The following is a 57,671-nucleotide window of genomic DNA, read 5'->3' as shown; positions in this document are numbered from 1 at the left end:
ATCCTACGCTAAGGCCGTTTGGTCATCTTTTGGGCCACCTGTATTCGCCGGTGAGAAGGATGTGCGCCCACCCGAGGGGTGAGATATGCGCCAGAAGGTTTGCTGAGCAGTCCAAACCATCACTGTGGCGACTATCGACAGCGTGACCGAGATGTTTGTGTTCCAGTAAATGATGATGGCAGCGAGGAGGTTCAGCCCGGCCATTCGGAAGTGCTGGCCTTGGGCTGTTCGATCACGGATTTCACCTTGGCGCCCAATGCGCAGGGCGTTTTTCAGCGCATGATGCGCTTCGCCCTTATTCAGGCCGATTTGGGCACGGCGTTGCATATCGGCATCCAGCAGCCAATCGATGATAAAGAGCGTCCGTTCGATCCGGCCGATTTCGCGCAATGCGACCGCTAGTTCATGCTGTCGGGGATAGGATGCAAACTTCCGCAAGAGTTGGCTTGGGGCCATTGCGCCCGCCACCATCGTGGCCGCGCTGCGCAGTATATCTGGCCAGTTTGAGCTGATGACGGGTTCCCTGACCTTGCCGCCGATCAGGCCCTTCAGTTCTTTTGGGCAGGATGCCGGATCGAAGAGGTAAAGGCGCTTGGAAGGCAGATCCCGGATGCGGGGGATGAACTGAAAGCCCAGAAGGGCGGTGACGGCGAAGACGTGGTCGGTGAAGCCGCCCGTGTCGGCATACTGTTCGCGTATTTTCTGGCCTGCGTCTGTCATCAACAGGCCGTCCAGGATGTAAGGGGGCCTCGTTCACCGTGGCCGGGATGGTCTGGGTGGCGAAGGGGCCGAACTGGTCGGAGACATGGGTGTAGGCTTTCAAACCGGGTTCATGGCCGTATTTGGCGTTGATCAGGTTCATCGCTTCGCCCTGGCGCGTGGTGGGGAAGAATTGCCCATCACTGGACGCGCTGGTGCCACCGCCCCAAAACCGGGCCATTGGCAAGGCGGATTGGCCTTCGATCACTATTGCCAAGGCGCGCGCCATCGCCTCGCTTTCGACATGCCACCGCGACAAGCGCGACAGTTGGAAATAGTCGTGGGTGTTTGTGGCCCCGGCCATTTTGCTGAGGCCAAGGTTAAGTCCTTCAGCCAGAAGCACGTTCAACATGCCGACCCTGTCTTTGCATGGGACGCCCGTGCGCAGATGGGTGAAGGCCTCGGTAAAGCCGATCGCGTCATCCACTTCGAGCAGCAGGTCGGTGATCCTGATCTCTGGCAGGCGTTTGTAAAGATCGAGCACCATGGCATCGGCCTCTTCAGGGACAGCGGCAGTCAAGCGGTCGATCTTGAGCACGCCGTCTTCGATGGAGCCTCCCGGAATGGCACCGGCCCTGGCGGCGCGGGCCAGTAGCTGCAAGCTGTCAGCCAAACGAGATTTACGATCTGCCAGCCAGATTTCCGGTTCGAATGGCATGGCCAGTTTTGGCGTGGCCCTGGCGACTTCGGCGGGAACCAGCGCGTCTTTGAGATCGCCATACCGGCGGGAATGTGCGAGCCAGATGTCGCCGGCACGGAACGCGTCGCGCAGGTGGCACAGGACCGCCACCTCCCAAAGCCGGTTCCCATCGTCGTGATTCAAGTGTCGATGCCATTTCGAAGCCCGGCGCAGAAAGGTCAGTGGCCGGGTAGTCGTCGTTTCCGTACCCGCGATGATGCTGGCAGCTGCCAACAACGGTTCGGCCACCGGGGCTGCCTGAATATCGAGCGCCCGGAGCATGCGCGGCGCGTAGCGTCGGAAACGATGATACCCATGAACAACATGTGCCAGTGGATCAGCCGCCAATGTGTCGGTCAGTTGGGCGGCGGTGGAAACAAGCCCCCTCAGCGATGCCCAGCCTCCGGCGTTTTGGACGGCCTCCATCAGGGAGGCCTGATCTTCATGTGCTTCCAGCAGAGCTGATCCAAAATTTGAGAAGCCCTGCAAGGTGTCTTTCAAAGCAGCCTTGGCGTCATCTGCCCGAGCATCGCATGCACGCTTTGCTTCCCGCCACGTCTTTCCGACAATACGATCGTGGGTCTCAACCACTGCGTCTGCTATGGCGCTGCGCCATTCCAAAGCGCAGACCGCGAGGATGGCAAGGCGACGATCACCTGAAATATCCCGCAGATCACCGGCGAAATACCGTTCCCCTTGCCGTCGGAGGCGCGCGATACGGTGGGCTGGCACACCGACAAGAATAGATCTTTCCACGGGTATGCTCTGCAAGAATTCCAGCCGGTCAAGTAGGCGGTTCATGTCGGCTGAGTTCTGACCCACCTCAAACTGGCGGAGCCAGACGAAGCGGGTGACGGAGCTGTCTGCGGTTTCCGTCAGCAGGGCATCAAGTCGGCTGCGTGTCTTATCATCCAGCCGGTCAGCAATTCGCGCATCGATCCGTCGCTCGGCAGCAACAAGTGCGTCCGCGCAAAGCCGTTCGATAACCGTGATCCCAGGTAGGATGGTCTGGGTCGCCCGGCATTGCTCTACGAACCGCCGCGCCAAATCCTCGTTCGACCGGGCGGTTTCGGCTTCGTTCTCAATCCAGACCTTCAGGTCGCGCGACCCTCGGCCAGTGAACATCTTGTAGTCATAAAGATCCCGCAGGGCAGCCAGGTGTTCGTGGCGCGTTTCTTCCCGGCTTGCATATCCCGCCAGATCGTCCGCTTTCAGCCCAAGTTGCGCCGCCAGAAAACGCGTGACTTCCAGTGGAATGACCTCACCCGGAGTTAGCAAGCGACCGGGGTAGCGCAACGCACAAAGCTGGAGAGCAAAGCCGAAACGATTGTGTGGGCGGCGACGGGCGCGGATGATTTCCAAGTCGTCGTCCGCCAAAGTGTAATGACGCAGCATCACGGTTCGATCAGTCGGAAGGTCAAAAAGTGCTGAGCGCTGCCGCTCGGTCAGGACGGTACGATGCGCCATGTATCTTTTGCTTTCTTATAATGGTTTGTTTATTGATGATTAAGATACTGAATAAGGAATTGTTTTGATGGCTGAAAGCATGCTTCTTTTCAGAACACCTCAAACGAACGTTTGTGAAACATGCTGATCGGCTATGCCCGCGTCTCAAAAGCCGACGGTAGCCAGTCCCTAGACCTGCAGCGGGATGCCTTGATCACAGCGAGCGTGGAAGAAGAACAGATTTACTCAGATCTGGCGTCGGGCAAGAAGGATGACCGATCCGGTCTGGAGGACTGCCTCAAGGCATTGCGTGAGGGGGATGTGCTGGTCGTGTGGAAGCTCGACCGCTTGGGGCGCAGCCTCCACCACCTTGTTAAAACCGTCAGCATGCTGTCCGAGCGTGGCGTCGGCCTCAAGGTTCTAACCGGGCAAGGGGCGCAGATTGACACAACAACTGCGGCAGGACGGCTTTCATTCGGCATCTTTGCCGCTCTCGCCGAATTTGAAAGCGAGTTGATACGCGAACGCACAATGGCCGGGTTACAAGCCGCCCGCGCCCGCGGCCGGAAAGGTGGAAGGAAATTTGCTCTGACAAAAGCGCAGGTGCGAATGGCGCAGGCCGCTATGGCCAGCCGCGACACATCGGTTTCAGAACTTTGTAAGGAATTGGGGGTCAAACCGGTCACACTCTACCGATATGTCGACCCGAACGGCAATCTGCGCGATTACGGGAAACGGGTTCTCACCGCTTAGCGTAGGATTCTGCACTCTCCGGCATCAGACCCCGGATATGTGAGCACAGCCAATGCCGGCGGCCCGCGGAAATGCTTTGCCTATCGCTCGGTCAGTTTCAGTTCAATCCGGCGGTTTTGCGCGCGCGCAGCCGCCGTGTTGGCGGTGTTTACAGGCCGGTATTCCCCGAACCCGGTGGCCGCCAGCCGATCGGGCGGAAAGCCAAGCTCTTCGGTCATGAAACGCACCACAGACAGCGCCCGCGCTTGGCTCAACTCCCAGTTATCGGCAAATTCAGCACCGGGTGACACTGCCAGATTGTCGGTATGCCCATCCACCCGCAAAATCCAGTCGATTTCGGGCGGAATGCGATCCGACACTTCGCGCAAGATTCGCACGACATTGGCAATCTGCCCTTGGCCGGAACTCGACAATTCCGCCGATCCCAATTCGAACAGAACCTCGGAGGAGAACACGAACCGGTCCCCAACCACCTGAATTTCATCGCGTCCTTCCAGCAGATCGCGCAACCGCCCGAAGAATTCCGACTGGAAACGCTCCAACCGTCGGCGTTCTTCCGCTTCCAGATCGGCGCGCGCCTTTTGCTCGGCGGCCAGTTCCGCAAGTGCCAAGTTCAGTTCCGCGCCAAGCGTTTCGATCTGGGTGTCGCTGGCCTCGGCGCGGGCGCGGGCTTCGCCCAGCAGGTCTTGCAACCCGCCGACCTGCCCGCGCAGCGCCGAAACCTGCTGGTTCAGGGCTTCCATCCGGCGCGCATCTTCGGTGCTTGCGGCATCCTGCTCTGCAATCTGCTCGCGCGCGATCGACAACAGCGCAGCAACCCGTTCGCGCTCGCTGATCTCGCGGTCAAGCTCTGCTTGCAGATCGTCCTCGGCCCCGCGCGCGGCGGCCAAAAGAGTCAATGTCTCTTCGGCGCGGGCGCGTTCTTGTTCCAGCGACAGGGTCAGGGCGGTCAGTTCCGCATCCGCTTCGGCCAGACGTTCGCGCAAGGCTTCGGCGGCGGCAAGCTCGGCCAAGCGCGCGCGTTCTTCTTCGGTCAGCGCGCCCTCGGCCTCGGCCAGTTGCCTGCGCAGGGTTTCCGCGGCGGCGGCCTCTGCCAGTTGCGCGCGCTCGGCCTCTGACAGATCGGACCGCAGCCGGTCGATCTGGGCTTGCAACGCGTCCTGTGCGCCGTCGCGGTCCGCTTGCGCTGCGGCCAATTCCTCTGCCCGCGCTTGTGCGGCAATGCGCAAGGCTTCTTCCTCTGTCAGGCGCTCATCGCGCGCGGCAAGCTCTAGGGCCAACTCCTCGGCGCGGGCCAATGCGGCAACGCGCGCGGCTTCTTGCAGCGACAATTCGGATTCGGCTTCGGCCAGTTCGGCGCGTAAACCTTCGCCCGTGGTTTCGGCGTGCGACAAGCGCTCCAGCGTTGCCGTCAGGCGCGATTGCAGGTCTTCTTCGGTGGCAGAGGATTGCGCCAACAAATCCTCTAGCCGCGCGCGTTCGCCCTGCAACTGCGCTTGCGATTCTTCGGCCGTTTGCAGCTCTGCGGCAAGCTGGGCCAGCGACAGTTCCTGCGCTTCGGCCTGTGCCTGCGCCTCTGCCAGCGCGGCTTCTATTGCGTCGGCGCGCGCGGCGGCCAGTCGGGCAGATTCGGTTTCGGCGTCCAACTCGTCGCGCAAACTGGCAAGCGCCAGTTGCAGCGCCTCTTGCTCATCGATCAGGCGGCTTTGCGCGGCTTCCAGGTCGTCGCGTTCGGCACTCAGCGCCGCGCCCTCTGCCAAAGCCGTGTCGCGCGCGGCGATCAGGCTTGCGACCTGCGCTTCAAAATCGGTGATCTGGGTGCGGGCCTCTGCCAAGGCGCTGTCGCGCGCGGCCAGATCACGGTTCAGGCCGGAAATGGTGGCAAGCTGGGCGGCGATCTGCGCTTCGGCACCGCTCAGGTCATCTTGCAGCCCGCTGACCTGCCCTTCCAATGCGCCAACCCGGTCGCGCGACAGGCCAAGCGCATTGGTCAGTTCCGCAACCTCGGCGCTAAGCCCCCGCAACTGCGTGTCTTGCGCGCTGATCGTGTCCCGCAGAACGAATTGCACGATCATGAAAATGGACAGCACGAACATCAGAACCAGCAAAAGCGCCGTCATCGCATCGACGAAACCGGGCCAGATTGCGCCGCTGACATCGCGTTGGTTGCCCCTGCGCGACAAGCCCATGGCTACGCCCCGTCCTTGCGCGCCGCTCCAAAGCCCGACCGCGACAATTGCCGCACAGCTAATGTCAGGGTCGACAGGTCAGAGCGCAGATCGGCGGTGGTTTCCAGCCGCCCGGCCGACAATTCCTCTGAAATGCGCAAAAGCTGGCCATCTATGTTGCGCAGGCGCAAGCGGATCTCGGCATCGGAATGCGGCCCGCCCTGCCCGTCATCGCTTTGGTAATAGCCAAGGATCTGTTCTTGCGCGGTGGCGATCCGCTCTAGCGCGGGGTCGGCCGTGCCCAAGGAACTGCCGGCTAGCCGGTCGATGGCCTCTACCAGCAGGCCAAGTGCCTGATCCAGTTGGGCGCGCTCGGTATCGGCCTGAAGCTGCTGGCGGCGCATGGCTTCCATCTGTTCGGCCATGGAATCGAGCACTTGGACAATCGCGCCCAATTCCTGCCCCTGATCGACATCCCCCCCGGCAAAGCCCAGCCGGGTGATGGAGGACATCCATTCTTCCAACTGGCGGTAAAAACGGTTCTGGCCATGGCCTGCAAAGAGTTCCAGCAAGCCCACGACCAGCGACCCGGCCAGCCCCAACAGCGACGAGGAAAACGCGGTCCCCATCCCGCCCAATTGAGCTTCCAGCCCGGACATGAGGTTTGCAAACACCTCTATCCCGGTCTGGTTGTCATCCGGGGCCAGCGAGCGGATGGTGTCGACCACGGCAGGGACCGTGGTTGCCAACCCGTAGAACGTGCCCAATAGGCCAAGGAAAATCAGCAAGCTGATGATATAGCGGGTGATATCACGCAACTCGTCCAGCCGTGTGGCGACGGAATCAAGTATGGATTGCGCCGATGCAGACCCAATCTGTGCCCCCCTGCCCCGGCCTCTCAGCAACGCGGCAAGCGGCACCAGCAAGCCCGGCGGCACGGTCGCTTCATGCCCCGGACGTTCCGCAGCGAACCCCTCGATCCAGACAATCGAGCGGTTAAGCTGAATCACCTGCCAAAAGGTCGCCAGCACGCCTATGACGAAGACGAAGAAGATCACACCATTCAGCCAGACATTGGCCAGAAAGATGCCCGACACGCGCGGATAGGCAAAATAGGACCCCAGCGCCACCAGACCGATCACCAGCCACATCAAGACGATCTGGCGCACGGGCCGCGAAAACTGTGTTTTTGTCCCGAACTGGGAGCGCGCCATGTCGGTTTGCCTTGTTGCCTGCCTGTTGGGCGGACCTTACGGCGGCAACCTACCCCTGCCAACCACCCTTTGCAGCCGAATGCGCAGAATATTGTGTGCTGCGGCGCAAGGACCACAACGCGAAAACCGCCCCGAATGGGGCGGTCGCCTGGGTCAGCTTGGTTCAGAGCGGTGCGGAAACATCGCGTGTTTCGGCGTCGCGTTGTTTGCGATTGTCGGCCATGAACTGGTCGAATTCCGCCTTGTCCTTGGCCTCGCGCAGGCGGGTCAGGAACGCGTCAAAGGCGGCCTGTTCATCTTCCAGACGGCGCAGCGTGTCAGCCTTGTAGGCATCGAACGCGCTGTTGCCGGACGATTTGCCCGCGCCGCCGATAGCATAAGATTTGCGGCAAGATGATTTGAACATGTGTTTCCCCCAGATCATGTAGGCAAGAATTGCAAGGCCGATCGGCCAGAACAGGATAAAGCCCAGAACCATTGCGGCAATCCAAGCCGGTTTTCCGTAGCCATCAAGCCAGAGTTCCGCGCGGCGAAACCAGTTTGACGGTGCTGCAAGCGTTGTCATGTCGTCCCCTTCTCAAAATTAAGCCATGCCTTGGTGTGAATGTTATTCACATTAACATACTTGGGGAAAACACGCCACGGTTCAAGAGATTCTTGCAAAAAATATCATGCGCCGCCGAAAGAAACATGCCGCCGCAGTCAAGCGTTCAGTTGCAGGGCAAGTCGCCGCGCACGGGAAAACAGGGATCAACGCGCGACAGCCAGCAAGCCGTCTACATCCAGCGCTTCCTCCAGATGGTCGGCCAGCGCATCCAGCGTGGCCTCGACCGTCGCCTCGAACCCAATGTCAGACCGCGCCACCCCAAAGCCGCCCAGCCATGCGGCACGGAACGCATCGGTAGCAAACATTCCATGCAGGTAGGTTCCAGCCACGCGCCCATCCGCGCTGACCGCCCCTTCCGGCCCCCCGGCAAGCGTGGCGAAGGGGCGCGCCTGATCTTCGCCGCATGTGCGGCCCATATGCATCTCATACCCTTGCAGCGGCTGCCCGCTGCCCAGATGCACCCCCTGCACACGGGACAGGCATTTATCGCCCGCCATGACGGTGTCGACCTGCAACAGCCCAAGACCGGGCGTCGTGCCGGGCGGGCCATCCACCCCGTCTGGGTCGGCCACGGTCCGGCCCAGCATCTGATAGCCGCCGCATATGCCCAGAATATGCCCCCCGCGCCGAGAATGCGCCAAAAGGTCCAGATCCCACCCTTGCGCCCGCAAAAATGCCAAATCGGCGCGGGTGGATTTGGTTCCCGGCAGAATGACCAGATCAGCATCGCCGGGAATGGCGCGGCCCGGACCAAGCATGGTCAGGCGCACCCCCGGTTCTAGCGCCAGCGGGTCCAGATCGTCAAAATTGGCAATCCGTGACAGAGCAAGGCAGACAATATGCAAGCCCGCCGCCCGCGCGGGTGCGCTCAGGTCCAGCGCATCTTCGGCGGGCAGTTTCCACGCATCGGCAAACCACGGGCAAACCCCATAGCCCCGCCAGCCCGTGCGCGCTGCGATCATCTTGTAGCCATCGTCGAACAGACGCGGATCACCCCGAAACCGGTTGATGATAAAGCCTGCGATCTGCGCGGCATCGCCGCGCTCCAACACGGCTTGCGTGCCCACGATCTGAGCGATCACGCCGCCGCGATCAATATCCCCCGCCAGAATTACCGGCACATCGGCGGCGCGGGCAAAGCCCATATTGGCAATGTCATGGGCGCGCAGGTTCACTTCGGCCGGGCTGCCAGCACCTTCGACCAGAATCAGATCATGCTGCCCGCGCAACCGTTTGAAACTTTCCAGCACATAGCCCATCAATCCGGGCTTCAACGCGGCGTAATCCGCCGCGCGCGTGCTGGTCAAACGCTTCCCCTGAACGATGACCTGCGCGCCGGTCTCAGATTCCGGCTTCAACAGCACCGGATTCATGTCGACCACCGGCTCCAGCCCCGCCGCGCGCGCCTGAAGCGCCTGCGCGCGCCCGATCTCACCACCGTCGGCGGTCACAGCCGCGTTATTCGACATGTTCTGCGGCTTGAACGGGGCCACGGACAGCCCGCGCCGCCGCGCCGCACGGCACAGCCCCGCCACCAGCAGCGATTTTCCGACATTGCTGCCGGTGCCTTGAATCATCAAAGCGGTCACGGCAACATCCCACAACTTGCGCGGAGCGGCTGACATGCGCCTCCGGCGGGGATATTTTTGCAAGGATGAATAGGATCGGAGCGCCAAAAGCCGGGTCGGCACCGCGCCCTGGGCCGGGGAACCGGGGAGGACGCGGTGCTTTCACCCTTGGCGGCCATCGGGATCCCTCCCTGTGCCGCAACTCCAACCTGGCCCAAAATGGTAAACAAAGCCTTTTCATCCTTGGAAAAATATCCTGGGGGAGTTGCGCGGCACGCGCGGCGGGGGCAAAGCCCCCTGCAACGGATCAGAATTCGATGCCCTTCTGGGCTTTCACGCCATCCTTGAACGGGTGTTTGAGAAGCGTCATCTCGGTCACAAGATCGGCGGCTTCCAGCAATTCCGGCTTGGCGTTGCGCCCGGTCAGGCAGACATGGGTCATCGGCGGTTTGCGGCTTTGCAGAAAATCGACCACCTCGTCGATATCCAGATAGTCGTAGCGCAGCGCGATATTGATCTCGTCCAGCAACACGAAGCCGATTTCAGGGTCCAAGATCTGTTCTTGGGCAATGCGCCAGCCGTTTTGGGCCGCTGCCACGTCGCGGTCGCGGTCCTGCGTTTCCCATGTAAACCCCTCGCCCGACACGAAAAACCGGCATTCCTTGGCGAACCGTTCGCGCAGGAACATCTTCTCGCCGGTTTCCCATCCGCCCTTGATGAACTGGACAACCGAACACGGAATACCATGCGCGATACAGCGCATGATCATCCCGAACCCGGACGAGGATTTGCCCTTGCCATTGCCGGTATGCACCATGATCAGACCGCGTTCTTCGGTCTTGGTTGCCATGATCTTGTCGCGCGCTTCCTTGATGCGCTTCATCTTCTCGTTATGGCGGCGGGCGATGTCGTCCATAGGCGTTGTCCTTGCGCTGAATGTCCCGATGGATAGCAGCCCCGCGCGCCGCGCGCGAGGGGGGTTATTCGGCCGCGACCGCCTGTCGCGCATTGGGGTCGTAATTCAGCACCGGGGCCAGCCAGCGCTCCGCCTCTGCCATATCCATGCCCTTGCGCGCAGCATAATCGGCAACTTGGTCGCGTTCGACCTTTGCCACGCCAAAATAATAGCTGTCCGGATGCGCCATATACAGCCCCGAAACGGATGATCCCGGCCACATGGCCATGCTTTCGGTCAGCGTGACACCGGTCGCCTCCTCTGCATCAAGCAGCTTGAAAAGCGTGCGCTTTTCGGTGTGGTCGGGTTGCGCAGGGTAGCCCGGCGCCGGGCGAATGCCGGCATAGGGTTCGGCGATCAGCTCTTGCGCGGTGAAGCCTTCGTCCGGCGCATAGCCCCAATAATCGCGGCGCACGCGGGCGTGCAGCGCCTCTGCCATGGCCTCTGCCATGCGGTCGGCCAAGGCTTTGACCATGATGGCGGCGTAATTGTCATTCGCGCGGTCGAAGCGCGCGGCGATCTCGACCTCTTCGGGGCCGGCGGTCACGACAAAGCCGCCGATATGGTCGGGCGTGCCAAGCGGCGCCACGAAATCCGACAAGGCCAGGTTTGGCCGCCCGGCCCGCTTGCTATGCTGTTGGCGCAGCGTATGGAACGTGGCCAGTTCCGTGCTGCGGCTGTCATCGGCGAACAGGCGAATATCATCGCCCACCGTATTGGCGGGCCAGAACCCGACCACCGCGCGCGGGGTGAACCATTTCTCGGCAATAATGCGGTTCAGCATGTCTTGCGCGTCGGCCAGCAGCGCGCGCGCGGCGTCGCCTTGTTTCGGGTCGTCAAGGATTTTGGGATAAACCCCTTTCATTTCCCAAGTCTGGAAGAAAGGCGTCCAGTCTATATATTCGGCCAGTTCGGCCAGATCCCAATCATCGATCACGCGTGTGCCGGTGAATTTGGGCGCGGTAGGGTGGTAGCTGTCCCAATCCAGCCGCAGCGGGTTGGCGCGGGCCTTGGCCAGCGGCAGACGGTCTTTCGCGGCCTCGGCGCGTTCGTGCCGGGCGGTCACTTCGGCATATTCGGTGCGGATGCCATCCACAAACCCGGCCTTATTCGCGGGTGACAACAGGTTGCTGACCACCCCCACGGCGCGGCTGGCATCCAGCACATAGACCGCAGGGCCGGAATAGCGCGGCGCGATCTTGACCGCGGTATGCACCTTGGACGTGGTCGCCCCGCCAATCAGAAGCGGCAGGTCCATGCCTTCGCGCTCCATCTCGGACGCCAAGTGCACCATCTCGTCCAGCGAGGGCGTAATCAGCCCTGACAGACCGATCACATCGACCTTTTCGTCGCGCGCCACTTGCAAAATCTTTTGCGGCGGCACCATCACGCCAAGATCGATCACATCGAAATTATTGCAGGCCAGCACGACGCCGACAATGTTCTTGCCAATGTCATGCACATCGCCCTTGACCGTTGCCATCAGGATCTTGCCCGCGGATTGCCGCCCGGTGCCGCCATTCAGGCGCTTTTCTTCTTCCATATAGGGCAGCAGAACGGCCACGGCCTGTTTCATGACACGGGCGGATTTCACCACCTGCGGCAAGAACATCTTGCCCGCGCCGAACAGATCGCCCACCACGTTCATACCCGCCATCAGCGGCCCTTCGATCACATCAAGCGGGCGCGTGGCAGCTTGCCGCGCTTCTTCGGTGTCGGCGTCGATGAATTCCGTAATGCCGTTGACCAGTGCATGTTCCAGCCGCTTGTCAATCGGCCACTCGCGCCATGCCAGATCGCGCACGCGCTCTTCGCGTTTGCCGCCCTTGAAGCGGTCGGCAAGGTCCAAAAGGTTCTCGGTCGCGGTGCCGCCGGATTTGGGCTGGCGGTTCAGCACCACATCTTCGCAAGCCTCGCGTAGATCAGGGTCGATCTGGTCATAGACCGCCAGTTGGCCCGCGTTGACAATGCCCATATCCATGCCCGCGCGGATGGCGTGATACAGGAAGACCGCATGCATCGCCTCGCGCACCGTGTCATTGCCGCGAAACGAAAAGGACAGGTTCGACACGCCGCCCGACACATGCGCGTGGGGCAGGTTTTCGCGTATCCAGCGCGTCGCATTGATGAAATCGACACCGTAATTGTCGTGTTCCTCGATGCCCGTGGCGACAGCAAAGATGTTCGGGTCGAAAATGATGTCTTCGGGCGGAAAGCCCAACTCTTCAGTCAAGATACGGTAGGCGCGCGCGCAGATCTCTGTCTTGCGGGCGAAAGTATCGGCTTGGCCCTGCTCGTCAAACGCCATGACCACGACCGCCGCGCCATAGGCCAGACACAGCCCCGCCTGTTCGCGGAACTGGTCTTCGCCTTCCTTCATGGAAATGGAATTGACCACCGATTTGCCCTGCACGCATTGCAGGCCGGCTTCGATCACCTCCCATTTAGAGCTGTCGATCATGATCGGCACGCGCGCGATGTCGGGTTCGGCGGCGACAAGGTTCAGGAACTCGACCATTGCCTTTTTGCTGTCGATCAGCCCTTCATCCATGTTCACATCGATGATCTGCGCGCCGTTCTCGACCTGCTCGCGCGCGACATCCAGCGCGGTGGCGTAGTCGCGATTCACGATCAGCTTGCGGAACTTGGCAGAGCCGGTGACATTGGTGCGCTCGCCCACATTCACAAACGGAATATCGGGCGTCAGCACGAAGGGTTCCAGACCAGATAGTCGCAAATAACGGGTCATGCGGGCACCTCTCTAGGGGCATAGGGGGCAACGGCGTCGGCAATCGCGCGGATGTGGTCGGGCGTGGTGCCGCAGCAGCCGCCCACCACATTGACCAACCCGTCACGGGCAAAGCCGCCGACAAGGGCGGCGGTTTGCTCGGGCGTTTCGTCATAACCGCCAAAGGCATTGGGCAGCCCGGCATTGGGGTAAGCGCAGGTGAATGTGTCGGCCACACCGGCAATCTCGGCCAGATGCGGGCGCATCAGGTCGGCCCCCAGCGCGCAATTCAGCCCCACGGTAAAGGGCCGCGCATGGGCGACCGAATGCCAAAAGGCGGTGGGCGTCTGCCCCGACAGCGTGCGGCCCGATGCATCGGTAATCGTGCCCGAAATCATCAGCGGCAAGCGCTGGCCGATTTTCTGGAACACCTCGAACGCCGCAAATATCGCGGCCTTGGCGTTGAGCGTGTCGAAAATGGTTTCAATCAGGATAATATCGGCGCCGCCTTCGATCAGCCCTTCCATCTGCTGCCCGTAAGCGCGGCGCAGATCGTCAAATGTGACTGCGCGAAACCCGGGATCGTTTACATCGGGGCTGATGGACGCGGTGCGGTTCGTTGGCCCCACGGCCCCGGCCACGAAGCGGCGCTTGCCATCCGCGGCCTGCGCCCGGTCCGCCGCGCGCCGCGCGACCTGCGCGCCCGCCACGCTTAGATCATGGATCGCGCCTTCCAGCCCGTAATCAGCCTGTGCAATGGTGGTGCCGGAAAACGTGTTGGTTTCCAGAATATCCGCACCCGCCATGGCGAATTGGTAATGGATATCTTCGATCGCGTCAGGCTTGGTCAACACCAGCAGGTCGTTATTGCCCTGTTGCGGGTGGTCGGTGTGGTGGCGGCAAGTGGGGCCATGGATATGGCCGCCGCCCGCGTAATCCTCTTCCGACAGGCCAAGGGTCTGGATCATCGTGCCCATGGCCCCGTCCAGCACCAGAATGCGTTCGCTGACCAAAGCGCGCAATTCTGCCAGAACGGGCGAGTCGTGCAGGGCAACATCTTTCATCGGGTCTGTTCTTCCATGCCTGAGGGTTCGGGCAGGATATAGCCTTGCCCGAACCCGGAAAAAACCGAATGATTTTCACCCAGACTATGAATTCAATTCATATTCAGGGCCGGATCACATAACCGCGCGCCGCCCTTTGGCGCCGCCGCGCCGTTGTTTGGACGGCAAGATCAAAGTCAGCGGCTGCGCGGGATTGCGCGTGCTTTCCACCAATAGCTCGCAAAACACCGCCAGCGCCGGGGATTCGCGCAGATAGGGTTTTGCGGCGGCATAGGCGCGCATGGCCTCTGCTTGGTAACTGGCAAAACCGGGCAAACTGCCCAGCCATTGCAAATAGCCCAGATGGCCCAATTCGCGGGCGCGCTTGGGCGGCAGCCCCGTGGTTCGAAGTTGCAGGATCGTGTGGTTTAACAGCATAGCGCCCTCCGCGCATGAGGACGGCCTGCCAAAGGGGTCGGGCGCGCGCGCCGATGTCTGACCCCCGAGGCACCCCGCCCGGTTCCAACAAACGCCCTGTTGCGGCATGCAACGGGGCGGTGATGGCAGGTCTCCTGACTTGCGGCTCAACGCGCCCCCAACCCTTCCCGGCGCAAGGCCAGTGGTCATGTCGGGGGTGCTTGCCGCTTACAGTTGCGGGGGCAGTCATGGACTAGGGGCAAGCCCGCACCATGTTCCCTTTTCAGCCAACCCCACCGGGGCCGGGCACCATCAGGGGTAGAGTGGCCCGTTGCGCAAGCTTTGTCCAGAGTGCATCGCGTTCATTTGCATTCACGCGCCACACTCCAGCCTTTTATGACCGCATGTCTACTTGCGCAAAACCGGGAACCACTTTTGCGCGACATGCTTTAGCGGTTTTCTGCGGCTGCAATATGGGCGGTGGCCTCAATCTCGACCAAGGCGGCATCCTCGACCAGCCCGGCCACAACAACCATCGACATGGCGGGGAAATGCTTGCCCATCACCTCGCGGTAGGCGCGGCCCACCTCGGCCTGACGCGCAAGATATTCGCGCTTGTCGGTGACAAACCATGTCAGGCGGGTAATGTCGCTGGCCTGGCCGCCCGCGGCTTCGACAATCGCCACGATATTGGCCAAAGCCTGCCGCATCTGGCCCACGAAATCATTGGCAACGAACCGCTGATCGCCGTCCCAGCCGATCTGCCCGCCAATGTGCAAAACGCCGTCACGCGTAAGCATACCGTTGGCATAGCCCTTGGCAGGCAGCCAGCCGCTCGGTTGGATGGTTTTATGCGTCATGTCGGGTCTTTCACTTGCTCTAGCGTCGCGGCCACGCGTGCGGGCCATGCATTGGGGCGGCCTGCCGCATCCACATTGACCAGCGTGGCGCGGTGGGTGAACCTTGTTTGCCCAGCGCAGCGCGCAACAATGCCATAGCCGCAGGACGTGCGGCCAAGTGCTGTGATCCGCATTTCCAGCACCAGCGCATCGCCATGGCGCGAGGGCGCGAGGAATTCAGTGTCGATGGCGCGGGTCGGCACGGCCCCGGCCCCATGCATGGCCTCAAACGGCCAATCCAGCACATCGGCAAAGAAGGCTTCCACGCAATCATTGACCATCTCATAGTAGCGCGGGAAAAACACGATCCCGGCGGGGTCGCAATGCTTGAACAGAACCTTCTGGTGAAATTCATACATGCCTAGACACCCACATATTGCTCGGTGACATCGGCGCTCAGGTCTTCCATGGCGCCAGACCAGACGGTCTTGCCGCGCGCGATGATCGCGGCGCTGTCAGCCACCTGCGCCAGTTCCGACAGCGTCTTGTCAATGACAAGGATCGACATGCCGCTGTCGCGTTTCAGCGCGGCGATGGTGCCCCAGATCTCGGCCCGGATCAGGGGGGCCAGCCCCTCGGTGGCCTCGTCGAGGATCAGCAGGCGCGGATTGGTCATCAGCGCGCGGCCAATGGCCAGCATCTGCTGTTCGCCCCCCGACAGTGATGCCGCGCGCTGCCCCAACCGTTCGCCCAAGCGCGGCAGAAACCGGGTGACGCGCTCCAATGTCCAATGACCGGGGCGCGCGGCGGCGATCAGGTTTTCAGCCACGCTCAGGCTGGCAAAACAGCGCCGCCCTTCCGGCACCAGCCCAAGGCCAAGGCGCGCGGCACGGAAACTGGGAAGAACATGCAGGTTTTGGCCGGAAAATTCCAGCCTGCCCTGCGACGGGATCATCCGGCAAATGGCCTTGACGGTGGTGGTCTTGCCCATGCCATTGCGGCCCATCAGCGCCAGAACCTCGCCCTCGGCCAGCGTGAAATCCACCCCGAACAAGGCTTGCGAGGCGCCGTAACGGGCAGTCAGGTTTTCGACCCGCAGCAATGTCATGCGCTTTCCCCCAGATAGGCGTCGCGCACTTCTGGGTTGGTGCGGATGTCATCAACCGACCCGGTGGCGATGATACGCCCGTAAACCAGCACGCTGATGCGGTCGGCCAGTGCAAACACCGCATCCATGTCATGTTCCACCAGCAGGATCGGGGCCTGATCGCGCAACCCGTCCAGAAAGCCGGTCAGGGTCTTGGACCCTTCCGCGCCAAGGCCTGCCATGGGTTCGTCCATGACAAAGGCGCGCGGGTCAAGGGTTAGGGCCACGGCGACCTCCAACTGGCGGCGCTGGCCGTGGCTAAGTGCTGCGGTGCGGGTCTGCCTGTTGTCTTGCAGGCCGACGCGTTCCAAGGCGGCCTCGGCGCGGTCGCGCAAGGCGCGGTCGCCCATGACAGGTGCCAAGAACCGCCAAGGCCGCCCGCTGGCCCCCAGCGCGCCCAGCATCACGTTTTCCAGCACGCTGTCTTCCATTGCCAGCGCCGAAATCTGAAAGGTCCGCCCAAGCCCCTTGCGTGCCCGCGCGGCGGTGCTGAGTGCGGTCACGTCCTGCCCTTGCAGCAGCACTTGCCCCGCATCGGGCCGCAGACCGCCGCAGATCTGGTGAATGAGCGTCGATTTGCCCGCGCCATTTGGGCCGATCACAGCATGGATTTCGCCCGCGCGCAGGTCTATGGACACGCTATCGCTGGCCTTCAGGCTGCCGAAGGATTTGGAAATACCACGGGTTTCCAGAATGGTCTGGGTCATGATTGCCCCTTCGGTCCACAAACCAGCCCGATCACGCCGCCGCGCGCGAACAGCACGACGCCCAGCAAGATCGCCCCCAGCGCGATATGCCAATGCGTGGTGAACCCGCCCAGAACATGTTCCAGCGTAACAAACAGCATCGCACCGACCACCGGCCCCATCAGGCGGCCCACACCGCCAAGGATAATCAACACGATCAATTCACCCGACAGATGCCACGAAAACATGGACGGGCTGACAAAGCGGTTCAGGTCGGCAAACAGCGCCCCTGCCAGCCCGGTGATCGCGCCCGAGATGACAAAGGCCACCAGTTTCAGGCGCGCGGGGTCCAGCCCCACGGTCTGCACCCGCACCGGCACTTGCCGCGCTGCGTTCAGCGCAAGGCCAAAGGGCGATGCCACCAGCCGCGCGTTCAGCCATAGCGCCAGCAGAAGCGCGGCAAAGCAGATGCTGAAAAACTGGATCGGCACCAGCGTGTCCAGGCCGGGAAAATCGTTGCGGATATAGATGGATATCCCGTCCTCGCCGCCATAGCGCGACCATGAAATGGCGAAGTAATAGAACATTTGCGCGAAAGCGAGGGTAATCATGATGAAATACACCCCGCTGGTGCGCAGGCTTAGCAGCCCGATAAGCAGCGCCACGAAGGCTGACAGGACCACCGCCACCAGCCAGATAATGGGCATGGATTTCGTGCCGTCGAACACCATGAAACCCAGATCCAGCGGCATGAAATTTTGCGCATGGAACGCCAGAATGCCCATGCTATAGCCGCCGATCCCGAAAAACGCGGCATGGCCAAAACTGACCAACCCGCCCCAGCCAAGGGCAATGTTCAGCCCCACGGCGGCCAGCGCCAGAATGGCCGCGCGGGTGGCAAGGGTTATGATGAAGGGCTCATCCAGCAGCAGCGCGCAGAGCGGCACCGCCAGCAGCCCGGCCAAAAGCGCGGCGTTCAGGTAGCTTTCGCGGATCATGCGCGCGCTCCCATCAGGCCGGTGGGGCGGAAGATCAGCACAAGGCTCATCAATATATAGACTGCCATATTGGCCAAGGATGCGCCCAAGGACATGGCCGTGGCCGGGTCCAGAAACAGCCGAAACAGCACCGGCAGGAACACGCTGCCCAAAGTTTGCGTCAGCCCCACAAGGATTGCGCCGATAAACGCCCCCTTGATGGACCCGATGCCGCCGATCACAATCGTGACGAAGGCCAAGATCAGCACGGGTTCCCCCATGCCCACCTGCACCGACTGGATCGCGCCTACAAGTGCGCCAGCCAGCCCCGCAAGGGCGGCCCCCAGCGCGAAGATCAGCGTGTAAAGCCTTGATATATCGACACCAAGGGCGGCAATCATCTCTCGGTCATTTTCGCCCGCGCGAATCTGGATGCCGATGCGCGTGCGCTCTATCAGCAGCCACAAAGCCATGGCAACCGCCAGCCCTGCCCCGATCAGCGCCAAGCGGTAAAGCGGGTATTGAATGCCGCCGGGCAGCGTGACCGGGCCAGACAGCCAGCTTGGGATGTCCAAGTATAGCGGGAACGACCCGAAGATCAGCCGCGTGCCTTCGGAAAAGATCAGGATCAGCGCGAAGGTCGCCAGAACTTGGTCCAGATGGTCGGCGGCATATAGGCGGCGAATGACCAGCGTTTCCACCAGAACGCCCGCCGCCGCCGCCGCCACGAGCGCCGCCAGCAGCGCCAGCAGGAATGACCCGGTCGCGCCCGCCACGGCGGCGGCAGCAAAGGCCCCCACCATGTAAAGCGAGCCATGCGCAAGGTTAATCAGCCCCATGACGCCGAAAATCAGCGTCAGGCCCGCTGCCATCAAAAACAGCATGACGCCCGATTGCAGGCCGTTCAGGACCTGTTCGATGACAAGGATGGTGGACATGGGAACCTTTCCAGCAGGACTGGCGGCAAGGACATCCCTGCCGCCAAGAACCGTTTAGGGCATCTGGCATTCTGCCGCATAGGCATCGGCATGGTCTTCCAGCGCAACCCCGATAATGCGGTTGGTGAACACATCGCCTTCCTGAATGACCTCGCGCGCGTAGATGGTCTGGATCGGGTGCTGGTTCGGCCCGAAGCGGAAGTCGCCGCGCGTGCTGTCGAAATCGGCCTCGCGCAGGGCTGCGCGGAAGGCCTCGTTATCGGACGGGTCGGCCTTTTCCAGCGCAGAAATCAGCAGGTTCGCCGTGTCGAACCCTTGGCTGGCGTAAAGCGAAGGCAAGCGGCCAAATTCGGCCTGAAAGCTTTCGACGAATGCCGTGTTCACCGGAATGTCGATGTCTTTCGACCATTGCGCGGTGTTGACCACGCCCAGCGCCGCTTCGCCCACCGCCTGCAAGATGCCTTGGTCAAAGCTAAAGGCCGGACCCACCACCGGGATATCCACACCGCTATCGGCATATTGCTTCAGGAACGAAATGCCCATGCCGCCGGGCAGAAAGAAGAACACGCTATCGGCCCCCGACGCACGGATCTGCGCGATTTCAGCGGCATAATCGGTCTGGCCAAGCTGGGTATAGACCTCGCCCGCCAAGTCGCCCTCATACATGCGCTTGTAGCCCGTCAGCGCATCTTGGCCAGCCGGGTAGTTCGGCGCCAGAATGAAGCTGTTGCTATAGCCCGCGGTGTTGGCATAGGCGCCCGCCGCTTCGTGCAGGTTGTCATTCTGCCATGCCACGTTGAAGTAATTCGGATGGCAGCCGCGCCCGGCCAGTTGCGACGGCCCGGCATTGGGCGACAGGTAAACCACGCCTTGGTTGACCGCAGACGGAATCACCGCCATCGCAAGGTTCGACCAGATAATGCCGGTCATCACATCCACGCGCTCGGACTGGATCATCTTGTCGGCCAGTTGCACGGCGATATCGGGCTTTTGCTGGTCATCCTCGATGACCAGTTCAATGTCGTCGCGGCCCGCTTGGGCCAGCGCCAGCAAGAACCCGTCGCGCACATCCAGACCAAGGCCCGCGCCGCCACCCGACAGCGTGGTAATCATCCCGACCTTGATGTCGGCTTGCGCGCCGGTTGCAAGGGCAGCCAATGCGGTGGTGAGAAGCAGATTTTTCATTCTTGTCGTCTCCCTGTTTTGGTTTTGGCAGATTGCGGCCTTGGCCGCGCGGTGGTCAATCCTTGATCGTCGCGCCATGCACCGGCGCTATGCGAAAGCGTTGAATCTTGCCCGTCGGTGTCTTGGGCAGGCTGTCTGCAAACACCACGCTGCGCGGGTATTTAAAGGGTGCGATACTGGCTTTGACATGCTCTTGCAGCGCGCGGGCCATGTCGGGGCCGGGGTTATGGCCTTCGGCCAGCACCACATGCGCCTCGACCAGCGCGCCGCGCTCCGGGTCCGGTGCGCTGATGACGGCGCATTCGGCCACGGCGGCGTGGGCCAGCAGCGCGGCCTCCACCTCTGGCCCGGCAATGTTGTAGCCAGCGGACAGGATGATATCGTCATTGCGCGCGGCAAAGTGGAAATAGCCGTCATCATCCATCACGAACGTATCGCCGGTAATGTTCCAGCCATTCTGGACATAACTGGCCTGTCGCGCATCACTCAGGTAGCGACAGCCAGTTGGCCCGCGCACCGCCAGCCGCCCCATGGTGCCGGGGGGCACGGGGTTGCCCGCCGCATCGACCACGCAGGCGCTGTAACCCCGCACGGGTTTGCCGGTGCAGGCGGGGCGGTGGTCCTCCAGCCGGTTCGACAGGAAGATATGCAGCATTTCCGTGGCCCCGATCCCGTCCAACATGGGCTTGCCCGTGGCGCGCAGCCAATCGTCATAGACCGGCGCGGGCAGGGTTTCGCCCGCCGACACGGCAATGCGCAGGCTGGACAGGTCCGCCCCATCCGCCATGGCGCGCAGCATCACCCGATAGGCTGTGGGCGCGGTAAAGCAGATCGTGGCGCGGTAGCGGGTGATGATCTCTATCAGGTTCGGCGGAGAGGCGTTTTCCAGCAGCACAGCACTTGCGCCAAACCGCAACGGAAACACCGCCAGCCCCCCAAGCCCGAAGGTGAACGCCAAGGGCGGCGAGCCGACGAACACATCATCCGGCGTGACCTGCAACACCTCGCGCGCATAGGCGTCGGCGATTATCAGGATATCGCGGTGAAAATGCATCGTCGCCTTCGGCTCTCCGGTCGAGCCAGAGGTGAAACCCAGCAGCGCCACATCGTCTTGGGCGGTTTCGACCGCCGTGAACCGCACCGGCTTTTCCAGCGCCATGCGGTCCAGATCGGCGTCATGGTTGGATGTGCCGTCAAACCCGACAACGGTTTTCAGATACTGGCTTTGCGCGGCGCAGGCCGTCATTTCATCCATTAACCGCGTGTCGCATAGCGCGAATTCAATTTCGGCCTTGTCGATATATTTCGCCAATTCGCCCGCGCGCAGCATTGGCATGGTATTGACCACAACCGCGCCCGCCTTGGTCGCGGCCAGCCAACAGGCCACCATTGCGGGGTTGTTGGCGGACCGGATCAGCACACGGTTGCCGGGCTTTATGCCCAGATCCGCGACCAGCACATGCGCCAAACGGTTGGTCCAGTCGGTCAGTTCCTTGTAGGTGCGCCGCCGCCCATTGCCCACAAGCGCGGTATGGTCGCCAAACCCGCGCGCGACCATGGCATCAGTCAGCTCTACCGCCGCGTTCAGCCGGTCGGGGTAGTCGAACCCGTCCAGAACCAGATCCGGCCATTGCTCGCGCGGGGGCAAGGCATCGCGCGCAAAGCTGTCAGTATGGGCAGAGGGGCGCAGGTCCGTCATAGCTCTGTCCTCACATTCCACAATTCGGGAAACAGCACCACGTCCAACATCCGGCGCAGATAGCTGGTGCCGCCGGTGCCGCCGGTGCCCATTTTCAGACCGATCACACGCTCGACCGTGGTGACATGGTTAAACCGCCAGCGGCGGAAGTAATCTTCCAGATCAACCAGTTTCTCGGCCAACTCGTAAAGCGCCCAATGCGCCGCCGGGTCGCGGTAGACCTTGGCCCAAAGCGCCTGCACCTCTGGCAAGCTTGGTGTGGGTGTCTGGCGCGGGGCAAGCGCCGTTTTGGGCAGCGCATGGCCCATGCGCACCGCAACCCCCAGCACCGTCTGATACAGACAGGGCCGCGCCAGTTCCGCCTGCAACGCCGCGTGCACCGCTGGCACATGCGCATGCGGGCGCATCATCGCCGGGTTACGGTTGCCCAGCCGGAATTCGACCATCCGGTATTGCCAGGACTGAAACCCGCTGGATTGTCCCAAACGCGCGCGAAACGTGGTGTAATCCGATGGCGTCATGGTGCGCAAAACGTCCCATGCGGAATTGAGCTGCTCCATGATCCGCGCCACGCGGGCCAGCATTTTCAACGCGGGCGCAAGCTGGTCCTGCGCCAGATGGGTGCGCGCGGCGTCCAGTTCGGACAGCATCAGCTTCATCCACAATTCGGATGTCTGGTGCTGGATGATGAACAGCATTTCATCATGCGCGTCCGAAATCGGAGCCTGCGCGGACAGAACCTTGTCCAACCGCAGATAGTCGGCATAGGACATGCGCCCGTCGAACGCCATTTGCGCGCCTTCACGCGCCGGATCGTAAGGGTCAGCCATGATGCCCCTCCACTGCCTGCCGCGCGATAATCACGCGCTGAACATCACTTGCGCCCTCGTATATGCGCAAAGCCCGGATGTCGCGGTATAGCCGTTCCACCATCTGCCCGCTGCGCACCCCATCACCACCATGCAGTTGCACGGCGCGGTCAATGACCTGCTGCGCAGACTCGGTGGCATATAGCTTGGCCATCGCCGCCTCGCGGGTGACACGCGGCGCGCCCATGTCCTTGGTCCATGCCGCGCGGTAGGTCAGAAGCGCGCTTGCATCCACGTCCAGCGCCATATCGGCAATATGGCCTTGCACCATTTGCAGGTCTATCAACGGCGCGCCCTGCACATGGCGGGTGGTGACGCGGGTCAAGGCCTCGTCCAGCGCGCGGCGGGCAAAGCCCAAGGCCGCGGCGGCGACACTGGTGCGGAACACATCCAGCACCGACATGGCAATCTTGAACCCCTGCCCCGGCGCGCCGATCATGGCGTGGGCCGGCACGCGGCAATCTGTCAGACGCAAGGTCGCCAATGGGTGCGGCGCGATCGTGTGCAGCCGTTCGGCCACGGCAAAGCCTTGCATGTCGGGCGTGACGATAAAGGCGGACAGCCCCCGTGCGCCCGGTGCGCCGCCAGTCCGGGCAAAGAGCGTGTAGACATCGGCAATCCCACCATTGGAGATCCATGTCTTCTCGCCGTTCAGGATGTAATCGTCGCCGTCGCGGATAGCGGACAGCGTGCCATTGGCCACGTCCGACCCGGACCCCGGTTCGGTCAGCGCAAAAGCCGCAATTGCATGGCCTGCGCGGGTGCGCGGCAACCAGTCGGCTTTCTGCGCGGCGCTGCCGAACAGGGTAATCGCCCCCGTCCCCAACCCTTGCATGGCAAAGGCGAAATCTGCCAAGCCGTCATGGCGCGCCAAGGTTTCGCGCGTCAGGCACAGGGCGCGCAGGTCCAGAACGCCCTTCTCTGATGCGGAATGCTGTAGCCAGCCACCCTGCCCCAATGCCGTGACCAAGGCACGGCACGCGGCATCTGTATCGGCATGGTCAATGCCTGCCAGCTCGCCCGCAGCCCAGTCATCCAGCCGCGCGGCGAAATCGCGGTGGTGCGGGTCGAAAAACGGCCAGTCAAGGAAGGTGCGATCCGCCATCAATCCCCCTCGAACACCGGTTTGCGCTTGGCGGCAAATGCGTCATAGGCGCGGCGAAAATCGTTGCCCTGCATGCAGATGGCTTGCGCTTGCGCTTCCGATTCAATCGCCTGTTCCAGCGACATGGACCATTCCTGCGCCAGCATTGTCTTGGTCATGGCATTGGCAAAGGTTGGGCCAGCGGCAATACGCGCGGCCCAATCCATGCATTCTACTTCAAGATCGTCGCTTAACTTGTTGAAAAAGCCCCATGATAGCCCTTCATCCGCCGACATGGAGCGCCCCGAATACAGCAGTTCCGCCGCGCGCCCCTGCCCAATCAGCCGCGGCAGCATGGCACAAGCGCCCATGTCGCAGCCCGCAAGCCCCACACGGTTAAACAGGAAGGCGACCTTGGCATCGGCCGTGCCGATGCGCAGATCGCTTGCCATGGCGAGGATCGCGCCCGCACCGGCACAAACCCCATCGACACCCGCGATGATAGGCTTCTGGCAGCCCAGCATGGCCTTGACCAGATCGCCGGTCATGCGGGTGAAGGCCAGCAGGTCTTTCATGCCCATCCGCGTCAGCGGGCCGATAATGTCATGCACATCCCCGCCGGAACTGAAATTGCCACCATTGGGCAGGATGACCACGGCATGCACATCGTCGCGGTATGGCAGCGCGCGGAACCAGTCGCGCAATTCTGCGTAGCTTTCAAAGGTCAGCGGGTTCTTGCGCTCGGGGCGGTTCAGGCGCAGGCGGGCAATGCCATCTGTCACCTCGCACAGGAAATGCTCTGGCGCGTCGTTCATGGCCGGTCCTTTTCGCGGGTTTCTATGTGGGTCAGCAGGTCGAACGCCTGTTCCAGCATCGGGCCGTCCAGCGCGCCCAGCAGGTCGTTCACCCACGCTTCATGCGCGGCGGCAAGCTTGGCAAAGGCGGCTTCGCCCGCAGGCGTCAGCCGGGCCAGTTGCGCGCGCCGGTCGCCTTCGACGGCGACACGCAGCGCCAGCCCTTCTTCGGTCAGCCGGTCGACAATGCCCGTCACATTCCCGTTCGAGACGCGCAGAAATTCGGACAAGTCGCTCATACGCAGCCCCTTGGGGTGACGCGCCAGCGCCGCCATGACATCGAAGCGCGGCAGGGTTGTGGCGTGATCGGCGCGCAGGCGGCGGCGCAATTCGCTTTCGACATGGCCGGTCACTTTCAGCAACCGCAGCCACAGGCGCAGGCGGTCTTTCGACAAGGGTTCCAAGGCTTGGGGACGTGTTTGGCTCATATCTCTCCCCCCGACAGGCTAAGGGCATGCCCATTGACCGACGCCGCCGCGTCAGAGCACAGCCACAGTGCCGCCCCCGCCACTTCGTCGGGCTGGATGAATCGCCTTTGCGGGTTGGCGGCGATCAGGCTGGCGCGGGCATCGTCCACGCTCAGGCCGGTCTTGGCAGTAATGTTCTCGACCGACCGCTCTAGCAGCGGCGTTTCAATGAAACCGGGGCAAATTGCATTCGCGGTCACGCCGCTTTGCCCCAGTTCCAGCGCCAGCGACCGGGTCAGCCCCACCACGGCATGTTTTGCCGCCGCATAGGCGCTGGCATAGGCATACCCCTTCAACCCGGCGGTAGAGGCGATGGCAATGCAGCGCCCCCAGCCCTCGGCCTTCATACCGTCTAACGCGGCCTGCCATGTGTTGACCACGCCGACCAGATTGACCGCCAGCATATCGTTCAGGTGGTCGGGGGTCATGCGCGAAAAGGGCACGCTTTCAGCCGCCCCGGCATTGGCCACCGCCACCGTGACCGCGCCATTCAGGCCGCGCGCTTGGGCAAACGCGGCCCCGACAGAGGCGCGGTCGGTCACGTCGCAGGTTACATAGCCAATCTCTCTGTGTTGGCGCGCGACCTCTCGCAGGGGGGCTTCACGCCGCCCCATGACTGTCACGCGCGCGCCCGCATGGGCAAATGCCAGCGCAAGCGCGCGCCCCACGCCCGTGCCGCCCCCGGTGACCACGATATGACGGCCTGCCACAGTCATGCGCGCAACACCTCTGCCTCGCGGTCAGCCAGCCGCCACACCTGGTCGCGGCCTGCCAGATAGGGCAAGGGCCAGTCGGGCGCGGCACGGTCACCGATGCGGGCGGCCTCATGCAGGGTCCAGTTGGGGTTGGCCAGATGCGGGCGGCCCACGGCGACCAGATCGGCCCGGCCCGCCAGAAGGATGGAATTGGCGTGGTCTGCCTCATAGATATTGCCTACGGCCATGGTCGCCATGCCCCCTTCGTTGCGGATGCGGTCGGAAAACGGTGTCTGGAACATGCGGCCATAGACGGGCCGCGCCTTGGGCGTGGTTTGGCCCGCCGACACGTCGATCAGGTCGGCCCCGGCGGCGTGGAAGGCTTTTGCAATCGCCACGGCCTCTGACGGGGTCACGCCCTCGTCGCCCACCCAATCGGTGGCCGAGATCCGCACGGATAGCGGCTTTTCGACAGGCCAGACCGCGCGCACGGCCTGCAACACCTCCAGCGGGTAGCGCAGGCGGTTGGACAGGTTGCCGCCATAGGCATCGGTGCGGATGTTCGACACGGGCGACAGGAAGCTGGACAGCAGGTAGCCGTGTGCTGCGTGCAGTTCCAGCATGTCAAAGCCCGCGCGCGCGGCCATGCTTGCGGCGGCCACGAATTGCGCGCAAACCCGGTCCATATCGGCCCCGGTCATTTCAAACGGGGTCTGGTTGTCCTTGGCCCATGGAATGGCCGACGCGCTCATGACCGGCCAGTTGCCATTGGGCAAGGGGGTATCCATACCGTCCCAGCCCAAACGGGTCGACCCTTTGCGCCCCGAATGCCCGATCTGCGCGCAGATCTTGGCGTCAGTGTCGGCATGCACGAAATCTACAATTCGCGCCCATGCCGCTTCATGCGCGGGGTCATAAAGCCCCGGACAGCCCGGCGTGATGCGCCCCTCAGCCGACACACAGGTCATTTCCGTGTATACCAACCCGGCCCCGCCCGTGGCGCGTGCACCGTAATGGACCATGTGCCAATCGGTCGGGCAGCCATCCACGGCCTTGTATTGCGCCATGGGCGACACCACGATGCGGTTTTTCAGCGCCATGCCGCGCAGTTGGAAGGGCGCGAACATGGGCGCGCGCAAGGGCGCATCCGTCGCCACGCCCGCGCTGGTCTGGAACCAGCGTTCGGCGCTTTCCAGCCAGCCCTTGTCGCGCGCGCGCAGGTTTTCATGGCTTATCCGCTGGCTGCGCGTCAGCAGCGAATAGTTCAGTTGCACCGGGTCCATGTGCAGGTAGCGTTCGACCTGTTCGAACCATTCCAGAGAATTGCGCGCCGCCGATTGCAGGCGCAACACTTGCAAGCGGCGCTCGGATTCGTATTTGGCGAAGGCGGCTTGCAAATCTGCTTCGGTATGCACCAATTCGGCCAAGGCAATCGCCGATTCCAGCGCCAGTTTCGTCCCCGACCCGATAGAGAAATGCGCCGTCGCTGCGGCATCGCCCAAGAGGACAATATTGTCCTTGCTCCACCGTTCGCACAGCACGCGGGGGAAGCGTATCCAGGCAGAGCCGCGGATATGGCCCGCATTGCTCATCAGGCTGTGGCCGCCCAGATGGTCGCGGAAGATGCGCTCGCAAGTGGCGATGCTGTCTTCCTTGCTCATATGTTCAAAGCCGAAGGCGTCATAGGTCGCCTGCGCACACTCCACGATGAAAGTCGCGGTGCTGTCGTCGAACTGGTAGGCATGCGCCCAGATCCAGCCGTGTTCGGTTTGCTCGAATATGAAGGTGAAGGCGTCGGAAAAGGTCTGCTTCGTGCCAAGCCACACGAACGGGCATTCGCGCAGGTCGATATCGGGCTGGAAATGATCGGCAAATTGCGTGCGGGTGCGTGAATTCAACCCGTCGCAAGCCACGACCAGATCATGGGTGCGGGCCAGATCCTCTGCGCTGGCAATCTCTGTCTGGAACACAAGTTTCACGCCCAGTTCGCGCGCACGGTCCTGCAACAAAAGCAGCATTTGCTTGCGCCCGATGCCGCAAAACCCGTGGCCAGAGGACACAACGCGCCGGCCCGATTTGACCAGCGCAATGTCATCCCAATAGGCGAAATGGCTGCGGATCGCTTCGGCGCTGATGGGGTCATTGGCGGCAAGGTTGTCGAGCGTTTCATCCGACAGGACCACGCCCCAGCCAAACGTGTCATCGGCGCGGTTGCGCTCATAGACGGTGATCTCATGCGCGGGGTTGCGCAGCTTCATCGAGATTGCAAAATACAATCCCCCCGGCCCGCCGCCCAAACAAGCAATGCGCATATCTCCCCCCGCCTTGCATGATTCCTTAAGGCATGCTGCGGCAGGCCGGCTAATATTTCAAGCCTAAAGTTTCAGGCTTGAAATATATCAGGGATGGCTGATCTGCCCGCCGCCCACGGCAGCGGCAACCCCGGTGGTGCCGGGGCAAGATGTTGGCAGGCCACGCGCCACGCGCACCGCCAGATGCGCGAAGGCCTGCGCTTCCAGCATGTCGCCGTTCAGGCCCACCGCCTCGACCGGCAGCACTTCGGACGGAACGTGACCGGCGATGCGGCGCATCAGTTCGGGGTTGTGCCGCCCACCGCCACAGACCAGCAAGCGTGCGGGCGGTTGCGGCAGATGCTCATAGGCCGCCGCGACAGCCCCCGCCGCACAGGCCGCCAAGGTTGCCAGCGCATCGGGCGTGCCCATCTGGGCAACACGGGCAATCAGATCATTGTCCCGGTCCAGCGATTTCGGCGGCACGCGACGGAAATATCCTTCGGCCAGATAACCCGCGACCAGCGCATCATCGGCGGTGCCTTGGGCTGCCAGCGCGCCGCCTTCGTCGCGCGGCTGGCCAAGCCGGGCTTGGCACAGGTCATCCATGGGCGCATTCGCAACGCCCGTGTCAAACGCCAAAAGCGCGCCGGGGTCTTCGGGGCGGGCATGGCTTGGGTCCACATAGGTCAGGTTCCCGACGCCCCCAAGGTTCAGAAAGGCCAAGGGCGCGTCAGCCTTCAGATACTTGGCCAGCGCGAAATGGTAGAACGGGGCCAAGGGCGCGCCCTGCCCGCCCAAATGCATGTCAGAGCTGCGAAAATCCCACACCACCGGCACGCCCGACACCATCGCCAGCACCGCGCCCGACCCGGCCTGATGCGTGCGCCGTCCGGCAGGGTCATGCGCCAAGGTCTGCCCGTGAAAGCCCACGATCTGAATGTCCGAAAACCGCGCCATCACTTCGGCATGGGCGGTTTCCAACAACTCGGCCACCGGCTCTACCCCCGGATCGCCCGGCCATAGCCCCTGCGCGGCAAACAGCGCAGCACGCTCCTGCGGCGTATAGGGGCGAAACGCGGTCGGGCCGAAACCATGGATAACCTCGCCATCCGTGTCGAGCACGGCAGCATCCACACCGTCCAGCGACGTGCCCGACATCAGCCCCAAGGCCCGTGTGACCTGTTGTTTCAACATGGCCTTTCCCTTACGCACCACCACGCGTATATCAAACGCGCAATCTGTTGTCCGGGACAAGTAAAAATGACCTACACGCCGAAATCGGATTTCCTGATCACCTTGGTCGAGCGCGGTTTTTTTGCCGATTGCACCGATCTGCAAGGGCTGGACGAGGCTTTGCTGAAAGGCGTTGTCCCCGCCTATATCGGCTATGACGCGACGGCGAAATCGCTGCATGTGGGGCATTTGCTGAACATTATGCTGCTGCGCTGGTTCCAGAAAACCGGGCATAAACCGATTACGCTGATGGGCGGTGGCACCACCAAGGTGGGCGACCCGTCGTTTCGGTCGGACGAGCGCCCCTTGTTGGATGCGGCTGCAATCGACAGCAATATCAACGGGATGCAGGCCGTCTTTGCGAAATACCTGCGCTATGATGACAGCGCGGATGGCGCGATCATGCTGAATAATGCCGAATGGCTGGACGGTCTGAACTACCTTGATTTCCTGCGCGATGTGGGGCGGCATTTCTCCGTCAACCGGATGCTGAGCTTCGAGAGCGTGAAATCGCGGCTGGACCGCGAGCAATCGCTGTCCTTCCTCGAATTCAACTACATGATCTTGCAAGCCTATGATTTCGTTGAAATCAACCGCCGCCATGGCTGCCTGTTGCAGATGGGCGGGTCGGACCAATGGGGCAATATCGTCAATGGGATAGACCTAGCCCGGCGAATGGCGGACCGCCAGATCTTTGGGCTGACCACGCCTTTGCTGACCACATCGGATGGGCGCAAGATGGGCAAATCCCAGGGCGGGGCGATCTGGCTGAATGCGGATATGCTGTCGCCCTATGAGTTCTGGCAATTCTGGCGCAACACGACCGATGCCGATGTGGGCCGCTTCCTGAAGCTTTACACCGAATTGCCGGTGGCGGAATGCGACCGGCTGGGCGCGTTGGAAGGCTCTGAGATCAATGCCGCGAAGATCATCCTTGCCAATGAGGTGACGACGCTGTGTCACGGGGCAGATGCGGCGGCGGCGGCAGAGGCCACCGCCCGCGAAGTGTTCGAAAAGGGTGGCGCAGGCGACGATCTGCCGACGCTAACGCTGTCCGCCGCCGATCTGGGCGACGGGTTGTCCATGGCGCAGCTTTTCGTGCGTGCGGGCTTGGCCGCGTCGGGCAAAGAAGCCAAACGCCTGATTGCCGAGGGCGGCGCCAAGGCAAATGACGCCGCGGTCAGCGATGCCGGTCAGATGGTCGATGCAGAGGCCTTGGCCGCACCGATGAAGCTATCGGCAGGCAAGAAACGGCACGCCTTGGTCGTGCTGGACTGATCGCAGCCCGACCGAGCCGCGCCAATAAGAAAGCCCGGTCTTTTCAGACCGGGCTTTTTCAGATCATGTTTTGAACCAAAGGGTTACAGCCCTTCTATCGCCTTTGCCAGATCATCGGCGGTCTTGTCCAACGCGTCTTTTTCCGCACCCGATGCCGCACCGGCCTTGGTGCGCATCTCGTCCAGAATGGCTTGCAAGGCTGTGCGCGCCTCTGCGCCCGCCGCCGGGAAAGCGCGTTCTGCCAGAACCGTCGTCGCCTCTGGGCTGATTTCGGCGAAACCGCCGGTGACGACGAAACGCTCCTCACCGGTCGCCCCTTCGACCACCAGAACGCCGGGGCGCAGGGTGGTAATGGTGGGCGTGTGGTCGGGCATGGCGGTCAAGTCGCCATCGGCACCGGGGATCTGCACCGCCCGCGCCTTGCCCGAAGCCAGCTTGCGCTCTGGACTGACCAGATCGAATTGCAACATATCAGCCATACGGCCCTCCATTTGGCAGGTCGGGGGCGGTATGATCCGCCCCTCGAACCCGGACCCGTCTTAGGCCGCAGCGGCCATCTTCTCTGCCTTGGCGATCACATCGTCGATATCACCGACCATGTAGAACGCGCCTTCCGGCAGGTGGTCGTATTCGCCGGCAACGACGGCCTTGAAGGACGCGATCGTCTTCTCCAGCGGCACCTGAATGCCGTCAGAACCGGTGAACACCTTTGCCACGTCGAAGGGCTGCGACAGGAAGCGCTGAATCTTCCGGGCGCGGGCCACGGTCAGCTTGTCCTCTTCCGACAGCTCGTCCATGCCAAGAATGGCGATGATGTCCTGAAGCGACTTGTAGCGCTGCAAGATACCCTGAACGTCGCGGGCCACCTGATAGTGTTCTTCACCCACGATCTGCGGGTCGAGGATACGCGAGTTGGAATCGAGCGGGTCCACAGCCGGGTAGATGCCCAGTTCCGAGATCGCACGGCTCAACACGGTGGTTGCGTCAAGGTGCGCAAACGAGGTTGCTGGCGCAGGGTCGGTCAAGTCATCCGCAGGCACATAGATTGCCTGCACCGAGGTGATGGACCCGGCCTTGGTCGAAGTGATGCGTTCTTGCAGCGCGCCCATATCGGTGGCCAGCGTCGGCTGGTAGCCCACAGCGGACGGGATACGGCCCAGAAGTGCCGACACTTCAGACCCTGCCTGCGTGAAGCGGAAGATGTTGTCCACGAAGAACAACACGTCCGTGCCCGACTGGTCGCGGAACTGTTCTGCCAGCGTCAGACCGGTCAGAGCCACACGCGCACGCGCACCGGGCGGTTCGTTCATCTGGCCATAGACCAGCGCCACCTTGGATTCCGACAGGTTGTCGATGTTGATAACGCCCGATTCCATCATCTCGTGATACAGGTCGTTGCCCTCACGGGTCCGCTCGCCCACACCTGCGAACACCGAAAAGCCCGAATGCACTTTCGCGATGTTGTTGATGAGTTCCATGATGAGAACGGTTTTACCCACGCCAGCACCACCGAACAGGCCGATCTTGCCGCCCTTGGAATACGGCGCCAGCAGGTCGATGACCTTGATGCCGGTAACAAGGATTTCCGATTCCGTCGACTGCTCGGCAAAGCCGGGCGCAGGCTGGTGGATGGCGCGCTTTTCAGCGGCTTCCAGCGGTGCGCCTTCATCCACGGGTTCGCCTACCACGTTCAGGATGCGGCCCAGCGTGGCGTCGCCCACCGGCACCATGATCGGCTCGCCCGTGTCGGTCACGGCCTGACCGCGCACCAGACCTTCGGTTGCGTCCATGGCGATGGTGCGCACGGTGCTTTCGCCCAAATGCTGCGCCACTTCCAGCACCAGCCGCTTGCCGTTATTGTCGGTTTCCAGCGCGTTCAGAATGGGGGGCAATTCGCCGTCGAACTGCACGTCGACGACAGCGCCGATGACCTGCACTATTTTGCCGTTTGAAGCCATTGTCTATTTCTCCGGGTTCGTCAGAGCGCTTCGGCGCCCGAAATGATCTCGATAAGCTCTTTGGTGATCGCTGCCTGACGCGAGCGGTTATACTCGGTCGTCAGCCGGTCGATCATGTCGCCTGCGTTGCGGGTTGCGTTGTCCATGGCGGACATGCGCGCACCCTGCTCAGAGGCGCCGTTTTCCAACAGAGCGGTGAAGATCTGCGTGGTCACTGCGCGCGGCAGCAGGTCAGCGAGGATTGCTTCCTCGGACGGTTCATAGTCATAAAGCGCGCTGGCTTCGGCCCCTTCGGGAACCACGGCAGGAATGACCTGCGTGGCGGTCGGGATCTGGCTGATAACGCTTTCGAACCGGTTAAAGAAGATCGTCGCCACGTCGAATTCGCCCGCATCGAACATGTCGAACACCTTGTTCGCCACATCCGCCGCGTTGTCATAGCCGACGCGCTTGACCTCGCTCAGGTCGATATGGGCGACCAGATGCGCACCAAGATCGCGCTTGAGCTGTTCGCGGCCCTTCTTGCCAACCGTCAGGATCTTTACGGTCTTGCCGTCTGACAGCAGCTTGTTGGCATGGACACGCGCCAGTTTCACAATGGACGAATTGAAGCCACCGCACAACCCGCGCTCTGCGGTCATAACGACCAACAGATGCACTTTGTCGTTTCCGGTGCCGGCCAGCAGCTTGGGAGCCGTGTCCGACCCTGCAACCGAAGCTGCAAGGCCGTTGACGACATCTGCCATCTTGTCGGCATAGGGGCGCGCGGCTTCCGCCGCATCTTGGGCGCGGCGAAGTTTCGCCGCCGCGACCATCTGCATGGCTTTGGTGATCTTCCGCGTCGACTTGACGCTGGAGATCCTGTTTTTCAGGTCCTTGAGGCTAGGCATACGCTTGTCCTCTCACCGCCCTCAGGCGAAATCTTTCGCGAATTCGTCGAGTGCTGCGCGGATCTTCTCTTCCAGCTCGCCCTTCACCTTGCGGTCATTGACGGTCATGTCGTCCAGAAGCGCCTTGTGCTTGCCACGCAGATGCGCCAGCAGGCCAGCCTCATAGCGGCCCACGTCCTTCACGGCGATCTTGTCCAGATAGCCCTGCGTGCCAGCATAGATCACGCAGACGATTTCCGCGTTGGTCATGGGCGAATACTGGCCTTGCTTCATCAGCTCGGTCAGGCGCGCGCCACGGTTCAGCAGTTTCTGGGTCGAGGCGTCAAGGTCAGAGCCGAACTGCGCGAAGGCCGCCATTTCGCGGTACTGCGCCAGTTCCAGCTTCACCGGACCTGCGACCGATTTCATCGCGTTGGTTTGGGCCGAAGAGCCCACGCGCGACACGGACAGACCGGTGTTCACAGCCGGGCGGATACCTTGGTAGAACAGTTCGGTTTCCAAGAAGATCTGGCCGTCGGTGATCGAGATCACGTTGGTCGGAATAAAGGCCGACACGTCGCCGCCTTGGGTTTCGATGATCGGCAGCGCGGTCAACGAGCCTGCGCCGTGATCTTCGTTCAGCTTGGCCGAGCGTTCCAGCAGGCGGGAGTGCAGGTAGAACACGTCGCCCGGGTAAGCTTCGCGGCCCGGCGGGCGGCGCAGCAGAAGCGACATCTGACGGTAAGCCACAGCCTGCTTCGACAAGTCATCGTAGATGATCAGCGCGTGACGGCCATTGTCGCGGAAATGTTCTGCCATGGCGGTCGCGGCATAAGGGGCCAAGAACTGCATCGGCGCGGGGTCGGATGCGGTTGCTGCCACCACGATCGAATAGTCGATCGCGCCGGTTTCTTCCAGCTTCTTCACCAGCTGTGCCACGGTAGACCGCTTCTGACCGATGGCCACATAGACGCAGTAAAGCTTTTTGCTTTCGTCGTCGCCAGCGGCTTCGTTATAGGATTTCTGGTTCAGGATCGTGTCCAGCGCCACGGCGGTTTTACCCGTCTGGCGGTCACCGATGATCAATTCGCGCTGGCCACGGCCAACCGGGATCATGGCGTCCACCGATTTCAGGCCGGTTGCCATCGGCTCGTGCACCGATTTGCGCGGGATGATGCCGGGGGCTTTCACATCCGCGACCGAGCGCTTGGTGGTCTTGATTTCGCCCTTGCCATCAATCGGGTTGCCCAGACCATCGACAACGCGGCCCAGCAATTCGTCGCCCACCGGCACGTCCACGATGGACTTGGTGCGCTTTACTGTGTCGCCTTCCTTGATGCCGCGGTCATCGCCGAAAATAACGATACCCACGTTGTCGGCTTCAAGGTTCAGCGCCATGCCGCGCACACCGCCGGGGAATTCGACCATCTCGCCAGCCTGAACATTGTCCAGACCATGCACGCGGGCAATACCGTCGCCTACAGAGAGCACGCGGCCCACTTCGGCGACTTCGACATCCTGACCGAAGTTCTTGATCTGCTCTTTCAGGATTGCAGAAATCTCAGCAGCTTGGATACCCATTTATCCGACCTCTTTCATGCTGTTCTTGAGGGCCAAGAGCTGCGCGCGGATCGACGTGTCGATCATTTGCGAGCCCACCTTAATGACAAGACCGCCGATGAGCGTTTCATCGACGGATGTTTCGAGTTTGATCTCCTTGCCGACGCGCGCTTTCAGCGCCGACACAAGTTCGGCTTCCTGCGCCTTGGACAAGGGCTTGGCAGAGGTGACAGTTGCGGTCACTTCGCCTTTTTCATCCGCGATCATGGCACGCAGCGCGGCCAGAACCTGCGGCAATGCGAACATGCGCCGCTTGGATGCCATCAGCCCCAGACCACCGGCAACCGGCTGCGACAGACCCATTTTGGCCGCGACCGCACCAATTGCGGCGGAAACATCGTCACGACTGTAAACAGGGGAGGAGATCAGATTGCGCAACTCGGCGCTGTCTGCCAGCGCGTCTTTCAACGCGTCAACATCTTTTTCCAGCGCATTCAGCGCCTTGGATTCCTTCGACAGCTCGAAAATGGCTGTGGCATAGCGCTTGGCAATGCCGGAGGAGATCGAAGCTGGTTCGGACACGTCCACCCTTCCATCTGGTTGCACCGCGTCATGCGCCTTGGCCTGCTGCCAAGAGTGAACGCTGTCACGGCATGTGAAATCGGCGCGGGTTTAGCAGAGCGCTTGTGATGCTGCAACCGCCAAGGCCACCCGGAATGGACAAACCGGGTCGAATTCTGCGGCCTGGGTGCGACAATCTGCCACGCGCTTGCGCTATCATCTGACTTGCGCCTGAAATCCGGGCAATTGCGCGCCACAGACGGGCGCTGCGGATCGCTCGTGGCGGCCTCTGTGGTTTGGGGTGCCACCCTCGCGCCAAGCCGGTCGGGTGCCCGCCGGTTGCGCAACCCCGTCAAGAATGCGCAAGGGCCGTCGGTTCTTGATCGCCAGCCCGTTTCCGGGGCTGCTTTCAGCCCGCCGCGCGCGCACCACCAGCACGCCACCACCGCGCAAACGCGCCATGCGCTGGCCGATCCGTTCCAGCCACATCGCCCATCGCAGCCAGCGCCGCGTGTTGCGCGGCGGGAAGAACAGAGCACTGCGATTGTCCAGCATCTGGAACCCGTGGTCACGCAGCAGCGTGGCTATCTGCCCAGAGGAATAGGGCCGCCCCAGCGCAAAAGGCGTGCCATCCAGCCGCGCCCACATGCCCGAGCGGTTGGGCAGGATGAACAGCGCCTCGCCGCCCATGCGCAAAACGCGCGCAGCTTCTTCCAGAAGCGCGGCGGGCCGGTCGCAGGTTTCCAGCCCGTGCAGCATGACCAGCCGGTCAATGCTATCGGTGGCCAGCGGCCAACTGGTTTCCTCGGTCAGAACGGAATGGTTCGCCGCCTCTGCGGGCCAATGCATGACGCCTTGCTGCGCGGGCATCAGCGCGATGACGCGCCGCGCCTTTGGCAGCCAAGGGCGCAACAGCGGCACGGCAAAGCCGAATCCGGCCACGTCCTTGCCGCTCATATCGGGCCAGCAGGTCAGGCATTGGTCACGCAAGGCCTTTTGCGCGGCCCGCCCCAGCGATGTCGTGTAATAGAAGTCGCGCAGGGCGATCACGTCATGGTGCATTCCGACCTCGTTGCGCAGCGCGGCTTTGTCGCGCTAGCCTGACACTGACCATACCCCAAGTGACGGAAAACGCCATGCCCCTTACCTTGCACGCAGTGCGCTGCCTAAGCGACAATTACGCCTATCTGCTGCACGACCCCGCCAGCGGGCGCACCGGCGTTGTCGATGTGCCAGAGGTCGCACCCATCAACGATGCCTTGACGGCCAAGGGCTGGGCACTGTCCGACATTTTTATCACGCATCATCATCACGACCATATCGGCGGCGTGGAAGAGTTGCGCGCGGCAACCGGGGCAACCGTTTGGGGCGCGGCGGCCGATCGTCACCGCCTGCCCCCTCTGGACCACGCCTTGGCAGAAGGCGACACGATTCCCTTCGGCACAGAGCTGGCCCGCGTGATCGATGTCTCTGGCCACACAAACGGCCATATCGCATTTCATTTCCCCGACAGCCAGCTTGCCTTTACCGCAGATAGCCTAATGGCGCTGGGCTGCGGTCGGCTGTTCGAAGGCACGCCCGCGCAGATGTGGCACAGCTTGACCAAGCTCATGGCCCTGCCAGAGCTTACGCGCATCTGTTCGGGGCATGACTACCTGTCGGGCAACGCGGCCTTTGCGCTAAGCGTGGATGGCGCCAACCCGGCGCTTGCCGTGCGCATCGCGCGCTTTGATGACATGCGCCGCGAAGCCGCGCCCATGGCCATTGCAACATTGGCAGAGGAAAAGGCCACCAACCCGTTTTTGCGCGCCGCAGACCCTAGCCTGAAAGCCGCCCTTGGCATGGCCGGGGCAACGGATGGCGAATGCTTTGCCGAATTGCGCGCCCGCAAGGACCGTTTCTGACGTTATTTGGGCGTGGAACCGTTCCGTGACGGCGATTGTCCAAAAAAACACTTGAAGGATGGTGAATAAAACCGAAGTTTAACACTATGAGGCGAACATGGCGTTACGGGGTCTCCCCGCCGCCATCCAGGAAACAGGAGCGTCTGACGTGCCATCATTCTCAACCACTCTGGAGCAATCCATCCACGGGGCCCTGGCCTTGGCCAATGCCCGGCGGCACGAATTCGCAACGCTGGAACATCTGCTCTTGTCACTGATAGACGAGCCGGATGCCAACCGCGTTATGCAGGCCTGCAATGTCGATCTTGACACGTTGCGCAGCACCTTGCTCGAATTCATCGAGGAAGAGCTCGCCTCGCTTGTCACCGATATCGAAGGGTCCGAAGCCGTGCCGACCGCGGCCTTCCAGCGCGTGATCCAGCGCGCCGCGATCCATGTGCAAAGCTCTGGCCGCAACGAGGTGACGGGCGCGAATGTGCTGGTCGCGATCTTTGCAGAACGCGAATCCAACGCCGCCTATTTCCTGCAAGAGCAGGATATGACCCGCTATGATGCGGTCAATTTCATTGCGCATGGCGTGGCCAAGAACAGCCAGTTCAGCGAAGAGCGGCCCGTGACCGGTGCCGATGAAGAACAGGCCGAACAAACCAAATCCGAGGAGAAATCCAAGGAAACCGCGCTGGGCAAATATTGCGTGGACTTAAACAAGAAGGCCCGCGCGGGCGATGTGGACCCGCTGATCGGGCGCGCCTCTGAGGTGGAGCGCTGCATTCAGGTTCTGTGCCGCCGCCGCAAGAACAACCCGCTTTTGGTGGGTGATCCGGGCGTGGGCAAAACCGCGATTGCCGAAGGGCTGGCCAAGAAGATTGTCGAAGGGGAAACCCCGGACGTTCTGTCCGGCTCGACCATTTTCTCGCTCGACATGGGCGCGCTGCTGGCCGGAACCCGCTACCGGGGCGATTTCGAAGAACGCCTGAAAGCTGTCGTGCAAGAGTTGGAGGACCACCCCGACGCCGTGCTGTTCATTGACGAGATCCACACCGTAATCGGTGCCGGTGCCACATCTGGCGGCGCGATGGATGCATCCAACCTGCTGAAACCCGCGCTACAAGGCGGCAAACTGCGGTGCATGGGCTCGACCACCTACAAGGAATTCCGCCAGCACTTCGAAAAAGACCGCGCCTTGTCGCGCCGGTTCCAGAAGATTGACGTGAATGAACCGACGGTGGAAGACACGATCAAGATCTTGATGGGGCTAAAGCCGCATTTCGAAGCGCATCACGACATTCGCTACACGAATGACGCGATCAAGACGGCGGTGGAACTGTCGGCGCGGTATATCAACGACCGCAAACTGCCCGACAAGGCAATCGACGTGATTGACGAGGCCGGTGCCGCCCAGCATTTGCTGGCCGAATCCAAGCGCCGCAAAACCATCTCTCCGAAAGAGATTGAAGCCGTGGTCGCCAAGATTGCCCGCATTCCGCCGAAGAGCGTGTCGAAAGACGATGCAGAAGTGCTGCGCGATCTGGAACGCTCGCTCAAGCGGGTGGTGTTCGGGCAAGACCCCGCCATCGACGCGCTGGCATCGGCCATCAAACTGTCGCGCGCGGGCCTGCGGGAGCCCGAGAAACCCATCGGGAACTACCTGTTCGCAGGCCCGACCGGCGTGGGCAAAACAGAGGTTGCCAAACAACTGGCCGATATTCTGGGCGTGGAATTGCTCCGTTTCGACATGTCCGAATATATGGAGAAACACGCGGTCTCGCGCCTGATCGGTGCGCCTCCGGGCTATGTCGGTTTCGACCAAGGTGGCTTGCTGACCGACGGTGTTGACCAGCATCCACATTGCGTGCTGCTGCTGGATGAGATCGAAAAAGCGCATCCCGATGTGTACAACATCCTGCTTCAGGTCATGGACCATGGGCAATTGACCGACCATAACGGTCGCACGGTCAATTTCCGCAACGTGATCCTGATCATGACCTCTAACGCAGGTGCGGCAGAGCAGGCGAAAGCCGCCATCGGCTTTGGCCGCGACCGGCGCGAGGGCGAAGATACCGCCGCGATTGAACGCACGTTCACGCCCGAATTCCGCAACCGTCTGGATGCGGTCATCAGCTTTGCCCCGCTGGGGCGCGGCATCATCATGCAGGTGGTCGAGAAATTCGTTCTGCAACTTGAAGCGCAGCTTCTGGACCGCAACGTCACCATCGACCTGACGGAAGAGGCCGCGCATTGGCTGGGCGAGCAGGGCTATGATGACAAGATGGGCGCACGCCCGCTGGGCCGTGTGATTCAGGAACACATCAAGAAACCGCTGGCCGAAGAATTGCTGTTCGGCAAATTGGCCAAGGGCGGTGTTGTGCATGTGCGCCTGCGCGACGGCAAACTGGTGCTGGACATGGACGGCCCCGACGCCAAGCGCATCACCGGCAACAAGCCGCCGCTTCTGACAGCAGACTGACCATGCTCTGGCCCGCGTGCAATGCCCGCGCGGGCCGGGCCTTTGGGTTGCATCCGGTGAAAACATGCTGATCCCGATGCGGGACCATAACCCTTCGGGCAAACGCCCCTATGTGACCTACGCGCTTCTGGCGGCCAATATCCTGATTTTTATCAGCTATTATGGCCTGTTCGCCAATGACACCGCGCTGATGCGCTTTTTCATGACATGGGGCATGGTGCCCGCGGCGCTTGGCGCAGGTTTCAGTTTCGAAACCTTGCTGACGCATCAATTCCTGCATGGCGGGATCCTGCATCTGGCCTTCAACATGTTGTTCCTGTGGGTCTATGGCGACAACATGGAAGAAGAATGGGGCCACCTGCGCTTCTTGGGGTTTTATCTGGCGTGCGGCGTGGCCGCCGGGCTTGCGCAATACCTGTCAGAGCCGCAATCGTATATCCCAATGGTTGGCGCTTCTGGCGCTATTGCTGGCGTGCTGGGGGGATACCTGCTGTTCTACCCCCGCGCGCGGGTCGATATGCTGTTGTTCTTGCTGGTTTATTTCCGCATTATCCCGATCCCCGCGTGGTTGGTGCTGGGCGGCTGGTTCGGGATGCAGGTCTTCGCCGGGCTTGGCCCCTCGGATGATGGGGTCGCCTATTGGGCGCATATCGGCGGGTTCGTGGCGGGCGTGGTATTTGCGCTGCCGCTTTGGCTGCGCCGTGGCGGGCGCGCGCTTTGGACGCGCACCCATGGCCACCCGCCCCACCCCGAGGCGCAGTATCGTTTTGTCAGAACCGATATTCCAGCAGCAGGTCGCCGCCGGAACCCGTGGTTGCGGTAAGGTTCAGCGCCCGTCACCCTCTCCTGTGCCGCCATCCGACCCGTCATTGACGATTTCGTCACGGCGCAGAATGGCGACCTTTTGGGCACCATCGCTGCGCGGCACGTCCTTGGGTTCTGGCTGATGATCCGGACGCAGCACTTCGGGGTTGCGCAACCAAATATCGCGCTGCGAGAACGGCATCTCTATCCCTTCTTGCGCAAAGCGCTCTGCGATCTGGTGGCGGATTTCGGTGCGCACCGACAGGCCAAGGCTGACATCGCTCAGCACCATGCGCAGTTCGAACATCAACGCATCGGCACCGAAATCTGCAAAGATCACGCTGGGCGCAGGGTCCAGCAGCGCCAAGGGTTGCGCATCGCCGATTTCCTGCAAGATCTGCTGCACGCGGCGCGTATCGCTGCCATAGGCCACGCCCACCGGCACGATAATCCGCCCGGTCATGTTGTAGCGCGTCCAGTTGGTCACAGACCCGGCAATCAGGTCGGTATTGGGCACGATCACATCGGTTCGGTCAAAGGTCTCGATCGTGGTCGAGCGCACAGAGATAGAGCGCACGGTCCCCATCGTGGTCCCCACCTCGATCCAGTCGCCTTCGGCGATCGGGCGCTCTATCAGCAAGATCACCCCCGAGATGAAGTTCGACACGATATTCTGCAAGCCAAAGCCAATGCCGACCGACAAGGCACCTGCCACGATGGCCAGCCCTGACAGGTCAATCCCGGCGGTCGAAATGGCCACCAGCGCGGCCACAAAGATACCGATATAGCCGGTGCCAGAGATGATGGCCTTCTGCCCGCCCTTGTCGATTCGAGTTTTCGGCAGGACCGTGGTGCCAAGCGCCCCTTGCAGCAGCCGTGTGATGTAATAGCCGATTGCGAAAACCACGATCAGCACCAACAGCGCACTGGGTGCGATCCGGGTTTCTCCAATCTGGAAGCCTTGCAGCAACAACGCGAAGAATTCTGAGATTTCGGTTCCCCGAACACCCCAGATCAGCGCGAATAGCGGCAAAGACCCGATTGCCAGAACAAAGCCCAGCAATGCCGGCACCAACGGTTCGGGTGAATCGTCAGTTCGCTTTGTGGCCAGATCGTAGATATCCTCTATCAGGCGCAGGAACAGCAGCAGCACCGCAAACAACGCCACAGATGCAATGGACGGGTAAAGCAGCGCCTCTGCCGCGTTGCGATAGCCAAGCGCCGCAAGGGTCGGCGCCAGAAGCGCAACAGCCAAAAGCGCGCGCCCCACAAGCCCGATGGCACGGTCCTTGAAGGCAGTATCCTGCCCCGATACCGCATTGGCCTTGGCGTGTTGGATGAACAATTGCCCAAGTCGGAACAAGGCAATCGCGGTCAGCACAATCAGCGGAAAGGCAATGACAGACACGGCCGCGGCGGGGGCGCGTTCATTGCCCAATGCGGCCAATGCGACCTCATACAGGCCGCTGAATAGGCCCAACAGGTTTACCAGAACGCGGCCTTGGGTGCGCTGCCCATCGGTCAGCAGCAGCGGAGAGTATAAGCTGCCCGAAGATGGAAACAGCCACAGCCCGATCCAGCGCGCGATAAAGTAGATAATGCCCAAACCGGCGATGGATTCCGCGATCGCGCTGCCGCGCTCGCCGAGCAAGCTGCTGGACACGGCGGCAAAATACAGCGCCATCACGGCAAGGCTTGGGACGATCACTTGGCTAAAGGATAGCAATAGGCCCAGCAGTCGTTGGCTTTTGGGCGAATTGCCCAGCACTTTTGCGCCGACCGTGCCGCTGCGCATGGCCAAAACCAGACGTTCAATGCCTGCTCTGCCCCGCAGCAAAATGAACGCGCCGAAAATCAGCAAGCCTCCGATCACTGGCAGGTTTTCGCGCAATTGCCGCATACGCAATGTGCTGCCAAGCGTATTGTTGAACTCTTGCGCCACAAGGGCCGAGGAGTCGACAACGCTTGTCACGGCCGGAATCCAGTTGGCCGGGTTCCACGGGTAGGGTTCGACCGCCAGCAGCACATCGGCCTGCCGCGCCCGCATTGACGTGTCAACACGCCGGACAAGCGCGTCGGCCCGGCTGAACGCCTCTTGCGCAGCCGCGCGCGGGGCTTGCACGGTGGCCAGTTCCGCCGCAAGTGCCGCGCGCCGTTCCGAGATGTCGGCGGCTTCGGATGAGGGGTCTTCTGGGGCTGGCCCCAAAGCATCTATCTGCGCACGCAGGCTTTCAATACGCGGTTCGTTGACATTGCGCCCCTCTTGAAACTGGGCGCGGAACGCGACCAGTTCAGCGCGCAGCGCTTCCAGCCGCTCGACCGTGACATCGGGCCGCTCCAGCTCGGCTTCGATCGCGTCTGCGCGCGTGTTCCAGGCCGCATAGTCGGGCTGCTGGGCCACAGGCGCGGCGCTCGGTTCCAGCTCGGGGGCTGTTTGCGCGCTTGCCGCAACCGGAAGCAAACCCAGCAGCAGATAGGTCAGAACGATGTGAAGAAAGTGCATGAGTCAGTCAGTATCCTTGGAGTAAACATCGGGCAGATCGGGCGCGTCCCGGTCAAGCCACGCGGGCACCGGCAACCCCTTGGAGCGCAGGAAGGCCGGGTTATACAGTTTGGACTGATAACGCGTGCCGTAATCGCACAAGATCGTTACGATGGTATGGCCCGGCCCCATATCACGGGCCATATGCACCGCCCCGGCGATATTCACACCAGAAGATCCACCAAGGCACAGACCCTCTTCGGCAAGTAAATCAAAGACATAGGGCAGCGCCTCTTCATCGGGAATGCGGGTGCTGAAATCTGGGGTGAATCCTTCCAGATTGGCGGTGATCCGCCCCTGCCCGATGCCTTCGGTAATCGAATCTCCGGGGTTGTCCTGCCCGGTATACAGTTTGAACAGCCCGGCACCCGCCGGGTCGGCAAGCCCGACCTTGACCCCCTTGGGCTGCAAGGCCGCGCCAACACCGGCCAGCGTGCCCCCAGAGCCGACGGCGCAGATAAAGCCATCGACCTTGCCATCGGTCTGCGCCCAGATTTCGGGCGCGGTCGTTTCGATATGCGCTTGGCGGTTGGCCGTGTTGTCGAACTGGTTGGCCCAGATCGCGCCATTGGCTTCGGTCTTGGCCAGTTCTGCCGCCAGACGCCCGGAATATTTAACGTAGTTATTCGGGTTCTTATAGGGCACGGCAGGCACCTCTACCAGATGCGCACCGGCCAGCCGCAGCATGTCTTTCTTTTCTTGGCTTTGGGTTTCGGGAATGACGATGACGGTGCGAAACCCCATCGACGCGCCGACCAGCGCAAGGCCAATGCCGGTATTGCCCGCCGTCCCCTCTACAATGGTGCCGCCCGGTTTCAGATCGCCGCGCGCAACCGCGTCGCGGATGATGTAAAGCGCCGCGCGGTCCTTGACGGACTGGCCGGGGTTCAGGAATTCGGCCTTGCCCAAAATGGTGCAGCCGGTGGCTTCGCTGACCTTGTTAAGCCGGATCAGGGGGGTGTTGCCGATTGCCTCTGCGAGATTGGACCGGATGAACATGGCTTGCTCCAACTTGAAATGGAATTGGCCGGGGCAAAGGACCCCGGCGCGATGTTACAGGCGAAAAATGCGCGCGCTCAGAGCGTGCCGGACCGTTTGGCCCCACGGGCGAACAGCCAGCACCCCACGGCCACTGCAACCAGTGACCCGGTGAATTGCACCACGTCAACGCCGCCCAAGGTGCCCAAACCATCAATCATGGCCATGCCCCCCCAGACCAGCGACACCAGCGCCGCCAGAACCGTGACCGACAACACCAATACGGCGGCACGGTCACGCAGCAACAGCAGAACCGAGCCGAGCAGCCCCAGCCAAACGGTTGCGCCAATCGCCCCAGAGGCCCATGCCGGGACCGATTCCAGCAACATGGCCAGACCGTAACCATCGGGCAGCGGCAGCATGGCCGCTAGGGGCGCATAGCGCGCGGCGACATACTCAACCGCGTGCAGTCCGAACCACAGACAGCCGACCACCGCAAACAGCGTTAAAAGAGCGCCACGTTCGGTTTTTGCAGGCATGATGGACTCCTTCGCGGGTTTTGCGCAGATTGCCCTGCGATCTTGCAAGTGTCCACCCCCTCAGGCAAACACACTGCGCCGCTGGGCCGGTTTCCCCCATAAGGCGGACAGCAAAAAACCCCGTCCGAAGGGCGGGGTTTTGCAAGTGCGACGCAGATTTGCCAGATGGCGCGTGTCAGGCGGCAAGCAGCGCGCGCGCTTCGTGTTCCTTCAACGACAAACGCGCAGAGACATAGCTGTCTTGCCCGCTTTTCTCGGCCAGTTCCGGGAACAGCGCCAGCAACTCTGCGCGCTGCTCCGCCCCGATCCCGGCCAAGGTTTTCGCGCCGGGTTGGAAGCTTTCGCTCCAAGCGCCATCTGCGCGGATGATCTGGTGTTCGTCGAACATCAGATGGACATAGGTCTGCGGCGTGGTTTCACGGGTAATGCCCGGCTGGCCGACCAGATGCACCGCAGGCACAAGCACTTCGTATTCGCCGAACATCAGTTCGGCCCGCTGACCGCAGATCAACAGTCGGTGCCACGGCGACACGCGCATGTCGCGCACTGGCAGCCCTTCGCCAAGCGCCCCTTTGGCTACCAGCACGGCGGCAAGGTCGGGGCGTGCCGCGAAAGACGCTGCCGTCTGGGCATGGTGCCCGATCCACCTTACCTCGCGATAGCCATTGTCGCGGGTCAGGACATGGTCGCCGATCATGACTTGCTCGACCGGCTTCGGCCCTTGGTCGGTATCGACCAGCGCGCCAACCACGAAACAGCTGATTTCTATGTCAGTTGTAAGGGAAATCTTGACCTCATCAGCCCCACCCGATGTGATACCGGGCGACAGGAAGGGGTCAGACGCAACTTCAATTGACCGAAGTGCAAACCCCGTCGATGGGAAGTCGGGGTCGCGGATGACATCATCACTGGGGCGGATGTAGGACAGCGTGCTGCCATCAGCAGCGGTGATTGTGAGCGCGATGGTTTGCCCGCTGTATTCGACCAAGTCACCGGTATCGACATCGATGAACGTGTAAACGCCCCACATACTATAAGCTTCGGTGAGTTCATAGGGAACACCGCCCACCACCACCTCGGACCCGTAGGGAATGGTGCCGTCCGGTGTTCCGTCCGGAACATCAAACACAACATTGTCTTCAACCGACATCAGCTCGCGCGTCGGGTCGTCGCAGCCACAGCTGTATACTTCGCCGAAGCTACCCGCGGTCACCTGACCACCCTCGTCCAGCAAAATCAAACCATTCGCAACAACTTCAGGCATCTTCCCACCTCACAAACGATCATGTGTGACGCAGCGGCGCGCAAGACGCGCGGAAACGCACCCTTAACCACCCTTTCCACACACACCGGGTTCATTAACATATTCGACCTTCACGCTGCCAACAAAAAACGACAAAAATAAGTCCGCGCACCGATTTCTGCGCGAAAAATTCGAATATTCGTCGCAAAAACAGGGGCAATCGCGCTGGTGTCGGCGGAATGTTCTTGAAACGCTGACGTTTTTTTAGGGTAAAACGCGCCGATACAGGTGCCAAGACGCATGGCCCAGCACCGGCAAGACCAGAAACAGGCCCAGAAACGCCGGCAGCATTGCGACAAATAACAGGGCCGCGATCGTCAGTGCCCAAAGCGCCATTGGCACGGGGTTCAGCGTGACCACTCGGACAGAGGTTATCATCGCGGTGATGAAATCCACCTCGCGGTCCAGCAAAAGCGGCAGGCTGACCACGGTCAGGGCAAACATGACCGCCGCCATTGCCCCGCCAATGATACCCCCGACCGCCAGCATGGTCAGGCCGGTGCTGCTGAGCAGCATGTCAGCGGTCGAACTGGTTATGGGTTGCAGGCCAAAGAAGAGCGCAAAGGTCGTATGCGCGACAAAAACCCAGAACATGAAGGCCAGCATGATGACCATGGCCATGGACGGCACCTGCCGGTCCTTTTGCGCAAAGACGCAACCAAGAATGGCCGACCAATCCAGCGCCACGCCCGCTTCCAGCCTGCGGCTGACATCGTATAGCCCAGTTGCGGCAAAGGGCGCCAAAAGCGGAAAGCCGACCGCGACCGGAATGAACCACCAGCTTTGGCCCGAGGCCATGAAAACCGCATACAGCACCAAGCCGCCCAGAACATAGACGCTTGAAAACACAAGGCCGAAGGCTGGCGCGCGTTTGAAATCATGCAGGCCCGCGCGCAGCAGATCGGGAATGTCGCGCGTGGAAATCACCCGTGGTTCGGGGATAACGGATGGCGGCGCGACGGTGCTGATATTGTCTGACATGGCTGGTCCTCCCTTTGGGAAGGATAGGGGTGCGACAATCTGTCATGCAAGACAAATAAAAGGGCAGGACCACTGCCCTGCCCTGCCTGCTTAGCCAACGCTGCGCCGGTATAGATGCCATGTCGCATGGCCCAGCACCGGCAGCACCACGAACAGCCCCAAGAAGGCCGGGATCATGGCTGCAAACAACAACCCCGCAATGATGGCGGCCCATGTCAGCATAACCCGCGGGTTGCGCTGCACGGTTTCGACAGAGGTTATCATGGCTGTCACGAAATCGACCTCGCGGTCCAGCAGCATGGGCAAGGAAATGACAGTGACTGCGAACAGCGCCAGCGCTACGGCCGCACCGATGGCGCTGCCGACCAGCAGCATGAACACGCCTTCGGCGCTGGCCAGCAGGCCAAGACTGTCAAAGCCGATGCCGCTGCGGGCCATGAAAATGGCAAACACCCCGCGCGCAAGGATAATCCAGAAGCCGAACACAATCAGCACACCGACCGCCATTAGCGCCAGTTGCCCGTCGCCCCGCCCGCGCAGCGCGCTTAACACCGGAGGCCATGACAGCGGCTCGCCGCGTTCCAGTCGGCGGCTGACCTCGTACAACCCAATCGCGGCGAAGGGCGCGAATAGCGGAAAGCCTGCGGCAATCGGCACGAACCAAACGGGCTGGCCCATGGCACCAAGGCCAAACCACAGCGCCAACCCGCCCGCGACATACACCAGCGCGAAAAACAGCCCAAAGGCAGGGGCACGTTTGAAATCGGCCCATCCGGCGGCAAGGGCCGCGCGAAGGTCATCGGTGCCAATCGTGGACACCGCAGGGCGTTGGGACGTGTTGGATAACTCTGTCGTCGTCATGGCACTCTCCCTGATAAAGAAAGCACAATGATAGCTGCGACAATTTGTCCGTCAATCGGTTGCGTTGGCCTCTGCACGCGATTTGCCCGACACGTCCATGGCCAGCGTCGCGCCCATGAACCCATCCAGCGCCCCATCCAGCACGCCTTGGCTGTCGGATGTTTCATGCCCCGTGCGCAGGTCTTTGACCATCTGGTAGGGGTGCAGAACATAGGACCGGATCTGGTTGCCCCAGCCGGCATCGCCCTTGGCATCGTGCGCGGCCTCAATCGCTTCGGTGCGCTTGCGCAATTCCATTTCATACAACCGTGATTTCAGCGCATTCATCGCGATTTCGCGGTTCTGGTGCTGCGATTTCTGGCTAGAGGTGGTGACAATGCCGGTCGGGATATGCGTGATGCGGACCGCAGAATCGGTGGTGTTGACGTGCTGACCACCCGCCCCGGAAGAGCGGTAAGTGTCGATGCGAATATCGGATGGGTTGATCTCGATCTCGATATTGTCGTCCACGACCGGGTAAACCCAGACAGAACTGAAGGATGTATGCCGCCGGGCGGAACTGTCATAAGGCGAAATGCGCACCAAGCGGTGCACGCCCGATTCCGATTTCAGCCAGCCATAGGCGTTATGACCGCTGATCTTATAGGCGACAGAGCGGATGCCCGCTTCCTCGCCCGCGCTTTCGGACATCAATTCGACCGTGTAGCCTTTCTTCTCGGCCCAACGCACATACATGCGCGCCAGCATCGACGCCCAGTCACAGCTTTCCGTGCCGCCTGCGCCGGCATTGATCTCTAGGAAAGTGTCGTTGCTGTCAGCCTCGCCGTTCAGCAGGGCTTCCAGTTCCTTTTCGCCTGCGGATTTGGCCAGCTTGCGCAATTCTTCCTCGGCCTCGGCCACCACATCGGCGTCGCCCTCGGCCTCGCCCAGTTCGATCAGGCCGATCTGGTCTTCCAATTCCTGCGCGATCGAGCGGTAGGTTTCCAGCGCATCCGACAGCATCCGGCGGTCACGCATCAGCGCTTGGGCGCGGGCGGGATCGTTCCACAACTCTGGGTCTTCGGTCATGGCGTCGAATTCTTCCAGCCGGTGCGGGGCGGTTTCGATATCCATGCGCTGTCCCAACAGGGTCAGGGATTTGCGGATCTGCTCGATCAGGCCAAGCGTTTCAGAGCGCATTGCGACGGTCCATCTTCAAAGGGAATGTGTGTTGAGCCCGGTGCATAGCTTGCCGTTCCGGGCGGGGCAAGTGCGGCGCTAATACAGCCCGCCCGTGGTGACCGTGCCGAAACTGGCCCCCGGCGGTGGCGGCGGCGTGCCGCGCCCGGCATCCTCGCGTTCCAGCGCATCATATTGCTCGCCGGGCTCGAACATGGGCAGGTCGCCCCCCATGGCAAAGCCGCCGTCAATGATCGCGGCCAAGCCGAAGATCGGCTCTTCGCCCTCGCGGAAGAATTCGGCCACCACGTTCGAGCCGCTGGCATCATCGGGCAAGCGCGCGCCCGTCACCCGGTCGATTTTCAGAAAATACCCGTTATCGGGCACGCGGAAGCGCCCACCGCCATATTTCTCGATGGCGTGCTGCATGAATTCGTTAAAGACCGGGCCGCACATGCTGCCGCCCCCTGCCCCACGCCCCAACGGCTTGGGCTGGTCATAGCCCAGATAGCACCCGGCCACGATGTTAGACGTATACCCCACGAACCACACATCACGCGCGTCATTGGTGGTGCCGGTCTTGCCCGCGGTCGGGACCGGCAGGTTGATGGTATTGGCCGCGGTGCCACGCTGCACCACGCCTTCCATCATAGAGGTTAGCTGATAGGCCGTCACCTCGTCCATCACCCGCGCGCGGGTCGAACTGATCCAGGGTTTGCGGCCCTGCGCCAGCGACGCTTCGCTGCAATCCACGCATTCGCGCTGGTCATGGCGGTAGATGGTGCGCCCGTAACGGTCTTGGACACGGTCAACCAAGGTGGGTTCAACCCGCTCGCCGCCATTGGCGAACATGGCATAGGCCGCAACCATCCGAAACAACGTGGTTTCCTGACTGCCAAGGGCATTGGCCAGAAAGGTCTGTGCCCGGTCATACACTCCGAAACGCTCGGCATAGCCGCCCACGACATCCATACCGATTTCCTGCGCAAGCCGGATGGTCATCAGGTTGCGCGAGCGTTCAATGCCGGTTCGCACCGGCGTCGGGCCATAGAACTGGTTCGAGGCATTGGTGGGCCGCCACAGGCCTTGCGGCGTGTCAATCTCGATTGGCGCGTCGATGACGATGGTCGCGGGCGTGAAGCCGCTATCCAGCGCCGCGGCATAGACAAAGGGCTTGAAGGCCGATCCCGGCTGGCGCTGGGCCTGCGTGGCGCGGTTGAACACCGATTGCTGGTAGGAAAACCCGCCCTGCATGGCAATCACGCGGCCATTATTGACATCCATCGCCATGAACCCGCCCTGAATCTCGGGGACTTGGCGCAGCGACCAACGCAGAAAGCTGCCATCCTCGTCAGAGGTGATGGCGCGCACATAAACCACATCGCCCACATTCAGGTTGTCCGACAATGACCCGCGCGCCCAATCAATATCGGGGCGGTCCACCACATGCGGCGCGTTGCGATCGCTCGGGACACCTTCAATGCCCAGCCGCGCGCGGTCGGGGCTGACTTCCAGCACAACGGCAGGGTGCCAGCGATTGCCAAGCCTGATATCGCGTGCAAGGCTCAGCTCTGCCAAGGCCGCGCGCCAATCTTCTTCGCGGCCCAGCAACTCTGCCGGGATGGTTTCGCCCGTGGTGCGCAATTCGCCCAAGCTGCGGTCGTAATCTTCCAGCGCGCGTTGCAGCGCAATGGCGGCCTTGTCCTGCATTTCCGGATCAACGGTGGCGCGGATGCTTAGACCGCCGCCAAAGAATTCGTCTTCGCCAAAGCTGTCGGACAGTTGGCGGCGCACCTCATCGGTAAAGTAGTCGCGCGGCGGCATAGCATCGCGCGGGCTGGGAAAATCACCAGATTGCACGGTGCGCAGCGGCAAATCTTTTGCGCGGTCATGCGTGGCACGGTCGATATAACCGTTGCGCAGCATCTCTCCCAAAACATAATCCCGCCGCGCTACGACGCGGTCGTAATTGCGCACCGGGTGGTAATTCGAAGGCGCTTGCGGCAGCGCGGCCAGAAATGCCGCTTCTTCGACCGTAATTTCATCCAGCGTCTTGTTGAAATAGGTCTGCGCGGCGGCGGTTACACCATAGCTGTTCTGACCCAGAAAAATCTCGTTCAGATACAGTTCCAGAATTTCGTCTTTCGTCAACGTGGTTTCGACCCGGCTGGCAAGGATCAATTCCTTGATCTTGCGCTCGCCGGTGCGGTCGCCCGACAGAAGGAAGTTCTTCATCACCTGCTGGGTGATGGTGGACGCCCCGCGCACGTTGCGCCCGCGCGACTGCACCGCTTGGTAGGCCGCCGCCCCGATGGCGCGCAGATCAAAGCCGCCATGAACATAGAAATTGCGGTCCTCGGCAGAAATGAAGGCCTGTTTGATCAGATCGGGAATATCCTCGACCGGGGTGAACAGGCGGCGTTCCTGCGCGAATTCGTCAATCAACCGCCCCTCGCCCGAATAGATGCGGCTAATAGATGGGGGCGCATAATTGGCCAATTGTTCATGGCTGGGAAGGTCTTGGGCATAATGCCAGAACACGCCTGCAATCAGCAGGGCAGCGGCCAGCATTCCGGTAATCAGAAAACTGAAAATTCCGCCGAAGAAAGAAAAAATCGCGCGCAGCACCGATACCACCTTTTGACCTGATGCGCCGCTTATACAAGTGCGGGGGGGCAAGGTCAAAAGCCGATGGGTCACATATGCGCGCGACTTTGCCGATTGCCGGTGCTGCTGGGGCAGACATGTCCTTGGTCGCGCCTAGCGGTGCAAGGCCGCGCGGCGCGCGCGGTCGGCGCTGTGCCAGTGCTCTAGCGCATCGGCCACGGCGCGCGCCATCACGTCACGCCATTGCGGGTCTTGCAGCCGGGCCATATCGCGCGGGCTGGACATGAAGCCCAGCTCCAGCAGCGCCGATGGCATATCCGGTGCGCGCAGCACCGAAAACGCCCCCGATTGCACCGGGCGGCGGTGTAGCCGCAAACCGGCCGCGCCAATGCCTTCGGCCAGCGCCTGCGCCAGCGCCGCGTTGCGCAGCTTTGTGTCCTGCCACGCGACCGACATCAACACCGAGGCGATTTCATCCGTGTTGCGCGACAAATCAACGCCAGCCAGCAGGTCGTCGCGCGCGTGGCGGGTGGACAGAATTTCGGCGGTCTGGTCGCTGGCATCCTCTGACAAGGTATAAACCGCGGCCCCGCTGGCCAGCCCTTCGGGCAGCGCATCGGCATGCAGCGACAAGAACAGGTCTGCCTGCACCTCGCGCGCCGCGCGCAACCGCTGATCGAGCGAGACGAACACATCCGCATCGCGTGTCATATGCACCTCGAACCCGCCGCGCCGCGCCAATTCGGCGCGCAGCGTTTGCGCGAAGGCCAGAACAAGCGCCGCTTCTGACTGATCGTCGCGCACCGCGCCGGGGTCCAGCCCGCCATGGCCGGGGTCCAGCATGACGCGCAAAGGTCGGGCAGTGTCAGATGGCGTGGCCGCAGGTGCTGACGCGTGCAGCAAATGGTCGGAATAGCGGGCAACGAAATCTGCTTCATTCGTGGCTCGGGCCTCGAACGCTTCAAGGGCGGCACGGCGCAGCGTGACCTTGACCTCTGCGCGACCGGTTTGCGCGTCAACACTCTGGGCGACAACATCGGGCAGCATTGGAAAGCCAAGGTCCAGCACCATCCGCGCCCAACCGTCGCCCCGATGGCCGTAGCGCCAGTCGCGCAGCCCCGCGACCTTTGGCCAGTCCAGCCCCTGCCAATCCAGCGTGTTGAACTCCATCACCACGCGCGGCGGATTGGGCAACAGGCGCACGCGGTAGGGAACCGGCTGGCTCAGCGACAAGCGCAGCGCCACCGCATCCCCAGATGCCGAAAGCGTGCTTTGCGCCGGATCAACCCGGGCCTGAACCGCGCCTTGCGCCCATGCGCCGCCACCGCCCAAGGCCAAGACCAGCAAAAGCCCGCCCAGAATGAAACTGCTAACCCGTGTCATGCCCTGCCCTGCCGCGGTTTGCCGCGATCAACCGCAGTCTAACGCCGGATGATGCTTACGGCAAAGCCCCGCGCCCCGACCACACGGGATTTTGTGCAAGTTGATGCAATCGGGCCGAAAAGTCGCAAGCGTCAGGGTTGATTCCCTGACCGTGGCAAGATTTAACTGGACGGAAAGCGCGGGACTGCGCGCGCCGCATTTTGATACAGGAGCCAGATATGACACTTCCCCTGAGCGATTCCGCCTTGATCGGCACATGCCTTGCGGCATCGGCGCTGGGCCTGATCGTGCTGACCAGCGGGGGCGGCGGCGCGGCCCCTGAACCGGAATCCGCGGCGCAAACCGAAACCGCATTGCCACTGGGCGCAACCCCAGCCGCGCCCGATGCGGTGGACCCGGAATTTGGCGAACAGGTGCGCGCTTACCTTTTGCAGAACCCGGAAGTGATTTTCGAAGCCGTCGCCGAATTCGAGCGCCGCAACGCACAAGCCCAAGGCGATATGGACGGCGCCCTGATAGAGGCCAATGCCGAGGCCTTGTTCAACGACCCGATGTCATGGGTCGGCGGCAACCCCGAGGGCGATGTCACCTTGGTCGAGTTCCTTGACTACAAATGCGGCTTTTGCAAACGCGCCTTGCCCGAAGTGGACGCGCTGCTGGAGCAGGACGACAATATCCGCGTGATCGTTAAGGAACTGCCCATCCTTGGAGCGGAATCAGAGCTTGCGTCGCGCTTTGCGATCTCGGTCCTCGATCTGGCGGGACCAGAGGCTTATGAAAGCGTGCATGTCGAATTGATGGGCTATGAAGGGTCGATCACCCCGGATTATCTGGAAGATGTGGCCGACTCGCTTGACCTTGAACTGGAAGAGATCGTGGCGCATATGGACAGCGATACGGTCAGCGATGTGATCGAAGGCAATCGCGCGCTGGCGCAGCGGTTGCAGATTTCCGGCACGCCAACCTTTGTGATGGGCGACCAGATGATCCGCGGCTTTGTTCCGACCGATGCCATGCTGGAAGCCGCCGCCATCGCGCGGCAATAAGCGCAAGCCAGCAGCCAGTTTCAAAGGGTCGCCTTCGGGGCGGCCCTTTTGCGTTGGCGGTCTGGGCGGGGTCCGGCACGGTCCAGCCGTTTGCGCATGGCGCTGCCGGCTTGCTTATGCGCCTGCCGTCTCAGACGGCTTCAAGCGCCACTGCAATGCCCTGCCCGCCGCCCACGCACATGGCAACCAGCGCGCGGCCCCGGCCCGCGCGCGCCAACCCATGCGCGGCCTTGACCGTCAGGATTGCGCCGGTCGCGCCAACCGGGTGGCCATGCGCGATTGCGCCACCATCAGGATTTGCGCGGAGAGGATCGAGACCCAGTTCGCGGGCGACGACAAGGGCTTGGGCGGCAAAAGCCTCGTTCGATTCGATCAGGTCAAAATCGTCGATGCCGAGGCCCGTTCGCGCCAATAGCTTGCGCACGGCCAGAATCGGGCCATAGCCCATGCGCGACGGGTCCACCCCGCTTTGCGCCGCAGCCGTGATCCGCGCCATGGGCGTGTGCCCCTTGGGCACCGCGCGCGCCAGCACCAGCGCCGCCGCCGCATCGCCAAGCGCGCCGGAATTGCCTGCCGTCACACTGCCCCCCGGCACGAAGGCCGCAGGCAAGCGCCCCAGCAGCTTGGCAGAGGTGTCGCGCGGCCCTTCATCCTGCGCGACCACCCGCCCGCATGGCAGGTCAACAGGCACGATCTGCGTGGCCAATCGCCCTGCTTCCTGCGCGGCGCGGGCACGCATGTGGCTTTGCAGCGCGCAATCGTCTTGTGCTTCGCGGCTGATCTGGAATTCGCGCGCCAAGGTTTCCGCCGTCACCCCCAGTTTGACACGGCCAAAGGGACAGGTCAGCGCGGCATCCAGCAGGTCAACAACCATGGTATCGCCCAGCCGCTTGCCAAACCGCGCCGCTGGCAGCAGATGCGTGGTGCGGCTGATGGTTTCCACGCCCCCCACCAGCGCCACATCGGCACCGCCCAAGGCCAGCGTCTGCATGCCCTGCACAACGGCTTGCAGGCCAGAGCCGCAGAGCATGTTCACATTCACCCCGCTGACCGTTTCGGGCGCACCCGCGCGCATCGCGACAATGCGCGACAGATACAGATCATCGGGTTCCGACAGGCTGACCATACCAAAGGCGCTATGCTCTATCCGCTCTGCGCCCAGCCCTGCATGCGCAATCGCCGCTTGGGCAACATGCGTGCCAAGCTGCAAGGCCGACACGCCTGACAGCCCGCCGCCGAAACTGCCAATGGGGCTGCGACATGCGGACAGGATGAAAATATTATTCATGGTAAATGCCTAAAGACCCCGTTTCTTGCGCATTTGAGCGACAGGGCTTGCAGCATTCAACCCCAGATTTACAAATTCAGAAACAACAACCTAAGATTGTTGGGAATCGTCGAACATTGCATCCAGATCAAGCGAGCTACGTTGGTTCAGATCGTCCTTGTGGCGGGTCAGGAACCCATCACAGGCCTTGCGCCCGGCCTCTTTAAGCGTGTGGAGCAGATACGGCGTCGGCGTAAGCTTGGTTGTGACCGACAGGCTGGTCATCAGGGCATCATCCGCGATCATGTGCAACAGCACATCTTTCATGGCGCCGCGCTCGACCCGGTTTTCCCCGATCAAGCGCTTGACGAACCGGATCGCGCGCAATTCCCGCAACAACGAGGAATTGAAGCTGATCTCATTCACCCGATTCTGGATTTCTTGCGGCGTGTTGGGAACATCATCGCGAAATAACGGGTTAATGCTGACCACGAGGATATCATCGGGCAAATCGCGCTTGAACAGCGGGAACAGCGCCGGGTTGCCGGTATAGCCACCATCCCAATAGGCATGGGTTTGGCCGGTGGCGGGGTCGGCAATCTCGACCGCTTGGAACAAGGTTGGCAGGGCGGCGCTGGCAAGGATCACCTCTGGCGCAAGCTCGGCCCCAGAGAACACCTTGATCTTGCCGCTGCGCACATTGGTTGCGGCAATGTGCAGCGCAGGCCCCACGCCCGCACAGACCCGGTCAAAGGCCAGCCCTTCGACAATGGGTTGCAGCGGGTTGCGATACAGCGGCCCCAGCGCATAGGGGCTGGCGACCAGCGCGGCGGCATCCATGGCAGAGACCGGCATGAACCGTTCCGCCCATGTGTTCAGAACCCCCACAGGCGGCAAGGCCTGCGCGATCCAGCCAGTCAGGCGCAGATCATGCACCGCGCCGATTCTGTGCCACAGCGCATCCAGCGCCGCGCGGCCACCCGCGCGCCCATCCTGCACCATGCCCGCCTTCAGCGCAGCGGCATTCAGCGCGCCCGCAGAGGTGCCGGAAATCGCCGCGATCTCTATATCGTCTTCTTGCAGCAGCCGGTCCAAAACGCCCCATGTGAAGGCGCCATGCGCGCCGCCGCCTTGCAGCGCCAGATTGATCCGTTTCATCCCTGCCCTACCCATGTCAGCTTGCCCGAAAGACCAGCGGCGTGACCGCGCCCAAGTGCGCGGCCGTCACAATGCTGTCCAGCCACCATCCACCGAGATCGTGGTCCCGGTAATCTGCGCCGCGGCGTCAGAGCACAGGAATACCGCCGTTCCGCCCATCTGCTCCACGGTGGCAAAGTCGCCCGAAGGCTGGCGTGCCAGCATGACCTCGCGGATGACGGTCTCGCGGTCCATGTTGTGGGTTTTCATCTGGTCGGGGATCTGCTTTTCCACGATCGGCGTCAGCACATAGCCGGGGCAGATGGCATTGCAGGTCACGCCCTTGCCCGCCGCTTCCAGCGCGGTGGTCTTGGTCAAGCCGACCACGCCATGCTTGGCCGCGACATAGGCCGATTTATAGGGGCTGGCGGTCAGCCCATGCGCCGAGGCGATATTGATGATTCGACCCCAGCCTTGAGCATACATCGCCGGCAGGGCCGCAGCCGTGGTGTGAAAGGCTGACGACAGATTGATCGCGATGATCGCATCCCATTTCCCGCCCGGAAACTCTTCCAGCTTGGCAACATGCTGGATACCTGCATTGTTTACCAAAATATCGCAGCCGCCGGCTTGTTCAATCAAGGCGCGACACTGTTCGCCTTGTGCCATATCGGCCGGAATATACCGCACCGAAACCCCTGTTTCCGCCGCGATTTCCTTGGCCAAGGCGTGGTCTTCGGCAGTGTCCGTGTAGGAATTGAGCACGACATCAGCACCCGCGCGCGCAAGTTCCCACGCAATTCCCAGACCGATCCCCGAATTCGACCCGGTGACGATGGCGCGTTTTCCGGCAAGCTGCATGATATCCCTCCTGTTACGCTGCTACGCAGCATATCGGCTTGCAACAGGGATTCCAGCCATGTCGAACCAAGGGCCAAAAAAAAGCGCCCGCACAAGGCGGGCGCAAGTCATTGAGGCAGGTTTCATACAGGCAAGAAACCTATCGAGCAGTAAGCAAGATATAACCTTTCCACCCGAAGGTTCCAAGCTAAAAGTTTGAAAAGCCATGGAACGCACTGTAGCGTCTGGCGAAACGCTGACCAGAAACGACCACGGAGTCACCGCCATGCAAACCCGATTCGGCCCTGTTTTTGCCGCGCTATC

At 61.9% G+C, this 57,671-nt stretch carries 48 protein-coding genes, 1 pseudogene and 1 riboswitch (1 of these 50 cut by a window edge); of the genes and pseudogenes, 7 read left to right on the top strand and 42 right to left on the bottom strand.

From position 1 onward, the window contains the following. Positions 1-22 precede the first annotated feature (22 nt). Positions 23-2,905 (bottom strand): annotated as a pseudogene (locus AWT76_RS08165) (Tn3 family transposase). Between the two features lie 120 nt (positions 2,906-3,025). Here AWT76_RS08165 and AWT76_RS08160 point away from each other — a divergent pair. After that, positions 3,026-3,637 (top strand): recombinase family protein, encoded by a 612-nt coding sequence (locus AWT76_RS08160; protein WP_072245917.1) that lies wholly within the window; start codon positions 3,026-3,028, stop codon positions 3,635-3,637. Between the two features lie 80 nt (positions 3,638-3,717). Here AWT76_RS08160 and AWT76_RS08155 read toward each other — a convergent pair whose 3' ends face one another. The 23 genes from AWT76_RS08155 to AWT76_RS08045 all read right to left on the bottom strand — a co-directional run bounded on the left by AWT76_RS08155 (position 3,718) and on the right by AWT76_RS08045 (position 29,265). Continuing rightward, the gene (locus AWT76_RS08155) at positions 3,718-5,826 is read right to left on the bottom strand and encodes a peptidoglycan -binding protein (protein ID WP_072245916.1); all 2,109 of its coding nucleotides are present in this window, start codon (positions 5,824-5,826) and stop codon (positions 3,718-3,720) included. A 2-nt stretch (positions 5,827-5,828) separates the two neighbouring features. Next, on the bottom strand, positions 5,829-7,019 hold the full coding sequence (locus tag AWT76_RS08150; RefSeq protein ID WP_072245915.1) for an AAA family ATPase: 1,191 nt from the start codon (positions 7,017-7,019) through the stop codon (positions 5,829-5,831). Between the two features lie 163 nt (positions 7,020-7,182). Continuing rightward, positions 7,183-7,584, bottom strand: a complete 402-nt coding sequence (locus tag AWT76_RS08145; protein WP_072245914.1) for a DUF2852 domain-containing protein — start codon at positions 7,582-7,584, stop codon at positions 7,183-7,185. Positions 7,585-7,769: 185 nt separating this feature from the next. Continuing rightward, positions 7,770-9,215 carry a cobyric acid synthase gene (locus tag AWT76_RS08140; RefSeq protein ID WP_082700266.1) on the bottom strand — a complete coding sequence of 482 codons (1,446 nt, stop codon included), beginning with the start codon at positions 9,213-9,215 and terminating at the stop codon, positions 7,770-7,772. Positions 9,216-9,501: 286 nt separating this feature from the next. Next, positions 9,502-10,110: a cob(I)yrinic acid a,c-diamide adenosyltransferase gene (gene cobO, locus AWT76_RS08135; protein WP_072245912.1), complete on the bottom strand. Its 609-nt coding sequence runs from the start codon at positions 10,108-10,110 to the stop codon at positions 9,502-9,504. Positions 10,111-10,174: 64 nt separating this feature from the next. Continuing rightward, positions 10,175-12,898 carry a methionine synthase gene (gene metH / locus AWT76_RS08130; protein WP_072245911.1) on the bottom strand — a complete coding sequence of 908 codons (2,724 nt, stop codon included), beginning with the start codon at positions 12,896-12,898 and terminating at the stop codon, positions 10,175-10,177. Next, positions 12,895-13,941 (bottom strand): homocysteine S-methyltransferase family protein, encoded by a 1,047-nt coding sequence (locus AWT76_RS08125; protein WP_072245910.1) that lies wholly within the window; start codon positions 13,939-13,941, stop codon positions 12,895-12,897. Before AWT76_RS08125 ends, metH begins: the two co-directional genes overlap by 4 nt. A 114-nt stretch (positions 13,942-14,055) precedes the next feature. Continuing rightward, on the bottom strand, positions 14,056-14,358 hold the full coding sequence (locus AWT76_RS08120; protein ID WP_072245909.1) for a hypothetical protein: 303 nt from the start codon (positions 14,356-14,358) through the stop codon (positions 14,056-14,058). A gap of 107 nt (positions 14,359-14,465) precedes the next feature. Continuing rightward, positions 14,466-14,666: riboswitch (cobalamin riboswitch) on the bottom strand. A gap of 120 nt (positions 14,667-14,786) precedes the next feature. Further along, the gene (locus AWT76_RS08115) at positions 14,787-15,197 is read right to left on the bottom strand and encodes a RidA family protein (RefSeq protein WP_072245908.1); all 411 of its coding nucleotides are present in this window, start codon (positions 15,195-15,197) and stop codon (positions 14,787-14,789) included. Beyond that, complete coding sequence (locus AWT76_RS08110) at positions 15,194-15,595, bottom strand: acyl-CoA thioesterase (protein ID WP_072245907.1); 402 nt, start codon at positions 15,593-15,595, stop codon at positions 15,194-15,196. The genes AWT76_RS08115 and AWT76_RS08110 overlap by 4 nt, the downstream gene beginning before the upstream one ends. A gap of 2 nt (positions 15,596-15,597) precedes the next feature. Then, complete coding sequence (locus AWT76_RS08105; RefSeq protein WP_072245906.1) at positions 15,598-16,284, bottom strand: ABC transporter ATP-binding protein; 687 nt, start codon at positions 16,282-16,284, stop codon at positions 15,598-15,600. Continuing rightward, complete coding sequence (locus AWT76_RS08100; RefSeq protein WP_072245905.1) at positions 16,281-17,030, bottom strand: ABC transporter ATP-binding protein; 750 nt, start codon at positions 17,028-17,030, stop codon at positions 16,281-16,283. Before AWT76_RS08100 ends, AWT76_RS08105 begins: the two co-directional genes overlap by 4 nt. After that, positions 17,027-18,007 (bottom strand): branched-chain amino acid ABC transporter permease, encoded by a 981-nt coding sequence (locus tag AWT76_RS08095; protein WP_072245904.1) that lies wholly within the window; start codon positions 18,005-18,007, stop codon positions 17,027-17,029. Before AWT76_RS08095 ends, AWT76_RS08100 begins: the two co-directional genes overlap by 4 nt. Next, entirely contained in the window at positions 18,004-18,924 is a 921-nt protein-coding gene (locus AWT76_RS08090; protein WP_072245903.1) for a branched-chain amino acid ABC transporter permease, read from the bottom strand. Before AWT76_RS08090 ends, AWT76_RS08095 begins: the two co-directional genes overlap by 4 nt. Before the next feature lie 54 nt (positions 18,925-18,978). Further along, positions 18,979-20,109, bottom strand: coding sequence for an ABC transporter substrate-binding protein (locus tag AWT76_RS08085; protein WP_072245902.1), 1,131 nt, complete (start codon positions 20,107-20,109; stop codon positions 18,979-18,981). A gap of 55 nt (positions 20,110-20,164) precedes the next feature. Next, on the bottom strand, positions 20,165-21,808 hold the full coding sequence (locus AWT76_RS08080) for an AMP-binding protein (RefSeq protein ID WP_072245901.1): 1,644 nt from the start codon (positions 21,806-21,808) through the stop codon (positions 20,165-20,167). After that, on the bottom strand, positions 21,805-22,638 hold the full coding sequence (locus AWT76_RS08075) for a tryptophan 2,3-dioxygenase (RefSeq protein WP_072245900.1): 834 nt from the start codon (positions 22,636-22,638) through the stop codon (positions 21,805-21,807). Before AWT76_RS08075 ends, AWT76_RS08080 begins: the two co-directional genes overlap by 4 nt. Continuing rightward, positions 22,631-23,782, bottom strand: a complete 1,152-nt coding sequence (locus AWT76_RS08070) for an acyl-CoA dehydrogenase family protein (protein ID WP_072245899.1) — start codon at positions 23,780-23,782, stop codon at positions 22,631-22,633. Before AWT76_RS08070 ends, AWT76_RS08075 begins: the two co-directional genes overlap by 8 nt. Further along, the gene (locus tag AWT76_RS08065) at positions 23,782-24,576 is read right to left on the bottom strand and encodes an enoyl-CoA hydratase family protein (RefSeq protein ID WP_072245898.1); all 795 of its coding nucleotides are present in this window, start codon (positions 24,574-24,576) and stop codon (positions 23,782-23,784) included. The genes AWT76_RS08070 and AWT76_RS08065 overlap by 1 nt, the downstream gene beginning before the upstream one ends. Beyond that, complete coding sequence (locus tag AWT76_RS08060; RefSeq protein WP_072245897.1) at positions 24,573-25,043, bottom strand: MarR family winged helix-turn-helix transcriptional regulator; 471 nt, start codon at positions 25,041-25,043, stop codon at positions 24,573-24,575. Before AWT76_RS08060 ends, AWT76_RS08065 begins: the two co-directional genes overlap by 4 nt. Beyond that, a complete protein-coding gene (locus tag AWT76_RS08055) occupies positions 25,040-25,798 on the bottom strand; it encodes an SDR family NAD(P)-dependent oxidoreductase (protein WP_072245896.1) in 759 nt (252 codons plus the stop codon). Before AWT76_RS08055 ends, AWT76_RS08060 begins: the two co-directional genes overlap by 4 nt. Beyond that, complete coding sequence (locus AWT76_RS08050; RefSeq protein WP_072245895.1) at positions 25,795-28,089, bottom strand: bifunctional salicylyl-CoA 5-hydroxylase/oxidoreductase; 2,295 nt, start codon at positions 28,087-28,089, stop codon at positions 25,795-25,797. Before AWT76_RS08050 ends, AWT76_RS08055 begins: the two co-directional genes overlap by 4 nt. 87 nt (positions 28,090-28,176) lie before the next feature. Next, positions 28,177-29,265 carry an anhydro-N-acetylmuramic acid kinase gene (locus AWT76_RS08045; protein ID WP_072245894.1) on the bottom strand — a complete coding sequence of 363 codons (1,089 nt, stop codon included), beginning with the start codon at positions 29,263-29,265 and terminating at the stop codon, positions 28,177-28,179. A 66-nt stretch (positions 29,266-29,331) separates the two neighbouring features. On the opposite strand from AWT76_RS08045, the gene tyrS reads away from it, so the two are divergent. Beyond that, the gene (gene tyrS / locus AWT76_RS08040) at positions 29,332-30,582 is read left to right on the top strand and encodes a tyrosine--tRNA ligase (RefSeq protein WP_072245893.1); all 1,251 of its coding nucleotides are present in this window, start codon (positions 29,332-29,334) and stop codon (positions 30,580-30,582) included. A gap of 83 nt (positions 30,583-30,665) precedes the next feature. Here tyrS and atpC read toward each other — a convergent pair whose 3' ends face one another. From atpC to AWT76_RS08010, 6 genes are all read right to left on the bottom strand, one after another. Next, positions 30,666-31,061 (bottom strand): ATP synthase F1 subunit epsilon, encoded by a 396-nt coding sequence (gene atpC, locus AWT76_RS08035; protein WP_072245892.1) that lies wholly within the window; start codon positions 31,059-31,061, stop codon positions 30,666-30,668. 60 nt (positions 31,062-31,121) lie between these two features. Continuing rightward, entirely contained in the window at positions 31,122-32,540 is a 1,419-nt protein-coding gene (gene atpD / locus AWT76_RS08030; protein WP_072245891.1) for a F0F1 ATP synthase subunit beta, read from the bottom strand. Between the two features lie 20 nt (positions 32,541-32,560). Beyond that, positions 32,561-33,430, bottom strand: coding sequence for a F0F1 ATP synthase subunit gamma (locus tag AWT76_RS08025; RefSeq protein WP_072245890.1), 870 nt, complete (start codon positions 33,428-33,430; stop codon positions 32,561-32,563). A 21-nt stretch (positions 33,431-33,451) separates the two neighbouring features. Beyond that, positions 33,452-34,990, bottom strand: a complete 1,539-nt coding sequence (atpA, locus tag AWT76_RS08020) for a F0F1 ATP synthase subunit alpha (RefSeq protein ID WP_072245889.1) — start codon at positions 34,988-34,990, stop codon at positions 33,452-33,454. Further along, positions 34,991-35,551 (bottom strand): F0F1 ATP synthase subunit delta, encoded by a 561-nt coding sequence (locus AWT76_RS08015; RefSeq protein WP_072245888.1) that lies wholly within the window; start codon positions 35,549-35,551, stop codon positions 34,991-34,993. It lies immediately after the preceding gene. 195 nt (positions 35,552-35,746) lie between these two features. Continuing rightward, positions 35,747-36,592 (bottom strand): methyltransferase domain-containing protein, encoded by an 846-nt coding sequence (locus AWT76_RS08010; RefSeq protein WP_072245887.1) that lies wholly within the window; start codon positions 36,590-36,592, stop codon positions 35,747-35,749. A 74-nt stretch (positions 36,593-36,666) separates the two neighbouring features. Here AWT76_RS08010 and gloB point away from each other — a divergent pair, with 74 nt between their 5' ends. The 3 genes from gloB to AWT76_RS07995 all read left to right on the top strand — a co-directional run bounded on the left by gloB (position 36,667) and on the right by AWT76_RS07995 (position 40,724). Beyond that, on the top strand, positions 36,667-37,434 hold the full coding sequence (gloB, locus tag AWT76_RS08005) for a hydroxyacylglutathione hydrolase (RefSeq protein ID WP_072245886.1): 768 nt from the start codon (positions 36,667-36,669) through the stop codon (positions 37,432-37,434). 148 nt (positions 37,435-37,582) lie between these two features. Then, positions 37,583-39,901, top strand: a complete 2,319-nt coding sequence (gene clpA, locus AWT76_RS08000; RefSeq protein WP_072245885.1) for an ATP-dependent Clp protease ATP-binding subunit ClpA — start codon at positions 37,583-37,585, stop codon at positions 39,899-39,901. A 67-nt stretch (positions 39,902-39,968) separates the two neighbouring features. Continuing rightward, on the top strand, positions 39,969-40,724 hold the full coding sequence (locus tag AWT76_RS07995) for a rhomboid family intramembrane serine protease (RefSeq protein WP_072247587.1): 756 nt from the start codon (positions 39,969-39,971) through the stop codon (positions 40,722-40,724). 3 nt (positions 40,725-40,727) lie between these two features. Here AWT76_RS07995 and AWT76_RS07990 read toward each other — a convergent pair whose 3' ends face one another. From AWT76_RS07990 to AWT76_RS07950, 9 genes are all read right to left on the bottom strand, one after another. Beyond that, positions 40,728-43,208: a DUF3772 domain-containing protein gene (locus AWT76_RS07990; protein ID WP_072245884.1), complete on the bottom strand. Its 2,481-nt coding sequence runs from the start codon at positions 43,206-43,208 to the stop codon at positions 40,728-40,730. Positions 43,209-43,211: 3 nt separating this feature from the next. Further along, positions 43,212-44,246 carry a cysteine synthase A gene (locus AWT76_RS07985; protein ID WP_072245883.1) on the bottom strand — a complete coding sequence of 345 codons (1,035 nt, stop codon included), beginning with the start codon at positions 44,244-44,246 and terminating at the stop codon, positions 43,212-43,214. A 77-nt stretch (positions 44,247-44,323) separates the two neighbouring features. Continuing rightward, positions 44,324-44,764 carry a hypothetical protein gene (locus AWT76_RS07980; protein WP_072245882.1) on the bottom strand — a complete coding sequence of 147 codons (441 nt, stop codon included), beginning with the start codon at positions 44,762-44,764 and terminating at the stop codon, positions 44,324-44,326. Positions 44,765-44,939: 175 nt separating this feature from the next. Continuing rightward, positions 44,940-46,028: a Hint domain-containing protein gene (locus AWT76_RS07975; RefSeq protein WP_082700145.1), complete on the bottom strand. Its 1,089-nt coding sequence runs from the start codon at positions 46,026-46,028 to the stop codon at positions 44,940-44,942. 243 nt (positions 46,029-46,271) lie between these two features. Next, on the bottom strand, positions 46,272-47,048 hold the full coding sequence (locus AWT76_RS07970; protein WP_072245880.1) for a DUF2189 domain-containing protein: 777 nt from the start codon (positions 47,046-47,048) through the stop codon (positions 46,272-46,274). A gap of 90 nt (positions 47,049-47,138) precedes the next feature. Then, on the bottom strand, positions 47,139-47,909 hold the full coding sequence (locus AWT76_RS07965) for a DUF2189 domain-containing protein (RefSeq protein WP_072245879.1): 771 nt from the start codon (positions 47,907-47,909) through the stop codon (positions 47,139-47,141). 51 nt (positions 47,910-47,960) lie between these two features. Next, positions 47,961-49,088 (bottom strand): peptide chain release factor 2, encoded by a 1,128-nt coding sequence (gene prfB / locus AWT76_RS07960; RefSeq protein WP_072245878.1) that lies wholly within the window; start codon positions 49,086-49,088, stop codon positions 47,961-47,963. Positions 49,089-49,166: 78 nt separating this feature from the next. Then, positions 49,167-51,695, bottom strand: coding sequence for a penicillin-binding protein 1A (locus tag AWT76_RS07955; protein ID WP_072245877.1), 2,529 nt, complete (start codon positions 51,693-51,695; stop codon positions 49,167-49,169). A gap of 132 nt (positions 51,696-51,827) precedes the next feature. Then, the gene (locus tag AWT76_RS07950; RefSeq protein WP_072245876.1) at positions 51,828-53,057 is read right to left on the bottom strand and encodes an N-acetylmuramoyl-L-alanine amidase; all 1,230 of its coding nucleotides are present in this window, start codon (positions 53,055-53,057) and stop codon (positions 51,828-51,830) included. A gap of 218 nt (positions 53,058-53,275) precedes the next feature. Here AWT76_RS07950 and AWT76_RS07945 point away from each other — a divergent pair, with 218 nt between their 5' ends. Further along, the gene (locus tag AWT76_RS07945) at positions 53,276-54,103 is read left to right on the top strand and encodes a DsbA family protein (RefSeq protein ID WP_141655911.1); all 828 of its coding nucleotides are present in this window, start codon (positions 53,276-53,278) and stop codon (positions 54,101-54,103) included. A gap of 130 nt (positions 54,104-54,233) precedes the next feature. On the opposite strand, the gene AWT76_RS07940 is transcribed toward AWT76_RS07945, so the two are convergent. From AWT76_RS07940 to AWT76_RS07930, 3 genes are all read right to left on the bottom strand, one after another. Continuing rightward, positions 54,234-55,391 (bottom strand): thiolase family protein, encoded by a 1,158-nt coding sequence (locus AWT76_RS07940; protein WP_072245875.1) that lies wholly within the window; start codon positions 55,389-55,391, stop codon positions 54,234-54,236. Positions 55,392-55,481: 90 nt separating this feature from the next. Then, positions 55,482-56,528, bottom strand: a complete 1,047-nt coding sequence (locus AWT76_RS07935) for a patatin-like phospholipase family protein (RefSeq protein ID WP_072245874.1) — start codon at positions 56,526-56,528, stop codon at positions 55,482-55,484. Between the two features lie 66 nt (positions 56,529-56,594). Then, positions 56,595-57,368, bottom strand: a complete 774-nt coding sequence (locus tag AWT76_RS07930; protein ID WP_072245873.1) for a 3-hydroxybutyrate dehydrogenase — start codon at positions 57,366-57,368, stop codon at positions 56,595-56,597. A gap of 265 nt (positions 57,369-57,633) precedes the next feature. Here AWT76_RS07930 and AWT76_RS07925 point away from each other — a divergent pair, with 265 nt between their 5' ends. Then, positions 57,634-57,671 carry the start of an extracellular solute-binding protein gene (locus AWT76_RS07925; RefSeq protein ID WP_072247585.1) on the top strand. 1,780 nt of this gene lie beyond the right edge of the window, so only the first 38 of its 1,818 coding nucleotides appear in the window; its start codon is at positions 57,634-57,636; its stop codon lies off the right edge, out of view.

The sequence above is a fragment of the Roseibaca calidilacus genome, from assembly GCF_001517585.1.
Classification (GTDB): Bacteria; Pseudomonadota; Alphaproteobacteria; order Rhodobacterales; family Rhodobacteraceae; genus Roseinatronobacter; species Roseinatronobacter calidilacus.
Note: the sequence above shows the minus strand (reverse complement) of the source record. Positions and strands in the feature narration are given on the sequence as shown.

What these genes read in the sequence shown, in the direction of transcription:
- AWT76_RS08100 (WP_072245905.1), bottom strand. Translation starts at nt 17,030, where the DNA reads ATGACCCAGACCATTCTGGAAACCCGTGGTATTTCCAAATCCTTCGGC.
- gloB (WP_072245886.1), top strand. Translation starts at nt 36,667, where the DNA reads ATGCCCCTTACCTTGCACGCAGTGCGCTGCCTAAGCGACAATTACGCC.
- AWT76_RS08115 (WP_072245908.1), bottom strand. Translation starts at nt 15,197, where the DNA reads ATGACGCATAAAACCATCCAACCGAGCGGCTGGCTGCCTGCCAAGGGC.
- AWT76_RS08125 (WP_072245910.1), bottom strand. Translation starts at nt 13,941, where the DNA reads ATGAAAGATGTTGCCCTGCACGACTCGCCCGTTCTGGCAGAATTGCGC.
- atpD (WP_072245891.1), bottom strand. Translation starts at nt 32,540, where the DNA reads ATGGCTTCAAACGGCAAAATAGTGCAGGTCATCGGCGCTGTCGTCGAC.
- AWT76_RS08155 (WP_072245916.1), bottom strand. Translation starts at nt 5,826, where the DNA reads ATGGGCTTGTCGCGCAGGGGCAACCAACGCGATGTCAGCGGCGCAATC.
- AWT76_RS08080 (WP_072245901.1), bottom strand. Translation starts at nt 21,808, where the DNA reads ATGACGGACCTGCGCCCCTCTGCCCATACTGACAGCTTTGCGCGCGAT.
- AWT76_RS07935 (WP_072245874.1), bottom strand. Translation starts at nt 56,528, where the DNA reads ATGAAACGGATCAATCTGGCGCTGCAAGGCGGCGGCGCGCATGGCGCC.
- AWT76_RS08075 (WP_072245900.1), bottom strand. Translation starts at nt 22,638, where the DNA reads ATGGCTGACCCTTACGATCCGGCGCGTGAAGGCGCGCAAATGGCGTTC.
- metH (WP_072245911.1), bottom strand. Translation starts at nt 12,898, where the DNA reads ATGACCCGTTATTTGCGACTATCTGGTCTGGAACCCTTCGTGCTGACG.
- AWT76_RS08090 (WP_072245903.1), bottom strand. Translation starts at nt 18,924, where the DNA reads ATGTCCACCATCCTTGTCATCGAACAGGTCCTGAACGGCCTGCAATCG.
- AWT76_RS07985 (WP_072245883.1), bottom strand. Translation starts at nt 44,246, where the DNA reads ATGTTCATCCGGTCCAATCTCGCAGAGGCAATCGGCAACACCCCCCTG.
- AWT76_RS08045 (WP_072245894.1), bottom strand. Translation starts at nt 29,265, where the DNA reads ATGTTGAAACAACAGGTCACACGGGCCTTGGGGCTGATGTCGGGCACG.
- AWT76_RS08065 (WP_072245898.1), bottom strand. Translation starts at nt 24,576, where the DNA reads ATGAACGACGCGCCAGAGCATTTCCTGTGCGAGGTGACAGATGGCATT.
- AWT76_RS08070 (WP_072245899.1), bottom strand. Translation starts at nt 23,782, where the DNA reads ATGGCGGATCGCACCTTCCTTGACTGGCCGTTTTTCGACCCGCACCAC.
- AWT76_RS07970 (WP_072245880.1), bottom strand. Translation starts at nt 47,048, where the DNA reads ATGTCAGACAATATCAGCACCGTCGCGCCGCCATCCGTTATCCCCGAA.
- AWT76_RS08085 (WP_072245902.1), bottom strand. Translation starts at nt 20,109, where the DNA reads ATGAAAAATCTGCTTCTCACCACCGCATTGGCTGCCCTTGCAACCGGC.
- AWT76_RS08105 (WP_072245906.1), bottom strand. Translation starts at nt 16,284, where the DNA reads ATGACATTGCTGCGGGTCGAAAACCTGACTGCCCGTTACGGCGCCTCG.
- AWT76_RS08110 (WP_072245907.1), bottom strand. Translation starts at nt 15,595, where the DNA reads ATGTATGAATTTCACCAGAAGGTTCTGTTCAAGCATTGCGACCCCGCC.
- AWT76_RS07945 (WP_141655911.1), top strand. Translation starts at nt 53,276, where the DNA reads ATGACACTTCCCCTGAGCGATTCCGCCTTGATCGGCACATGCCTTGCG.
- AWT76_RS08060 (WP_072245897.1), bottom strand. Translation starts at nt 25,043, where the DNA reads ATGAGCCAAACACGTCCCCAAGCCTTGGAACCCTTGTCGAAAGACCGC.
- AWT76_RS08055 (WP_072245896.1), bottom strand. Translation starts at nt 25,798, where the DNA reads ATGACTGTGGCAGGCCGTCATATCGTGGTCACCGGGGGCGGCACGGGC.
- AWT76_RS08095 (WP_072245904.1), bottom strand. Translation starts at nt 18,007, where the DNA reads ATGATCCGCGAAAGCTACCTGAACGCCGCGCTTTTGGCCGGGCTGCTG.
- AWT76_RS07930 (WP_072245873.1), bottom strand. Translation starts at nt 57,368, where the DNA reads ATGCAGCTTGCCGGAAAACGCGCCATCGTCACCGGGTCGAATTCGGGG.
- AWT76_RS08160 (WP_072245917.1), top strand. Translation starts at nt 3,026, where the DNA reads ATGCTGATCGGCTATGCCCGCGTCTCAAAAGCCGACGGTAGCCAGTCC.
- AWT76_RS08150 (WP_072245915.1), bottom strand. Translation starts at nt 7,019, where the DNA reads ATGGCGCGCTCCCAGTTCGGGACAAAAACACAGTTTTCGCGGCCCGTG.
- AWT76_RS07950 (WP_072245876.1), bottom strand. Translation starts at nt 53,057, where the DNA reads ATGACACGGGTTAGCAGTTTCATTCTGGGCGGGCTTTTGCTGGTCTTG.
- AWT76_RS08010 (WP_072245887.1), bottom strand. Translation starts at nt 36,592, where the DNA reads ATGCACCATGACGTGATCGCCCTGCGCGACTTCTATTACACGACATCG.
- prfB (WP_072245878.1), bottom strand. Translation starts at nt 49,088, where the DNA reads ATGCGCTCTGAAACGCTTGGCCTGATCGAGCAGATCCGCAAATCCCTG.
- atpC (WP_072245892.1), bottom strand. Translation starts at nt 31,061, where the DNA reads ATGGCTGATATGTTGCAATTCGATCTGGTCAGTCCAGAGCGCAAGCTG.
- AWT76_RS08050 (WP_072245895.1), bottom strand. Translation starts at nt 28,089, where the DNA reads ATGCGCATTGCTTGTTTGGGCGGCGGGCCGGGGGGATTGTATTTTGCA.
- AWT76_RS07965 (WP_072245879.1), bottom strand. Translation starts at nt 47,909, where the DNA reads ATGACGACGACAGAGTTATCCAACACGTCCCAACGCCCTGCGGTGTCC.
- cobO (WP_072245912.1), bottom strand. Translation starts at nt 10,110, where the DNA reads ATGGACGACATCGCCCGCCGCCATAACGAGAAGATGAAGCGCATCAAG.
- AWT76_RS08120 (WP_072245909.1), bottom strand. Translation starts at nt 14,358, where the DNA reads ATGCTGTTAAACCACACGATCCTGCAACTTCGAACCACGGGGCTGCCG.
- AWT76_RS07990 (WP_072245884.1), bottom strand. Translation starts at nt 43,208, where the DNA reads ATGCACTTTCTTCACATCGTTCTGACCTATCTGCTGCTGGGTTTGCTT.
- AWT76_RS07975 (WP_082700145.1), bottom strand. Translation starts at nt 46,028, where the DNA reads ATGCCTGAAGTTGTTGCGAATGGTTTGATTTTGCTGGACGAGGGTGGT.
- AWT76_RS08145 (WP_072245914.1), bottom strand. Translation starts at nt 7,584, where the DNA reads ATGACAACGCTTGCAGCACCGTCAAACTGGTTTCGCCGCGCGGAACTC.
- tyrS (WP_072245893.1), top strand. Translation starts at nt 29,332, where the DNA reads ATGACCTACACGCCGAAATCGGATTTCCTGATCACCTTGGTCGAGCGC.
- AWT76_RS08025 (WP_072245890.1), bottom strand. Translation starts at nt 33,430, where the DNA reads ATGCCTAGCCTCAAGGACCTGAAAAACAGGATCTCCAGCGTCAAGTCG.
- AWT76_RS07940 (WP_072245875.1), bottom strand. Translation starts at nt 55,391, where the DNA reads ATGAATAATATTTTCATCCTGTCCGCATGTCGCAGCCCCATTGGCAGT.
- AWT76_RS07980 (WP_072245882.1), bottom strand. Translation starts at nt 44,764, where the DNA reads ATGCCTGCAAAAACCGAACGTGGCGCTCTTTTAACGCTGTTTGCGGTG.
- atpA (WP_072245889.1), bottom strand. Translation starts at nt 34,990, where the DNA reads ATGGGTATCCAAGCTGCTGAGATTTCTGCAATCCTGAAAGAGCAGATC.